This is a genomic window from Rhizobium grahamii, assembly GCF_009498215.1.
Lineage (GTDB): Bacteria > Pseudomonadota > Alphaproteobacteria > Rhizobiales > Rhizobiaceae > Rhizobium > Rhizobium grahamii_A.
The window spans coordinates 3450001-3504851 of the sequence record NZ_CP043498.1 but is presented as its reverse complement, the minus strand read 5'-3'; the positions used below and the strand labels follow the sequence as shown (position 1 = coordinate 3504851).

Below are 54851 nucleotides of genomic sequence, written 5' to 3'. Positions count from 1 at the left end.
TCCTGAAGTGAAAGAAACCCGCCGGATCGCTCCGGCGGGTTTCTTCATTCTTCAAGCCTGAGGCTGACGATTATTCGCCGCCGCGGTTCTTCAGAGCCGCGCCGAGGATGTCGCCGAGCGAAGCGCCAGAGTCGGACGAACCGAACTGAGCAACAGCTTCCTTCTCTTCTGCGATTTCCAGAGCCTTGATGGACAGCATGATCTTGCGGTCCTTCTTGGAGAAGTTGGTGACGCGGGCGTCAACAACCTGGCCAACCGAGAAACGCTCAGGGCGCTGATCGTCGCGGTCGCGTGCGAGGTCTGCACGGCGGATGAACGAGGTGATGTCTTCGTGCTCGACGAGCTTCACTTCGATGCCGCCATCGTTGACTGCGGTGATTTCGCAGGAAACGACTGCATTCTTGCGCAGGTCGCCAGAGGCAGCGGCGTCGCCGACTGCATCCTTGCCGAGCTGCTTGATGCCGAGCGAGATGCGTTCCTTTTCGACGTCAACGTCGAGAACAACAGCCTTGACGACGTCGCCCTTGTTGAACTCTTCGATGACCTGTTCGCCCGGACGGTTCCAGTCGAGATCCGACAGGTGAACCATGCCGTCAACATCGCCGTCGAGGCCGATGAACAGGCCGAATTCGGTCTTGTTCTTGACTTCGCCTTCGACTTCAGTGCCGGCCGGATGGTTGCGAGCGAATGCCGCCCACGGATTTTCCAGGGTCTGCTTGAGGCCGAGCGAAATACGACGCTTGGACGGATCGACTTCGAGAACGACGACTTCGACTTCCTGGCTCGTGGACAGGATCTTGCCGGGGTGTACGTTCTTCTTGGTCCAGGACATTTCCGAGATGTGGATCAGACCTTCGATGCCCGGCTCCAGCTCGACGAACGCACCGTAGTCGGTGATGTTCGTGACGGTACCGGAAATCTTCTTGCCTTCCGGGTACTTGGCCTGGATGCCATCCCACGGATCCGACTCGAGCTGCTTCATGCCGAGCGAGATGCGGTGGGTTTCCTGGTTGATGCGGATGATCTGAACCTTGACCTGCTGGCCGATGGACAGGATTTCCGACGGATGGTTCACACGGCGCCATGCCATGTCGGTGACGTGCAGCAGGCCGTCGATGCCGCCGAGATCAACGAACGCACCGTAATCGGTGATGTTCTTGACGACGCCGTCAACAACCTGGCCTTCTTCGAGGTTCTGAACGATTTCAGAACGCTGCTCGGCACGGGATTCTTCCAGAACCGTACGACGCGATACGACGATGTTGCCGCGGCGCTTGTCCATCTTGAGGATTTCGAAGGGCTGCGGGTTGTGCATCAGCGGGGTAACGTCGCGGATCGGACGGATGTCGACCTGCGAACGCGGCAGGAAGGCAATCGCGCCGTCGAGGTCAACAGTGAAGCCGCCCTTGACCTGGTTGAAGATAACGCCTTCAACGCGCTCGCCAGCTTCGAACTTGGCTTCGAGCTTGACCCAGCTCTCTTCGCGGCGAGCCTTTTCGCGCGACAGAACAGCTTCGCCGAGAGCGTTTTCGATGCGCTCAACGTAAACTTCGACTTCGTCGCCGACCTTGAGCGTGCCGTCCTTGGCCTTGGCGCCGAATTCCTTGAGAGCGATGCGACCTTCGACCTTGAGGCCAACGTCAACAACGGCGGAGTCCTTCTCGATTGCCGTTACGATGCCCTTGGTGACGTAGCCTTCGGCCAGGTCGTGCTTGGCAAAGGACTCTTCCAGAAGGGCCGCGAAATCTTCGCGAGAGGGAGTAGCTACTGACATGTAATCTCCTGCATATCCGAATCCGGATATGTATGCGCCGGTTGGTTCGTGTTGAACGGGCCTGAACCCAGTCCGCCTCCTCATCGGGAAGCAATCCGGCGCTTGGACGGAATTTCAGGCTTAGTCTTCAAAAGCGACCCAGGCAGGGCCCGGGCAAATCGCTCGAATTCACGTATTTCGGCTCAAAGCCGCATCGATGATCGATTTCGCAGCTTGAAACGCGGCCTCTATACTCATTTCCGACGTATCAAGCAAGTGCGCGTCACCAGCTGGTTTCAAAGGGCTGTCAGCCCTTCCCATGTCCCGTTCGTCGCGCCGCTTCACGTCTTCAAAAATGGCGTCGAAATCGGCAGCTTCGCCCTTGCCTGTTATTTCGTCGTACCGGCGCTTCGCCCTGACTTCGGGACTGGCCGTCACGTAAAGCTTCACGGGCGCCTGCGGGCAGACAACGGTGCCGATGTCGCGACCGTCGAGTACGGTTCCCGGCGTCTTTTCCGAAAACCGGCGCTGCGCCTCGACCAATGCACGACGCACGGAAGGCATAACGGCAATCTTCGAGGCAGCCTCGCCGATCTCATGCTTCGAAAGAATATCGCGATCGAGCCCGGCCAATTCAACCTCGCGGGCCATCTTTTCCGCGACCTTCTCGTCATCGAGCGTTTCGCCGGCATCGAGCAAGGCCTTCGCCGTCGCGCGGTAGGTGAGGCCGGTATCGAGATGGTGGAAGCCATAGGTTTCGGCGATACGGCGCGAAAGCGTTCCCTTGCCTGCCGCAGCCGGACCGTCGATGGCAATCGTGAAGTGTCTGGAATTCATCTACCTGTTCATTTCTCCGTCAGTCCGCCATAGCGGCGGACAAGATCGATCATATCGGCCTGACCTGCTTCATGATCCAGGCCGGCCGCCACGCCCTGCCGATCGGCGACCGGTCGGTTCTGACTTACCTTCCATTTTCCCTCGATCGCGGCAATGTCGATCTCGACGCCGATGATGCCCTTTATCTGCGCGCGAATGAAATCGTCGGGCGCGTCAACGACGGCCCACGGCCTGTCGCGCGGCTCTTCCTGCTGCGCCGTGAGCGCATTGATCTGCTGCAGAAGCCAGGCCGGATCGTCGATGACGCGGCCCTTTCCGCGCGCCTGCACGATCGCGTAGTTCCAGGTCGGCACCACCTTCCCGGTTTCCTGCTTGGTCTGATACCAGGATGGGGTGATATAGGCATCGGCGCCCTGGAACACGGCAAGCACCTCGGTGCCGGCCTCGATGTCGCGCCACTGCGAATTGGCCTTGGCGAGATGGAGGCGCAAGGTCCCCTTCTCGGATGCTGTGGGATCGAGATGAACGGGAACCGCGTTGGCCATCAATCCCGAAGCGCCGGCCGTTATCAAAAGGCTCAGCGGATGGGCGCGGATAAGGGCATGCTGGACGCCAAGATCGTCTTCGCGAAAATGCGGCGGCTGGTACATCGTCGTGGACCCATTTCGGCAGCCGGCGCCCCGCCGACGTGCCCTGCAAATGAACAATGGGCGGGTCACTATCACAAATGGCCGCGCCGCGCATCAGCGATGCATAAAGTTTGGCTTTGACATGCCGGGCTGCAACGATTATGGGGACCGGCTTATAAATTCCGAATAGAACGCCGGTTTTCACGGCATTTGCCGAATCTTGATTCGGCCATTCTCACGAGGCTTACAGTGGCGAAAGCTGAACTTGGAACGAAGCGTACCGATCCGGAAACCGGCAAGAAGTTCTACGACCTGAACCGCGATCCGATTGTTTCCCCTTACACCGGCAAGTCCTATCCCTTGTCCTTCTTCGAAGAAACCTCGGCTGCAGCCGCAGCGGAAGCCGCTCAGGACGAAGACGAGGTGACGGAAGTCGATACCGAGAACACGGAAGTCGAAATGGTTTCGCTCGAGGACGCCGATGAAGGCGCATCCGGCGACGACATCCCTGACATGGGCGATGACGACGTAGAGATCGAAGGCGACGACGACGACACCTTCCTCGAAGCCGACGAAGACGACGATGATGACGACATGAGCGACATCATCGGCGTGACGGGCGACGAAGACGAAGTCTGATCGAATTAAGTGTCGGCCCGGACGAGAAAAATTCGCCGGGCCGATCTTTTTGGCTTGCTATCTCCAAAAACCGGAAGTAATAAGCCGCCACTCCGCGAGGCAAGCGCTTCGCGAAGCATCCCAGGACCGGCCTAGCCGGACCGCCTTGATGGGGCTATAGCTCAGCTGGGAGAGCGCTTGCATGGCATGCAAGAGGTCAGCGGTTCGATCCCGCTTAGCTCCACCAAATTTTTCCATATTTCCAGATTCGATAATATTATAAAGCCCTTATGGATGGCTTTCCGAACGAGTTAAGACCAATTCTGACCAACCTTTCAGACCAAGTTTTATAAATCTCTATCACGCATTGGTACGATGAAGACTTTGCTGAACGAAAAGTATGAGTTCATTGCCTTGTCGCAGAAGATTTTCGGGCGGCAGGAGGACTTTTCTGATTGGGGGCCGGTTCTCGGCATGAGCGGACAGGTCGCAATGGATCACGCGCCTCATTCCACCCTCACCATTGAACAGCGCGAAGGCAGCTACCTTAGGAAGCTTGCTCCAAACATCGATACAATAACAGACACTACGAAGGTTCTGGTTTTCCAAATCACCTTAGATCGCAAACTAGTTGCGACGTACTCTGAGCGAGCCCGCGAGCTTATAATCGCTCAAATCAAGGCGGATGACCGCTACAAGAGAATTAACGTCGCACAGGCCGTCCGTCGTTCCAAAGGCACGATGTTTCATGGCGAGCTAATTCGGGATTTCGAGCTAAAGGCATACACAATCTTGGTGGCTGCACACCTGGCTGATCCGCTAGGTGTCTCGACCCACCGCGTTGTCTCGCACAATGGACCCGACACAGCGACATCGGGAGGGTTCAAAATGGGTCTGGGCCCCCGTGCATCCTTTGCGTCCGACGTTGCAATGCGGAAACTATCTCCGAGAACCGTGTTTGACTTCCTGTTGGCGAAGCCGAAAGAGATCGCCGAAGAACCAAAGTCGCAATTCATGAAGGGCTTGAGCTACATTTCTCAAAGCTTTAGATCCTCGCAAAATCCGCTGGTTGCTTTCATGTGGTCGTTGGCCTCGATTGAGGCGATGCTTTCGACAACCTCAGACAAGGCAAATAGCGGGGCTTTGGAATTGCGACTGCGCGCTTTGTTAGATGAAAACCACGACCAAATTGTTGGTAAATTTCGTGAACTTTACAAGTACCGAAATGCGCTCCTTCACGGTAACGTGTCGCTACCGTTCTCATTTGATAGCCGAAACTTGTTTGGTTTCAACGGTGTCAAACATTCAAACACAGCGCCGTACGATATCGCAGCATTTACATATGCGCTTTCGCTCAAAATCCTCCAGCGCTTTGTTGAGCTGGGAAGGTACGATGTTACCTACGATGTCTCTGTATCAAAAGGCTAAATGGCCCCGCCAGTCACTCTGCGAGCGCATAGTTTTAGTCCTATAACCTTGCTATGTCAGCGCGCATATTGTCGAACGCCTTTGCGAATTCTTTAGCAACGCAGGCTATGCCGGTAGCAGGCCGGGTTGTCCGGTGGATCGGGTTCCCGCCGATGACACGACAAAGACGACGACGCATCATTCGGACGCGCAGAACCGCGGCGGGGCTCGTGCTCGCCGCTGCAATCTCGTTCCTGGCAGGCATGACGGATGCCACGGGGCTTGCGCTGACGGGCGACTTCGTTTCCTTCATGACGGGCAATACCACGCGTGCCGCCCTGTCGCTTGGAGACGGCAACCTGCGGCATGCCGCCGTTCTGCTCTCGGCAATCCTGGTTTTCGTGCTTGGCAACGCGGCCGGTATCGTGATCGCGCACTTCTCGGAGCGGCGCACCTTCGTCGTGCTCTCGTGCGTCAGCATCGTGCTCGTGGCGGCCTCCATCATGACGGCCGAGAACCTGGCAATGCCGCGCTTCTATCTGGTCGTGATCTCGATGGGGATGGTAAACGCCGCGGTCGAGCAGATCGAGGGGCTTCCGATCGGGTTGACTTACGTGACCGGGGCGCTTTCGCGCTTTGGAAGAGGCATCGGACGTTGGATCGTCGGCGACAGGCGGCTGGATTGGACGATTCAGATCGTGCCGTGGGCGGGCATGTTTGCTGGCGCCGTCGCTGGAACCTGGCTGACACGGACCGCCGGCTCGGCGGCGTTCTGGCTAATTGCCGTTTTTGCCATGATGATCGCGTTCGCCGTCCTGCTCATCCCGAAGCGCGTCCAGCGCCGGTTCGGCAATAGCCAGCGCTCGACGCCTTCCCCCAATCGGCTATCACAATAAAGCCCAATCGAATCAGATAGAGGGCATCGCGCAATAGTGGAAAGGATTCGTTCTTGTTTCTCTTCTCAAAACTCGTCTGGGTATTCGGGCAACCTATGTCGCTCGCTTTCCTTTTCGTCGCGCTTGCCCTGATCACCGGCCTTTTCCGCTGGCGTGCGACCAGCCTCGCCTCTTCGACCCTTGCGGCCCTGATCTTGTTCGTGACGCTCTACACGACCGTCGGCAACTATCTGCTGCAGAACCTGGAGGATCGCTTCCCGAAGCCGCAGGACCCAGACAGTCTGCAATGCATGATCGTGCTCGGCGGTGCATTCGAGAACGAGGTGAACACGGCCCGCCACGGGATCGAACTCAACGCTGGCGGCGATCGTTTCATCGAGGCGCTTCGATTGGCGCAGAAGTATCCGCAGGCGCAGATCCTGATTTCGGGTGGCGACGGCTCCCTGTCGGGCATTTACGAAGGCGATGCGGTCATTTCGGCGCGCTTCTTCCCGCTTTTCGGCGTGCCGAAGGAAAGGTTGCTGGAAGAGAAGACATCGCGCACGACATTCGAGAACGCCGTCAACACCAAGGATCTTCTCGCAAGCCAGGGCTTGTCGAACTGCCTGCTGATCACGTCGGGCTATCACATGCCGCGTTCGGTCGGCATCTTCCGCAAGCAGGCGATCGACGTCGTCCCCTGGCCGACGGACTACCGCACCGACGGGCACGAGGGCCTCGGCATCGACTTCACGCAGCCGAGCCGCAACGCCCAGAACCTTGCAACAGCCATTCGCGAATGGTTCGGTCTCGTCGGCTATTATTTCGCCGACCGAACGTCCGAGCTTTATCCCGGCTGAACCGGTTACTTCTTGGAGATCGTAACGAACTTGGTGCCGCGCACGCGCGTCGTGACGATGCAAGGCTCCTTGTCCTTGTCGGCGTCGGGGCGATCGCAGAAGCGCGGATGCATTTTCATCGCCAGCACCATGTTTCCGAAGCGCTTCTGGAAATCGTAGCCGTAGATCTGCGCGGTGGCGATCATGAAGTAGCCGCCTTCGGCGACCTGAAGATAGAAATTGTAGGTGCAGCCGTCCTCATTGCATTGCGGGCCTTTTTCGCCGTCGCAGGTGAGTTCGCCTTCGTTGACGACGGCATCGATCAGGCCGTCGTTATTGATGTCCTGGCGCGTGACGAAGCTATCGGAGAACTCCGCCTTGGTGCACTGCTCCTGAAAATGCTTCTTCTCGTACACCTCCGGATCGGAGATCAGATCCTGCTGGGCGAAGGCCGCAACCGGGACGCAGAGCAACGCGGCAATGTTCAGGGCAATCAGGAGCGTTTTCACGGGGCTTCTCTTTTGGTCGGATAAGGACGCTGTTGGCCGCGCAGTTTGCATGATCCGCCTTGCGCCGCCCTTGCCGCCGTGTTCATTTTGCAAGATCTAAGCGTCGGCCCTGGAGCACCGCATGCCGCTGTTCGTCTATCTGGATTATGCCGGCGTCGCGCTTTTCGCGGCAACGGGCGCGCTCGCGGCATCCCGCAAGCAGCTCGATCTGATCGGCTTCCTGTTCTTTGCCGTCGTCACCGGGACGGGCGGCGGCACGGTGCGCGATATCGTGCTCGGCCGCGTACCGGTGTTCTGGGTGCTCAATCCGGCCTATATCGTGATCTGCTGCGCGGTCGGCATTCTGGTATTCTTTACCGCCCATCTGGTCGAATCGCGGTATCGGCTGCTGATATGGCTCGATGCCGTCGGACTTTCGGCCTATTGCGTGATGGGGGCAGCAAAGGGCCTCGCTGCCACGGGCTCACCAACGATCGGCATCGTCACCGGGACCCTGACGGCAACCTTCGGCGGCGTCTTGCGCGATCTTCTGGCCAACGAGCCATCGGTTCTGCTGCGCCCGGAAATCTACATCACCGCAGCGCTCGTCGGCGCCGGGCTCTTCACCGTGACGAATTCTTTCGGTCTACCGCTTCATCTCGCTTCGGCAATCGGTGTCGCCGCGGCATTTTCGGTGCGTGGCGGCGCTCTGTACTTCGGCTGGACGTTTCCAACCTACAAGACAAAGCCCGGGCGGCATCCTGATGATGTGATGTAAGATCAGCGTCGCTTCGCACGCAGGCGGATCACCACGTCGACATGGGCGATTTCCATGCCTTCCGGAGGCTCCGGCAGATTGCCGATCGTCAGGTTGCTGACCGGAATGTCGAGCACGTCGTTCTGGCCTTCGATGAAGAAATGGTGGTGGTCGGAGACGTTGGTGTCGAAATAGGTCTTGGCGCTTTCGACAGCGAGAACGCGGATCATCCCGGCTTCGGTGAACTGATGCAGCGTGTTGTAGACGGTCGCCAGCGATACCGGCACGCCCGCGTGCACGGCCTCTTCGTGGAGTTCTTCGACCGTCAGGTGTCGATCGCCCTTGGCGAAAAGGAGGTCGCCAAGCGCTACGCGCTGGCGCGTCGGACGAAGGCCGGCATGTCTCAGCCGTGCCTCAATGGTAAGCGGGGCTTCTGCCACCATCCAACGAACTCCGGGTTAATCTAGCGTCAAGCAATCAGGTTTCATTAGCCATATAACTTTTGCGCAAAAGCGTTTCAATAGTTTCAATGGGGACAAAGAGAGTGAAAGCGCCGCAAAATCGGGCTTTTGGCGCAATTAGTGCTGGCCGGGGGCTTGGCCTTCCTGTATGCGACCACCAAATAAGGCGCGCAGCCGGTCCTTGGACGTGGGTGAAGCTCAGTCATGCTTATGCTTCATTTTCCGCCGAACTTGGACTAAACGTTCACATCCATCGGCAAAGTTGCGGGGGGAATTAGAGTTTTCATGGCGACGAAACAATCCAGCTTCAACTATGAGGAAATTCTGGCCTGCGGCCGCGGCGAACTGTTCGGCCCGGGTAACGCACAGCTTCCCCTCCCGCCGATGTTGATGGTTCATCGCATTACCGACATTTCCGAAACGGGCGGTGCCTTCGACAAGGGCTATATCCGCGCCGAGTACGATGTGAAGCCCGACGACTGGTATTTCCCCTGCCACTTCCAGGGCAACCCGATCATGCCGGGCTGCCTCGGCCTCGATGGTATGTGGCAGCTGACCGGCTTTTTCCTCGGCTGGCTGGGCGAGCCGGGTCGCGGCATGGCTCTTTCGACCGGTGAAGTGAAGTTCAAGGGCATGATCCGCCCGACCACGAAGCTGCTCGAGTACGGCATCGATTTCAAGCGCGTCATGCGTGGCCGCCTGGTTCTCGGCACTGCCGACGGCTGGCTGAAGGCGGACGGCGAGACCATCTACCAGGCAACCGACCTGCGCGTCGGCCTGTCCAAGGACAAAGAAGCCTGATTGCACCGGGCACCCTGCCCGGTTTCCAAGTTAGAAAAAAACGAAAAGGTCGAAACACATGAGACGGGTAGTTGTTACGGGTCTGGGTGTTGTCTCCTCGATCGGCAATGATGCCGCCGAGGTCACTGCGTCGCTGCGCGATGCCAAGTCCGGCATTTCCTTCTCCAACGATTTTGCCGAACACGGCTTCAAGTGCCAGGTGTGGGGCCGCCCTTCGCTCGATCCGACGGATCTGGTCGATCGCCGCGCCATGCGCTTCCTTTCCCAGGGCGGCGCCTGGAACCACGTCGCGATGAAGCAGGCGCTCGCCGATTCCGGTCTTGAGGAAAAGGACTACAGCGAGAACGAGCGCACCGGCATCATCATGGGCTCGGGTGGTCCTTCGACCCGCACGCTGATCGAAGCCGCCGAGATCACCATCAAGAACAACAGCCCGAAGCGCATCGGCCCGTTCGCCGTGCCGAAGGCGATGTCTTCGACGGCGTCCGCCACGCTCGCCACCTGGTTCAAGATCCACGGCGTCAACTACTCGATCTCGTCGGCCTGCTCGACCTCGGCGCACTGCATCGGCAACGCCGCAGAAATGATCCAGTGGGGCAAGCAGGACATCATGTTCGCCGGCGGCCACGAGGATCTCGACTGGACGATGTCGAACCTGTTCGACGCTATGGGCGCCATGTCGTCAAAGTACAACGACACGCCCGAGACTGCATCGCGCGCCTATGACGCGAGCCGCGACGGCTTCGTCATCGCTGGCGGCGCCGGCGTTCTGGTTCTCGAAGAGCTTGAGCACGCCAAGGCTCGCGGCGCCAAAATCTACGCCGAAATCGTCGGCTACGGCGCGACTTCCGACGGCTACGACATGGTCGCTCCGTCAGGCGAAGGCGCTATCCGCTGCATGCGCCAGGCGCTCTCGACGGTGAAGGGCGATGTGGATTACGTCAACACGCATGGCACCTCGACGCCTGTCGGCGACAGCAAGGAAATCGGTGCGATCCGCGAAGTGTTCGGTAACAAGATCCCGCACATCCAGTCCACCAAGTCGCTGACCGGCCACTCGCTGGGCGCTGCCGGCGTGCAGGAATCGATCTACTCGCTGCTCATGATGCAGGCCGGCTTCATCGGCGAAAGCGCCCATATCACCGAGCTCGACCCTGAGTTCGACGGCGTGCCGATCGTTCGCAAGCGTATCGACGATGCAAAGATCGACATCGCGCTCTCCAACTCCTTCGGCTTCGGCGGCACCAACGCCACGCTCGTCTTCCAGCGCTACAACGGATAACAATATGACGGGAATCATGCAGGGTAAGCGCGGGCTTATCATGGGCGTTGCGAACAACCATTCCATCGCCTGGGGAATTTCGAAGGCGCTGGCAGCACAGGGTGCAGAGCTTGCCTTTACCTATCAGGGCGATGCACTCGGCAAGCGGGTCAAGCCGCTCGCAGCTGAAGTCGGATCCGAATTCGTTCTGCCATGCGACGTCGAGGACATTGCTTCGGTCGACGCGACAGTTGAAGCCATCAAGGAACGCTGGGGCACGCTCGATTTCGTCGTACATGCCATCGGCTTCTCCGACAAGAATGAGCTGAAGGGCCTCTACGCCGACACCACGCGCGACAATTTCAGCCGCACAATGGTCATCTCCTGCTTCTCGTTCACCGAGATCGCCAAGCGCCTGGCGCCGCTGATGACCGATGGCGGCTCGATGCTGACGCTGACCTATAACGGCTCGACGCGTGTCATTCCGAACTACAACGTCATGGGCGTTGCCAAGGCCGCACTCGAGGCCTCCGTGCGCTATCTGGCCGCCGATTACGGCCCGCGTGGCATTCGCGTCAACGCGATCTCAGCCGGCCCGATCCGCACGCTTGCCGGCGCCGGCATTTCCGATGCTCGCGCCATCCTGTCGTGGAACCAGCAAAACTCGCCGCTGCGCAAGACCGTGACCATCGATCACGTCGGCAACTCGGCCCTCTACCTGCTCTCCGACATGGCGGCAGGCGTGACCGGCGAAATCCACTTCGTCGATGCCGGGTTCAACATCACCTCGATGCCGGCGCTTGATGCGCTACGCAAGGCAGACGTGGAATAAGACAAAAAGCGGCCACTGGCCGCTTTTTTTATCTCTGAGAGTCGACAATGCGGGCGGCGGCGTGACCGCTGAGAAAACTCGGCATCTCCGAAGCGATCATCCCCGCTCCCGACACTGTCAGTAGTCCGAGAACGATTTTTCGAAATGTCGCCTCGCTAATCCGCAGATAAAATCGAGCCCCAAGAATTGTCGGGAGCAACATCGCCGCTGCCACGATGGCAAACATCGGTAGCATTTTTGCGGTCACCATTCCCATGCTCAGATAAGTTGCCATAGTGAAAGCAAGAGCCGCCAGATTGAAGTTCTGGATAACGGCACGTTGCTCGTCCTTTTCCATTTGCCGCAGAGTGCACCAAAGCGTTGGTATAGGGCCGGAGAACCCGCCGATCCCAGCCATGATGCCACCGATCACGCCAACGGCGCTATCGGCGATTTTTCCGCCGACGCGGATCGGCGGAATCTGACGCGCAAACAGCATCACCGGACACCAGATAATCAGCAGCACCCCAAGGATGGTCTTGAAAAGATGTGTTTCGAGTGATGGCAAAAGCGCCACGCCTATAGGTATGCCGGCCATACCACCCAGAAGAAACGGTAAGAAGACCTTCAGATTGAAGCCGCGCCGGACAGATATCATCCCAGTGACCTGGCCGGTGAGCGCGCCAAAGACGACGAGCACTGCAGCTAGTTGGGGCTCAATAGTCCATGCCCAGAAGGACATGGCTACGAGACCGAAAGCGAAGCCTGAGAGCCCTTGAACGAAACCTGCAACAACGGCTCCCAGCACGATCATTGCCATAGACTCCGACAAGGGCGCCGGATCCTATTTCTTCGCCCAGAGAACCTTGAAACGAGCGTTGCGGCAGGTCTCGCCGCTCTCCTTGAAGTTCGCAGCCAGCACCGGCTCGTAAGGCAAGCCGCGATTGGCGACCAGCAGCAGGCGACCGCCGCCGCGCAGCGCCGACGCGGCCGTCTTGATCATCGCCTGGCCGAGCGAGGGTTCCGCCGCATGGCCTTCGTGGAAGGGCGGATTCATGATGACGAGATCGTACTTGTCCTTGACCGGTTCGCCGGCCAGATCGTGCCAGAAGAAGCGCGCAGGCACGTCGGGGCAGTTCTCCTCCAGATTGGCCTTTGCCGCTTCCAGAGCGGCGTGGTTGGCCTCGTATAGGTCAAGGCGGCTGACACCGGGAGACCGCTCTGCCAGTTCGATCGAGAGATAGCCCCAACCGGCGCCGAAATCGGCGACGTCACCGGTGAAATCGGCAGGAAGACGTGAAGCAAGCAGCTCGGAACCATCGTCGATACGGTCGTGGGAGAACATGCCGGCTGCAGCCAGGAAGCGGCCATCGACGCGCACGGGCGGCTTGGCAAACTTGCCGACGATCTCGCTGATATCGGCCGGGCGGCCAAACCAGAGCGCTACGCCGTGATACTTCGGCATGTGCTCGATCTCAAGACCGAAGCCTTCCATGCGCTTGCGAAGCGACTGGATGCCATCCTCCTTGCCGCCGGCGATAACGATCAGGCCGCCCACCTTCACGCGCTGAAGCGCGGCGGCGATGTTGGCCTCGTTCTCGCCCTTGTGCTTGTTGCAGAGGACGAGTGCCGCATCATAGTCCTCGCCTTCGATCTCAGGCGTGGTTTCGATGCGCTGGGAGAGCAGCTGCCGGTACAGCGATCGGAAGCCCTGTACGGCGTTCAGCGAGGCGGCGAAGCCCTCCGGCAGGGCGAAGCCCGCCTCGGCGCCGAGGAAAAGCACGCGCTCGCCCTCGCCGGGCGCCTCGACGGTGCCGCTTACAAAGGGGTGGAACAGTGTCTTCAGCGTCTCGCTGCTCATGGTTCTATCTCGTTCTTGAATACAAAAAGGGCGCGGAAACTACCCCGCGCCCATGAAGTCTAGGGAAGGCGCAGCTTATTCGGCTGCAGCTTCTTCCTTCTTCTTGTCGGCAGGGATTTCCTGGCCGGTTGCCTGGTCGACAACCTTCATCGACAGGCGGACCTTGCCGCGCTCATCGAAGCCGAGAAGCTTGACCCAAACCTTCTGGCCTTCCTTGACGACGTCCTGGGTCTTGGCAACCCGCTCGGAAGCGAGCTGCGAGATGTGGACTAGGCCGTCGCGGGCGCCGAAGAAGTTGACGAAGGCGCCGAAGTCGGCGGTCTTCACAACGGTGCCTTCGTAGATGACGCCGATTTCAGGCTCGGCAACGATCGAGTGGATCCACTTGCGAGCCGCTTCGATTTCCTTGCCCGACGAAGATGCGATCTTCACGGTGCCGTCGTCTTCGATGTTGATCTTCGCGCCGGTCTTTTCGACAATTTCGCGGATGACCTTGCCGCCGGAGCCGATGACTTCACGGATCTTGTCGACCGGAATGTTCATGACTTCGATGCGCGGAGCGAATTCGCCGAGCTGCGAGCGGCCTTCGGAGATCGCCTTCGACATTTCGCCGAGGATGTGCGTACGACCGCCCTGTGCCTGGCCGAGAGCGACCTTCATGATCTCTTCGGTGATACCGGCGATCTTGATGTCCATCTGCAGCGAGGTGATGCCGTCGGCCGTGCCCGCAACCTTGAAGTCCATGTCGCCGAGGTGGTCTTCGTCGCCGAGGATGTCGGAAAGAACGGCGAAGCGGTCACCTTCGAGGATCAGGCCCATGGCGATGCCGGCAACCGGCTTTGCGAGCGGAACGCCGGCGTCCATCAGAGCGAGCGAGGTGCCGCAGACGGTTGCCATCGAGGACGAGCCGTTGGACTCGGTGATCTCGGAGACGACGCGCAGCGTGTAGGGGAACTGCTCAGCCGAAGGAAGCATCGGGCGGATAGCGCGCCATGCGAGCTTGCCGTGACCGATTTCGCGACGACCCGGGGAGCCCATGCGGCCGGTTTCGCCAACCGAGTAGGGAGGGAAGTTGTAATGGAGCAGGAAGCGCTCCTTGTACATGCCCGTCAGGCTGTCGACGTACTGTTCGTCTTCGCCGGTGCCGAGCGTGGCAACGACGATCGCCTGCGTTTCACCGCGGGTGAAGAGAGCAGAACCGTGGGTGCGCGGCAGGAGGCCGACTTCGGAGACGATCGCACGAACGGTCGACAGGTCGCGGCCGTCGATGCGGCTCTTGGTGTCGAGGATGTTCCAGCGAACGATCTTCGCCTGCAGGTGCTTGAACACGGCGCCGATGACTTCGACGGTGTACTTCGGCTCCACGCCTTCAGGGAAGAAGTGTGCCTTGACCTTTGCCTTGACGGCATCGACAGCAGCGTAGCGTTCAGCCTTCTGGGTGTTCTTGTAGGCGGTGCGCAGTTCGTCTTCGAACAGCTTCAGCATTTCGGCTTCGAGTTCGGAATGATCTTCCGGCTGGAAGTCGCGCGGCTCCTTGGCGGCCACTTCGGCGAGCTTGATGATCGCGTCGAGAACCGGCTGGAAACCACGGTGGCCGAACATGACGGCGCCGAGCATGATTTCTTCGTTCAGTTCCTTGGCTTCGGATTCAACCATCAGAACGGCGTCGTGGGTACCGGCGACAACGAGGTCGAGGGTCGACTCGTCCATCTCGTCGAGATGCGGGTTCAGGATGTATTCGCCGTTGATGTAGCCGACGCGCGCGCCGCCGACGGGGCCCATGAAGGGAACGCCAGAGAGCGTCAGAGCGGCCGAAGCGGCAACCATCGACAGAACGTCCGGGTTGTTTTCAAGGTCATGCTGGACGACCGTGACAACGACCTGCGTGTCGTTCTTGTAGCCTTCAGGGAAAAGCGGGCGGATCGGGCGGTCGATCAGGCGCGAAACCAGCGTTTCGTTTTCCGACGGACGGCCTTCGCGCTTGAAGTAGCCGCCGGGGATCTTGCCGGCTGCGTAGGTCTTTTCCTGGTAGTTGACGGTCAGCGGGAAGAAGTCCTGGCCTGGCTTCGGCGCCTTGGCCGAAACGACGGTGGCGAGAACCACGGTTTCGCCGTAGGTCGCGAGAACGGCGCCGTCAGCCTGACGGGCGATCTTGCCGGTTTCGAGCTTCAGCGGGCGGCCTGCCCACTCGATTTCCACACTATGAGTATCGAACATATGTCTTGTCCTTCAATGCGGGAGCATGCACCTCGCCTCCAAGGCACGACGCACGGTCAACCGCAATCGGTGTGACGCATCATGGGCAAGACAACGGGAGGCTTTGCATGACCGATCCCTCAAAGAGATCGGGCCAAAGCCTGTGAGGCCCTGGCACGAAAGCATCCGGCAATCCTGCCCCATGACAGGTCAACGGTTGGTTTGGCAGAACCGGCCCATCCGGGTCCGCCGGGCAATCCGCCACGCGTGGCGGGTGGGGAAGTCTCCCCGGAAAAAATCCGGCGGGCGTCCCAAGGGGAGCGCCCGCCGAAAAATCATTAGCGGCGAATACCCAGGCTGGTGATCAGCTTGGTGTAACGGCCTTCGTTCTTCTTCTTGAGGTAGTCAAGAAGCGAGCGGCGGCTCGAAACCATCGTCAGCAGGCCACGGCGGGAATGGTTATCCTTCTTGTGGCCCTTGAAGTGTTCCGTGAGGTTGTTGATGCGCTCGGTCAGGATGGCAACCTGGACTTCCGGAGAGCCGGTATCGCCTTCGAACGTTGCGTATTCCTTGATGAGAGCCGTCTTACGCTCAGCAGTAATCGACATCGGATGTTCCTTTCTATGAGAGGAGATTAGGTCGCCAAAAGCCGGGATGTCGTCCAGCTTTGGCCGCGAATGCATCCGGACATAGCCCGATTGCTGGCGCTGCGTATAAACCAAATGCACTGCAATGGAAAGAGGCATGGCGGCACATGGCCGATTCGTCACTTTCCAGCCATGGCATCGCGGATCATGGCATTGTACCCGTCCGGGTCCTGCAGCATGGCGAAATGGCTTGCGTCCTTGAGGATCACCAACTTGGCCCCTGGAATCTGCTTGGCCATCATCTCGGTATGGTCGAGCTTGACGGCCTCGTCGTGATCGCCGATCGCCACGGTGACGGGCACCTTGATCTTGCCAAGGTCGTCGGCTGTCCAGGCAGGCTGGCTTGCCCACATGCCAGAGATCTGGGTCACGAAGGCATCATATTCGCTCGGCGTCGGCGACAGCTTCTTGTAGGTCTCGCCAGCCGCGTTGATGTAGTCGCTGAAGGTCTTGTTGTTCATGACGTCAGCCTTGACGCCGTCGGTCGTCACGTTTGCCGCCTGCGTGATCACGCGAGCGAGCTTTTCGGGGTTCTTCATGGCCATGTCGATACCGATGATGCCGCCATCGGACCAGCCGACCAGCGTCACCTTGTCGAGCTTCAGATAGTTCAGCAAAGCAACGTAGTCCGAGGTCATCAGATCATAGCCAAACGGTTGCTGGCTGCGTGTCGAGCGGCCATGTCCCCGGCTGTCGGCGACGATCACCCGATGATCCCTGGCGAACTCCGCTACCTGGTAGCCCCAGACGTCGGCGCTGCCGAGCCCGCCATGGATGAACAGGATCGGCTCGCCTTCACCGTACTCGGCGTAGTACATCTTGATGTCGTTGACGGGGGCCATACCGCTCGTCTTGGGGGCCGGCATTGGCGGGAAGGCTGGCAACGTCGCCCAGCGCTCCGCCGAATAAGCGCTCGCGGCCATCAAGACCGCCGATAAGAACATGAGGATGCCGGCTGCAAGTCTGCGCATGACGATCTCCCTGATCCAAAGGGCTCCGCGGCCCGGATCAGGGAAACATATCTCAATGGCAAAGGCTGACAACTGCCATCTCTGGTTTACCTGGCCCTTGATCGAGCCGGAACCAGAGGTTTATCGAAGATCAGCCAAAGACGCGCTTCGGGCGGAACTCGCCCTGCCCGATCTCGCCGATCGCCACCAGCTTGCCGCGCGACGTGGCATAGGCCTCGCTTTCGGCAACCGGCGCATCGCGACCACGTACGAGGATCGGATTGCCCATCTTGAGCCTATGCGCCTGATCGTCGTTGACGACGAGATGCGGCAGCGAGGAGAGCGCCTCGCTGGTGTCGATCAGCAGCGCATCCAGAGCTGCCAGCCGTTCGTCGGCATCTTCGACCGCCTCGAGGGCAATGAGATCGGCGAGCGGTATCATGGTGTCTTCGGCAAACGGCGCGACAAAGCTGCGACGCAGGCCGGAAATATGGCCATAACAGCCGAGTTCGCGGCCGAAATCGCGCGCGAGTGCCCGTACATAGGTGCCCTTGCCGCACTCGACTTCGAAGTGCGCGGTATTGACGTCCTGACAGGACAAGAGCGTCAGACGGAAAATCTCGACTTCGCGGGACGGAATCTCGACGGCTTCGCCCTCGCGCGCCAGATCGTAGGCGCGCTCGCCGGCAATCTTGATGGCGGAGAACTGCGGCGGAACCTGGCTGATGACGCCAGTGTACTTCGGCAGGAGATCGCGGATCTGCTGTTCGCTTGGGCGGATGTCGGAGCTATGCGTTACATCGCCTTCGAGATCGTCGGTTGCGCGCTCTTCACCCCACGTCACGGTAAATTCGTAGATCTTGCGGCCATCCATCACGTAGGGAACGGTCTTGGTCGCATCGCCAAGCGCGATCGGCAGCATGCCCGAAGCCAAGGGATCAAGCGTTCCCGCGTGACCGCACTTCTGCGCCTTGAACAGCCACTTGATCTTGGAAACGGCTTCGGTGGAGCCGAAATCGACCGGCTTATCAAGGATCAGCCAACCCGAAATCGGGCGGCCCTTCGGTTTACGTGGTTTGGACATCTAGTCTCTTCTACTATTTTTCTTCGGTATCGCCGTGGTCGAGATCACGCTGGACCTCTGGCGAGCGCAGCAACTCATCGATCTTCTTGTAGTTGTCGAAGCTCGTATCGTCGCGGAAACGGACCTCCGGCATGTATTTCATCTGTCGGAGCTGCGGGCCAAGACGGCCGCGGATGTATTTGGCGTGGCGGTTCAACGCCGCGATCACCGCATCATGGTCAGCGACGCCGAGCGGCGTGACGAAGGCCGTCGCGACCTTCAGATCGGTCGACATGCGGACTTCGGAGATCGAAATGACGGTCTTCTCGATCACGTCATCGCGCACTTCGCCGCGCTGCAGAACCTGCGTGATGGCGGCGCGAACCTGCTCGCCGACGCGCAGCATGCGCTGTGAAGGTGCGGAGGTTGTTGGTCTTGTTGCCATTGTTCTTTGCCTCAAAAGGTTCGGGCGCCGGACTGGATGATCCGGCGCCCGTCCACAGTTCTAGTCTCGCACGATCAGAGCGTGCGGGTGATATGCTCGACGCGGAAGCATTCGATCGTGTCGCCGGCGCGGATGTCTTCGTAGTTCTCGAAGGCCATACCGCATTCCTGACCGACCGGAACTTCCGATACTTCGTCCTTGAAGCGCTTGAGCGTCTTGAGCTTGCCTTCGTGGATGACGACGTTGTCGCGAACCAGGCGGACGCCTGCACCACGCTCGACCTTGCCTTCGACGACACGGCAACCTGCGACCTTGCCGACCTTCGTGATGTTGAACACCTCGAGGATCTCGGCATTGCCGAGGAAGGTTTCGCGCCGTTCCGGCGAAAGGAGACCCGACATCGCCTGCTTCACGTCATCCACGAGATCGTAGATGATGTTGTAGTAGCGGATCTCGATGCCTTCGCGCTCGGCTGCGGCACGGGCCTGGGCGTTTGCACGGACGTTGAAGCCGATGATCGCGGCGTTGGATGCCTCGGCGAGCGAGATATCCGATTCCGTGATGGCGCCAGCGCCCGAATGCACGATGCGGGCACGAACTTCGTCGTTGCCGAGCTTCTCGAGCGCGCCGGCAATGGCTTCGATCGAACCCTGCACGTCACCCTTGATGACCAGCGGGAATTCCTTGAAGCCGGTATCCTGCAGCTTGATCATCATCTGCTCGAGCGAACCGCGCTGACCAGACTGGCGGGCAGCCGCCTTGTCGCGTGCGAGACGCTGGCGGTATTCCGAGATCTCGCGAGCACGGCTTTCGTTCTCGACCACGGCGAACTTGTCACCTGCGGCCGGCGTGCCGGACAGGCCGAGCACTTCGACCGGGGTCGCCGGACCGGCTTCCTTGACGTGATCGCCCTTGTCGGTGACGAGGGCGCGAACGCGGCCCCACTGATCGCCGGCAACGATGATCTGGCCGGGCTTCAACGTACCCTTCTGGACGAGCACGGTCGCAACCGCACCACGGCCACGGTCGAGCTGGGCTTCGATGACGGTGCCTTCGGCGGTACGCGTCGGGTCGGCCTTGAGGTCGAGGATTTCGGCCTGCAGCAGTACCGCTTCGAGCAGCTTGTCGAGGTTCGTCTTGTTCTTGGCCGAAACTTCGACGTCGAGCACTTCACCGCCGAGCGATTCAACGAAGACTTCGTGCTGCAACAGCTGCTGACGGACCTTGTCCGGCTTGGCTTCATGCTTGTCGATCTTGTTGATCGCCACGATGATCGGAACACCAGCCGCCTTGGCGTGATTGATGGATTCGATCGTCTGCGGCATGACGCTGTCGTCGGCCGCGACCACCAGGATCGCGATGTCGGTCGCCTGCGCACCACGGGCACGCATGGCCGTGAAGGCGGCATGGCCGGGGGTGTCGATGAAGGTGATCTTCTGACCGTTCTGTTCGACCTGATAGGCACCGATGTGCTGGGTGATGCCACCAGCTTCGCCCGAGACGACGTTTGCCTGACGGATGGCGTCGAGCAGCGAGGTCTTGCCGTGGTCGACGTGACCCATGATGGTGACGACAGGCGGACGCGACACCATCTCGCCGGCATCGTCGGCCCGGTTGAAGATGCCTTCTTCAACGTCGGATTCCGAAACGCGCTTGACGGTATGGCCGAATTCACCGGCGATGAGTTCGGCGAGGTCGGCGTCGATGACGTCGCCCGGCTTCATCATCTGGCCTTCCTTCATCAGGTACTTGATGACGTCGACGGCGCGTTCAGACATACGCTGCGACAGTTCCTGAATGGTGATGGTCTCAGGCAGGACAACTTCGCGAACAACCTTTTCGCGGGTTTCCTGCATCTGGCTGCGGCGGAACTTTTCCTGACGGCGGCGCATGGCAGCCATCGAACGGCCACGGGCGTTACCGTCGTCGTCGGTGCTCGCAGCGGTGATCGTCAGCTTGCCCTGGCGGCGGCCGTCGTCGCCCTTCGGACGCGCGGTAACCGGCTTTGCCGGTTCCGGGCGCACGACACGGCCACGGGCCGGAGCGCCGGAGCGCGCCGCGCCGCGATCATCGTCATCATTCTCACGGCGACCGCGACCGGCAGGTCCGGGTGCAGCGGCACCCGGCGCGGGACGCGCCTGGGCCGGCGACGGCGCGCCATCGGGACGGCGTGCGGCAGGAGCCGACGGCTGAACGCGTGGGGCTTCAGCGCGAGGCGCGGCGGCAGGTGTTGCAACTTCAGCCGGAGCAGCGGCTGCGGCAGCAGCTTCCGCCACACGAGCAGCAGCTTCCTCTACAGCGCGGCGCTTGGCTTCTTCAGCCTCGGCAGCCTGACGCGCAGCTTCTTCAGCGGCACGACGCTTTTCGTCTTCGGCGCGGCGAACCGCATCTTCGGCATCGCGAACCTGTGCCATGGCAAGCGCGCGGCGGCGTGCATCCATTTCCTCTGGCGACAGATGGTTCAGAACCACCGGACGCGGACGATCCTGCTGACGCGGCGGCTGAGAAGATGGCTGCTGCGGACGCGACTGCTGGCCGCCGGCCGGCTGAATGCGCGGCTGCGGCGCCTGCGGTGCGCGCGGCTGATGCACGCTCGGAGCGGCTTCGGTGCGTACCGGGGCAGCGGTAGAGGCTACGGGCGTGATCGGGCGCTCGTCTTCCGGACGCATCGGACGCCGCTTGCGGGTCTCGACAACGACCGCCTTGGTGCGGCCGCGGCCCATATCCTGGCGCACGGTGCCCTGGCTTATTCCCGACGGCTTCAGGCTCAGAGTCTTCTTGCCCGGTCCGTTCAGTGTCTTGTCGTCATTGCTATCGGTCATTCGTTCCCGTTCCTTCGGACAGGGAGCGATGACGTCATCAAACCCTGTCGTTCAAATAGTGTCGATCAATGATGTAGCAGCCGGACAATGCCGGTGACCGTATCATTGTTTTTGCCGGCCAGCGCCGCCCGGTGCCCGGGACTGACCGCCACTACGGTACTGTTCGAGCATCTTTGCGCGCTTCACTACACCCTCACCCGCCTGCCCTGCAAGCACTGCAGCATGGATAAAAGTGTTCTGGCCCATCACCCCTTCCATTTCGTCCTCCGAGAAGAGACGGAAGGAAGGTATTTCTTCCTCGGTTTCCATTCCGAGATGCCAGGCCTTGCGAGCCTGGTCTATTTTTCTCACGCCATCTTCGGCGGCATTCGTGGCGTGGAACACCGCGATTGCGGCTCCACTTCTAACGGCGGCATCCACTTTCGCGGAGCCGGTAACGAACTGGCCTGCCTTGCGAGCCATGTTCATCATCTGCATCAGCTGCTGCGAAAGCAGCTTCTCAACGACCTCGCCGAGATCGGCGGATACCTTCACATCAGCCTTCAAGGCACGGGCGAAGGACTTCTTCGCCACGGCCTTCTCGACCAGCGAGCGGTCGATCTTGACCCAGCAGCCGCGCCCCGGAAGCTGTCGCTTCAGGTCAGCCACCACTGTCCCATCGGGAGCAGCGACGAAGCGGATCAGCTCATCCGGCGATCCGCTTTCGCGCGTCACGATGCACATGCGACCGTTGCCGTCATATCCTGCAAGATCATCATCCTCAGGCGAAACGGCCGGCTCATGCGCGGACATCACACTTCCTGCTCGACCTCGGAAGCTTCTTCAGCTTCCGCGTCCTTCGCGAGGTCCTCTTCGGTGATCCAGCCAGCAGCAAGGCGGGCCTGAACGATCATCTGCTCAGCTTCGACGCGCGATACGTCGAACTTGGAGAACAGACCCTCGAACTTCTTCGTCTCGCCGTTCTTGCGCTCGCTCCAGCCAACGAGATCGTCTGCTGCGCAGCCTGCGAAGTCCTCGACCGACTTGATGCCGTCTTCGCCGAGCGCGACCATCATCTGGGCGGTCATGCCATCGATGCTACGCAGCTCGTCGGCAACGCCGAGCGCCTTGCGCTTCTCGTCCATCTCGGCTTCGAGCTTTTCGAGGAACTCGCGGGCGCGGGTCTGGATTTCCTGCGCGGTGTCTTCGTCGAAGCCGTCGATCGAGGCGATTTCGTCGAGATCGACATAAGCCAGTTCCTCAACAGCAGCAAAGCCTTCCGACGCCAGAACCTGGCCGACCATCTCGTCGACGTCGAGCGAATCCATGAACAGGTTCGTACGCTCGTTGAATTCCTTCTGACGGCGCTCGGATTCTTCGGCTTCCGTCATGATGTCGATGTCCCAGCCGGTCAGCTGCGAGGCGAGACGGACGTTCTGGCCGCGGCGGCCGATGGCGAGCGACAGCTGCTCGTCCGGAACCACGACTTCGATGCGTTCCGCATCTTCATCGAGAACAACCTTGGCGACTTCAGCCGGCTGCAGGGCATTGACGACGAAGGTCGCCGGATCCTGCGACCAGGGAATGATGTCGATCTTTTCGCCCTGGAGTTCGCCGACAACGGCCTGAACGCGCGAACCACGCATACCGACGCAGGCGCCAACCGGATCGATCGACGAGTCGTTCGAGATCACGGCGATCTTGGCGCGCGAACCCGGATCGCGAGCAACCGACTTCACCTGAATGATGCCGTCGTAGATTTCCGGCACTTCCATGGTGAAGAGCTTGACCATGAACTGCGGATGCGTGCGCGACAGGAAGATCTGCGGGCCACGCTGCTCACGACGAACGTCATATACGTATGCGCGGACGCGATCGCCATAGCGGACGTTTTCGCGCGGGATCATTTCGTCGCGGCGGATGATGCCTTCGCCACGACCGAGATCGACGATGACGTTGCCGTATTCGACGCGCTTGACGGTGCCGTTGACGATTTCGCCGACACGATCCTTGAACTCGTCGAACTGGCGATCACGCTCCGCTTCGCGAACCTTCTGGACGATAACCTGCTTGGCGGACTGGGCGGCGATACGGCCGAAATCCATCGGCGGCAGCGGATCGGCGATGAAATCGCCAAGGGCTGCATCCGGATTGCGGTCGCGGGCCAGTTCGAGCGGGATCTGCGTCGAGTAATCCTCGGCCTTCTCGACAACTTCGAGCAGACGCTGAAGACGGATCTCGCCGGTCTTCGGGTTGATGTCGGCGCGGATGTTGGACTCGGTGCCGTAGCGGGAGCGCGCTGCCTTCTGGATCGCATCCGCCATCGCGGCAAGCACGATCTCGCGGTCGATGACCTTTTCGCGCGCCACTGCATCTGCGATCTGCAGAAGTTCGAGCCGGTTCGCACTGACTGCCATTGTCTTTTTTCTCCGTCTAGGCTTGCCGGGTTCCCGTCCCTAGCGCCACAAGTTGATCGGTTATTCTTCGTTTTCAGCGTCGTTCTGGTTCGCGGCCTCTGCCTTCGCCAGCTTGTCGGCGCGCAGTGCATCACGGATCAGATCGTCGGTCAGAATGAGTTTCGCATCGGCAAGCGCCGTGAATGGGATGACGATCGTCTTCTCCTCGCCGGCCGGAACCTCATCACGCTCAAGCGTGAAGCCATCGACGTCGCTAGAGAGGATCTTCCCGCGGAAGCGCTTGCGGCCGCCGACCAGGATCGACGTTTCACACTTCAGGAGATGTCCCTGCCAGCGCACGAAATCCGACTTGCGCACCATTGGGCGGTCGATGCCGGGCGACGACACTTCCAGATGATACTCCCTATCGATCGGATCTTCCACATCGAGAACTGGAGAAACGGCGACGGAGACCTCTTCGCAGCCTTCCACGTCCATCGTTCCATCGTTGCGCTCGGCCATGATCTGCATGGTCGCGCCGTTCTGGTTGAGCATGCGGACACGCACCAGACGGTAGCCGAGGTCGATCAGCACGGGCTCGATGATATCCGCAAGGCGCTGATCGAGACCGGTCTCGATGATAAGCCGCGGCTCAAGTTCATTGTTGGCGTTCGTCGGATCCGACAAGCGATGCGCTCCTAGCAATTTCATGCATGTTAGGTGATCGCGGTAATAAAAAAGAGCGGGTCCTTGCGGCCCACTCCTCATCAAACGATCAAGATTTGAGAGCGATATAGTCCCGTTCTTCCGAAAATGCAAGCTCCGTCCGCAAGCACGGGACGCGCCCCAGCGCTAGCCAGAGGCATCTTTCGGCATATATTGGCTTCATGGGACCGCTTAGGGAGGGATCGTGTCTTACACTTCGTCGACACTGGCGCCGTTGCGGCACGAGACCTACCGGACGATCTGGTTCGCAAGCATCGCCTCGAACTTCGGAGGGCTTATCCAGGCCGTTGGCGCGGCGTGGATGATGACGACCATCACCTCCTCGGAGAATATGGTCGCACTCGTGCAGACTTCGACAGCGCTGCCGATCATGCTCTTCTCGCTGGTTTCAGGGGCATTTGCCGACAGCTTCGATCGGCGTCGGGTGATGCTGATCGCGCAATACTTCATGCTCGGCGTCTCAGCGCTGCTCAGCGTTTCGGCCTATTTCGGCTGGCTTTCGCCGTGGCTCCTGCTTTTCTTCACGTTTCTGATCGGCTGCGGCACCGCATTGAACAACCCGTCATGGCAGGCATCCGTCGGAGATATGGTGCCCCGTGCCGACCTGCCTGCAGCCGTCACGCTTAACAGCGTCGGCTTCAACATCACCCGCAGCGTCGGCCCGGCGATCGGCGGCGTCATCGTGGCGGCCGCCGGCGCGGCAGCGGCCTTTGCGGTCAATACAGTTAGCTACTTTGCGCTGATCTACGCGCTGGTGCGCTGGAAGCCGAACCTGCCGGTTTCCACTCTGCCACGCGAGACACTTGGCAGTGCGGTCTTCGCGGGCCTCCGCTACGTGTCGATGTCGCCCAATCTTCAGAAGGTGCTGCTGCGTGGCCTCATATTCGGGATCAGCGCCAGTTCCATCCTGGCGCTGCTGCCGATCGTGGCGATCGACCTCGTTGTCGGCGGTCCACTGACCTACGGCCTGATGCTCGGCTCCTTCGGTATCGGGGCGATCGGCGGCGCGATACTGAATGACCGGCTGCGCGAACGCTTCTCGAGCGAGACGATCGTGCGCATGTCCTTCACCGGCTTCGCCGTCAGCGCCACGATCGCGGCCTTCAGCCCGATCGCCGCGTTGACCTGCGCCGGACTGGTGATCTCAGGCGCCTGCTGGGTCCTGGCGCTGTCGTTGTTCAATACAATCGTGCAGCTGTCGACGCCGCGCTGGGTCGTCGGTCGCGCTCTGTCACTCTATCAGACGGTGACCTTCGGCGGCATTGCCGGCGGCAGCTGGATCTGGGGCGTTGCCGCCGACACCTATGGCGTTTCCGATGCGCTGCTGATCTCCGCCCTTGTCATGCTGTTCGGCATAGTGATTGGCCTGCGCTTTTCGATGCCGGCCTTTGCCTCGCTCAACCTCGATCCGCTGAACCGCTTCACCGAGCCGGCGCTCGGCCTCGATATCACGCCGCGCAGTGGCCCCATCGTCGTCCAGATCGACTATGAGATCGCCGATGCCGACGTGCCGGAATTTCTGGCGCTGATGGGCGAGCGGCGGCGCATCCGTATTCGTGATGGCGCCCGCAACTGGGCCCTGATGCGCGACCTAGAGAAGCCGGGACGGTGGACGGAGACCTACCACACCCCGACCTGGGTCGAATATATCAGGCACAATCAACGGCGCACGCAGGCAGACGCAGAGAACATCGAGCGGCTGCGCGACCTGCACCGGGGTGAAGACCTGCCGCAGGTACACCGACTGATCGAGCGCCAGGCAATCCCGCCCAATGACGACGTCTTCTACAAGGCGCCGATCGACCTCCACCATTGAGGCAGACCATACTGGGGTCTATTGCGAGCTAGAAAGGTCTGAAGCGTAGCCTCTAGACCTACTTCAACTTTCCGATCATCGACGCCTCGGGATAGCAGGTCGGCTTGATGCCATTCTTTTCCTGCCACTGGCCGATCGACCTGCGCGTCTTGTAGCCGGGCAACCCGTCGGAACCGCCGACGTCGTAGCCCTTTTTCTCGAGTGCCTTCTGCATCGTCGCGACGTCGGATCTGAGCATCTTGCCGACATCGCCCCACGGCCCTTGGAAAGAGCCGGAACCATAGGCGATCCGATCCGCGAGGTTGCCGATGTAAAGCGCGTAGAGATCGGAGTTGTTGTATTCCTTGATCACGTAGAAATTCGGCGTGACAATGAATTCCGGCCCGTCACGACCAGCCGGGACGAGCATCATCCCGGATGCCTTGCCTTCATCTGAAGGGAAAGCCTTGCCCGATATTCTGACAATGCCGAGCGATGCCCAGTGCGACACCGGCTTGGCCAGATCCGGCCCTTCCTGCGCGCAGGATACCTGCGCCGGGATCGTTACCTCGTAGCCCCAGCCTCGGCCGCGCTGCCAGCCCTTCTGCGCCAGGAAGTTGGCGATTGAGGCAAGGGTGTCGGGGACCGACGTCCAGATATTCGGATGGCCGTCGCCATCGAAATCGACAGCATACTTCAGATAGCTGGTCGGCATGAATTGCGGCTGGCCGAGCGCCCCGGCGGACGACCCCTTGAATTCGGCCGGCGTTGCGTCGCCACGATCGATGATGTGCAGGGCGGCAAGAAGTTCGGTACGGAACATCTCCTTGCGCGTCGACATGAAAGCCTTGGTCGCCAGCACCTCGATTGCCGAGTTCGGGATTTTCGCCGCACCGAACCCCGTTTCGCGTCCCCAGACAGCCAGCACGATCGACCCGGGAACCCCGTAGGTTTTCTCGATCTTCTTCAACGCCGAGGCATATTGCGAAGCAAAGCCGCGGCCGGTGGCAGCCAACCGCTTCAGCCGATCATCATTGAAATAGGGTGCCGGAGAGGAAAATTCGGCCTGCGTCTGCTTCTGCTCCTTGGGCGGCGGAAAGCCGGGAGGAGCGAGATCCGTCAGGGTCCAATTGAGTTCGACGCCGGCGAACGACGCACGGAATGCCCGTTCCGAAATGCCGTTCTTCCGTGCTTCCGGCCAGAGATCGTTCTGCACCCATTTCTCGAACTGCGCTTCGACATCGGCCTTCGACGCGGAAAGTACCGGCGTGCATGACAGCGCCAGAAGCGCCGCCGTCGCGGTCAAAAGGCGGCCGAAAATGCGCTTATTCATGCTTCCCCCTAGATTGCCGTGCGTGCCCTGAGCGCCGCCTGAAGCGTTCCCTCGTCAAGATAATCAAGCTCGCCGCCGACGGGGACGCCGTGGGCAAGCCGCGTGATCTTGACGTCCAGCCCGGTCAGCTGGTCCGTTATATAGTGTGCTGTCGTTTGTCCCTCGACCGTGGCATTGACGGCGATGATGAGCTCGCGAATGCCGCCCGCCGTGACCCGCTCGATCAGGCCGCGAATGTTGAGATCATCAGGCCCGACGCCGTCCAACGGCGACAGGGTGCCGCCGAGAACATGGTAGGCCGCGTTCAGCACTGCGGCGCGTTCCAACGCCCAGAGGTCGGAAACATCCTCGACAACGATGATGACGGACTGGTCGCGTCGGTCATCCGTGCAGACGGTGCAGGGATCGACCGTATCGACATTGCCGCAACGCGAGCAGATCTTCACCTTGTCGTAGGCCTCGCCCATCGCATTCGACAAAGGTCCAAGCAGCTGGTCCTTCTTCTTGATCAGATGCAAGGCAGCGCGGCGCGCGGAGCGTGGGCCTAGGCCCGGCACCTTCGCCAGAAGCTGGATCAGTTTTTCGATTTCGGGGCCGGTGACTCGCTTTGCCATGAGCGGTTATTAGCCCATATGCTGCAAAAACGGAAACAGGTTGGAAGAGCCGATCAAATGAAAATCCTCGCCGTCTGCATCGGCAATGCCGAGCGTCTGCCCGGCAAGAGCTACAAGACGGGCATCTACAAGCATCCGATCGGCGGCAGCGTGCTTGTCGATGCCGAGGGATTGGTTGGTGACGCCATCTGCAACCGGAAGCACCATGGCGGCGTCGACCAGGCGGTCTATCTCGAGGGATCGCTGACGCTCGACTGGTGGTCGGCAGAACTGGGACGACTGGTCGAAGCCGGCACATTTGGCGAGAACATGGTGATCGCAGGCCTCGACAACCGGATCGTTTGCGTCGGAGACCGATTCATAGCCGACGATCTTGTTTTGGAGGTTACCAGCGCGCGTATCCCTTGCGCGACGTTCGCCGCGCGCATGGGCGACCCGGGCTTCGTGAAGCGCTACACCAAAGCCGCCCGACCGGGCATCTATTGCCGTGTGCTCAACGGCGGGACGATTGCCGCCGGAATGCCGGTCGAGCATCTCCGCTATGGCGGTGAAAAGGTGACCATGCCAGAAATGATCGCCACTTTCGGCAAGGTTCTCGCACCGCAGGATCGCAACCGCTATCTCGCGGCCCCGATCCACTACAAGCTTCGCGATATACTGAACGCACAGGCCGGCTAGGCGAGTGTCGCTTCGAACGCGGCGACCATCTGCCTACCCTCAGGCCAATCGCCTAGCCCGCTATTGCCGTTCAGATGCCCACGCGCGCCTACCTCGGCAAACGCGCTGCCCCAGGCAGTCGCCAATGCACGAGCGTAGGTGAGAGAACCGTAGGCATCATTGGTGCTCGCTATGACGAGCGACGGAAAGGACAAAGCGCGCTGCGGCGCGGAAGCGAAGCCTGATGCTTCGGCGGGGAAGACGGCTTCCGCTGGATCCGGCGGTGCGACGAACACCGCACCTGCCGCCTGACGGGCTGTTCTGGCCGCCCAATGGGCCACTAGAAGGCACCCAAGACTGTGCGCGACAAGCAGCGGCGGGGCACCCGATTGCTCGACCTCGCCCTCCAGTGCCGCGATCCAATCGTCCAATTCCGGCTGCTCCCAACTCGACGGCGCGATGCGCCGTATCCTTCGATCCGCCGTCTGCCATCGCGATTGCCAGTGCTCATCGTCCGAGCCGCCGATTCCTGGCACCATAACTATGTCTCTCATCCAATTTTCCTTCTCGCTGCCAATCATCAGACTGACACGCGACGGCGCATGCTTGACATACGAATGTATCGGGAAAGACTTGTCGAAACCGATGAATCACAGGCGACCAAGCCATGAATGAGCCAATCGACCGACAACTGGACCCGACCGACTTTTCAATCATCGAGATCATGCAGCAGGACGGCCGGATCTCCGTTTCCGAACTTGGCCGCAAGATCGGCCTGTCACAGCCCGCGACATCGGAGCGGCTGAAACGGTTGGAGGAGCGCGGGATCATCGAAGGTTATGGGGCCCGTATCAATGCGGCAGCCGTGGGATTGGGGATGATGGCGATCGTCCGACTGCGCACGACGCATGAGCATATCCGTCCCTGCCTCAAGCTTTTTTCCGAGATGCCGCAGGTGATCGAGGTGCTACGGCTGACAGGTGAGGACTGCTTCATTCTGAAAGTACTCGTTCCGACTCCGTCCGATCTCGAGGCGATCGTTGATACTGTTGCGCGCCATGGGGCGGTGACGACATCGCTGGTGCTGAGGAGCGAGCCGGCGAAGCCGATCGGCCGCGATCTCATCCGGCAAACGAGGAACGAGCGCTAGGCTCGAATGCGCTCGCCCTTGCTGTGATGGGCTCCTCGCCTAAATGCCTCCGAACGGAAATGCCAATCGAAGGAGGCTCGCATGTCCGTTCTCAAAATCACCGTTGCCATATTTGGTGTTGCTATCGCTGGGGCGGGCATGTCCGCAACGCCGGCGGCGGCTGCCACGCGCGTGCAGGCCGGCTCCCTCACCTGCGATATTTCGGAGGGTTTCGGCCTGATCCTAGGGTCGAAACGAGACATCAATTGCATGTTCACGCCATCGCAGCCGGGTCCCGTGGAGCACTACAAGGGAACGATTACCAAGATCGGCGTCGACATCGGCGTGCTGAAGGGTGGTTCGCTGATCTGGTATGTCTATGCCCCGACAAACCATGCGGACGGCGTTCTGCAAGGCAGTTATTCAGGTGTCGCCGCCAATGCGACGATCGGGCTTGGGCTCGGAACGAACGTGCTCGCCGGCGGCCTCGATGGTTCGGTTGCCCTGCAGCCGCTATCGGTCGAGGGGACGTCGGGCCTCAATGTCGCGGCAGGTATCGCCAACATGAAGCTGACTTACGAGCCGCCACCGCCGAAAGCGAAACCCGCGAAGCATCACACTCAAAAGCACACGAAGTAATCAGCGCATCGCTATTGCAACAGCGGCGCCGGCCATCGTGCCGGCGCTCGCGCGATTTGCCATGCGGACCGCCCGGCGGCTCTTCAGAAAGCCTCTGGCCTTGGCCGCAAGCAGCGTCCAGCTGATATCGATGACGATCAGCACCAGGAACATCGTCGCGACAAGCTCAGCCCAGCCGGCAATAGTTACGGCGCGAACATCAATGATGGACGGCAGCAGCGCCATGTAGAACATCATGATCTTGGGGTTGCCGAGCGTCACGGTCATTCCGGCGAAGAAGAGCTTCAGGGGTGATTGGGTATCCGGCAGCGCCTCGCCTTCTCCATCGGGTGAGGCGAACCACATCTTCCATGCAAGATAGAGCAGATAGCAAACGCCAAGCCATTTGATGGCAACGAAGGCATAGTGGAAGGTTTCGGCGATCGCGGCCAAGCCGGCGACAGCACAGGTCAGCCAGATTGCTTCACCGACCCACATGGCTGCCAGAAAGGGAAGAACGTCGCGCGCGCCCTTGGAAATGACACGCGCAACAAGTGCCGCGACACTCGGCCCAGGAGAGCCTGCCGCCACGAAGAGCGCGCAGGCGAAAACGAACAGGCTCGCCAAAGTCATATTCAACCTCCTATGGCGCGGCGAACCGCTCCGCCGGCCAGCATCGTCCAGGCGTCTAGCGGCAGATCAGAACGGCATCTTGAAGCCGGGAGGGATCGGCAGGCCTGCCGTCAGCGCCTTCGTCTTCTCGGCAGCTGCGGCCTCTGCCTTGTCCTTGGCATCCTTGTGGGCGGCAACGATCAGGTCCTCGAGGATCTCGACATCATCTTCCTTGAAGAGGGAGGGGTCGATCTTCAGGCTCTGCATCTCGCCCTTGCCGTTGAGGATCACGTTCACAAGGCCACCGCCCGACTTGCCTTCGGCATGGAGCTCGGCGATTTCCGCCTGCATCTTCTCCATCTTGGCCTGCATTTCCTTGACTTTGCCCATCATGCCCATGATGTCGCGCATCGTCTTGCTCCTTCTCGATAACTCAGAAAATTACATCGTCGCCCGGCAGGATATCGCCTTCGTCGGATTCGGCAGCGGCAGGTGCCTTGGCCTCCTCTTCCTCCTCCGCTTCCGGTGCCCGCACGCGCACGTCAATGATCTTGGCGCCCGGAAACTGGGCCAGAATTGCCGCGACGTCAGGATCCTGGCGCGCGTCGCTGACTTGCTGTGCCTTGGTGTTGGCTTCCGCCTCGACCATCGTCGGCTGACCCGGCTCACGGCTGAGGCTGACGATCCAATGGATGCCAGTCCATTCCTTGAGCTTGACCGCCAACTCGTTCAGCAGCGTACCCGGAGCGCCTTCGGTCAGATTGACGTCGAGGCGGCCGGGCTCGATCCGAACAGGTCGGACGAAATTGCGCACCAGCGCCTTGACCTTCACGTCGCGCTTGTCACCGGCGAGGTTAGCAATATCGGCGATCGAATTGACGGATACCAGAGGCTTCGGTGCCTCGGCAGGCTTCGTTTCGCTTCGACCAACCGGTATGTTCTGCGGATCGGGGTTCGGCACGGCGCGCAGCATGGCGGTCGGGCCTGCGGGCTGCGGCCGCGGAATAGACTCTGTCGATCGTGCGGCCAGGTTGCCCTGATAGTTGACCGTTGCACCACCGCCGCCATTGCCTGACGGCGCTGACGGTCGACCGCCACCGTTCGTGTCGGAGAATTCCGCGATACGACGGGCGGCATCCTCGGGTGCCGGCAGATGCGCCGCGTGCGCCAAGCGGATCAAGACCATTTCGGCCGCACCGGCCGGGCGCGAGGAGCCTTCCGCTTCCGGAATACCCTTCAGCAGCATCTGCCATATGCGCGACAAGGCGGTGACCGCAACGCCCTGGGCGAATTCCGCAGCCTTGGTGCGTTCGATCTCGCTGAGCGAAGGGTCGTTCGCGGCGTCAGGCACATATTTCAGGCGCGTGACGAGATGCGTGAAATCGGCAAGGTCGGTAAGTACGGCAACAGGATTAGCGCCTGCTTCATACTGGCTTTCAAATTCGCGGAGTGCCGCTGCGACATCGCCTTTGATGATGTGATGAAAGAGATCGACAATGCGGGCGCGGTCGGCGAGGCCGAGCATGCCGCGTACGGCTTCGGTCAACACGGCGCCGCCGCCATGGGCGATTGCCTGATCCAGTAGCGAGAGACCGTCGCGCGCCGAGCCTTCCGCCGCGCGCGCGATCATCGCCAGTGCGTCGGGCTCTGCCTCGATGCCTTCCTTCGATGCAATCGTGGTGAACAGGCCAACGAGATCGGAGGCACTGATGCGACGCAGATCGAAACGCTGACAGCGGGACAGGACCGTGATCGGCACCTTGCGGATCTCGGTCGTCGCGAAGATGAACTTCACATGCTCCGGCGGCTCTTCGAGCGTCTTCAGCAGACCGTTGAAGGCCTGCGTCGAGAGCATGTGCACTTCGTCGATGATGTAGACCTTGTAGCGCGCCGACACCGGACGGTAGCGCACCTGCTCGATGATTTCTCGGATATCGTCGATACCGGTATGCGATGCGGCGTCCATCTCGATAACATCGACATGGCGGCCTTCCATAATCGCCTGGCAATGCTCGCCGGGGATCCGCAGATCGATCGTCGGCTTGTCGATCTCAGCAGTCTTGTAGTTCAGCGCACGCGCCAGAATGCGGGCCGTCGTCGTCTTGCCGACCCCGCGAACGCCGGTCAGCATGTAGGCTTGCGCGATGCGGCCGGTCTCGAAGGCGTTGGTCAAGGTCTGGACCATCGGCTCCTGGCCGACCATCAGATCCGTGAAGTCCTTGGGGCGGTATTTGCGTGCCAGCACCCGGTATCCGGTGCCCGTCGAGGCGGCATCTTGTGATTGTCGCTCGGTGTCGCTCATCGCCCTGCTTAGCGCCCGGACTGCCCGGGCAAGAATGGAGAGAAGGGTGGGAGGCTGGCACGATGACCCGTGCCGGGCTCGTTAGGGCTGCTTCCTTCCGGACCTGACCCGGTTGGCGAGTGGCTCGTCCACCACCAACCTCCCGAAGGCACATATCGGCAATATCGCGATCAAAAGCAAGCCAAGGCCGAAAAAAACTGCTAGCCTGAGGAAAACTCTGGAGGAATGCCTGTTGGACGATTTCAAGCTCGACCGCCGGTTGGAAAGCGACAGCGACGCCGTCATGCGCACGGGGCTGTGTGAGCTTCGGCTGTCGAAGGATGCCCGCTGGCCGTGGCTGATCCTCGTGCCGCGACGCGCCGACATTACGGAAATCTTCGAATTGACGCCGCTCGATCAGGTGATGCTGACATTCGAGACCGATATGGTTGCGTCAGCGCTGAAGAAGATCACGGGCGCGACAAAAATCAATATCGGGGCTCTTGGCAATATCGTCCGCCAGCTTCATGTTCACGTCATTGCCCGCTTCGACGGCGATGCCAATTGGCCGAACCCGGTTTGGGGATTTGGCAAGGCGGAACCCTATGTGGCGGATAAGAGAGATGCATTTATAGAGACGTTGCGGGAAGCCCTTTCATCATGAGCCGTTCGCTTTTCGATTCGGATGTTCCGCATCCGGAACCCAGCAGCCTGACTGCCTTCGCCGCCAACGACCTCACGCGCGATTCAGAGCATCGCGACGAGACATCCGTCGACAAGGCGCTGGCGAAGGAAGGGACGCACATCTTCGCCTTCGCCGGAGACAAGCTGGTCCTGAAGCACGATGGACAGGTGCTCGATCCGCTGTTTGCACGATATGAGCTGAAGGACCTGCGTCCGAATTGGGATGAGACGGTGCTGCTCGGCTACCGAAAGTCGGGCGAACCACGGCTTGCGGTTCCGGTCGGCGTTCCGGAGGAAGAACTTACCAGCCAGTACAAGCCGGCGGACGGGCGTTCGCTGTTTCGCGAGATGCTGATCGACGACGTGTTGCTTGGCGAGTTCGCGCAAGGCGCCAGCCTCATTCGCTGGAACCGGGACAACAAGTTTTGTGGCCGCTGCGGTTCAGGCATGGAAACGCACATCGGCGGGTACAAGCGGGTGTGTTCGGCCTGCGAGCACGAGATCTTTCCGCGCACCGATCCCGTCGTCATCATGCTTGTTATCGACGAAGCACGCGATCTTTGCCTTCTCGGCCGTAGCCCACATTTCGCGCCAGGCATGTATTCCTGTCTCGCCGGCTTCGTCGAGCCCGGCGAAACGATCGAAAACGCGGTACGGCGCGAGACTCTGGAAGAGTCTGCAATCCACACCGGGCGCATTCGCTATCATGCCTCGCAGCCCTGGCCGATGCCGCATTCGCTGATGATCGGCTGCTACGCCGAGGCAAAATCGCAGGCCATCAAGTTCGACGGGCAGGAACTGGAAGACTGCCGCTGGTTTACACGCGAAGAAACCCTCGAGATGCTCGAACGCCCGGGCACATCAGGCAAGGCACCGCCGCCCAAGGGCGCGATCGCCCATCGACTGATGCGCGACTGGATCGAGTGGAAGAAGCCCTAAGCGCCACCAGAGGCACGTGACATGGCACGTTCCGAACGCCTTCTGACTTTGCTGCAGACGCTGCGGCGTTATCGCCGCCCCGTCAGCGGTGCCGTTTTGGCAACGGAGACGGGCGTCAGCATCCGTACGCTCTATCGCGACATCGCCAGCCTGCAAGCGCAGGGCGCCCTTATCGAGGGAGAGCCCGGGCTTGGTTACGTGCTGAAGCCGGGCTTCATGCTGCCGCCGATGATGTTTTCCCAGGACGAGATCGAGGCACTCGTTCTCGGATCAAGATGGGTTGCCCGGATCGCCGATCCACGCTTGGCCGCTGCCGGTGCCGATGCTCTCGCCAAGATCGCCGACGTTCTGCCGCGTGAGATGCGCGACGATCTCGAGGCTTCGACGCTTCTGGTGCACATGCGGCCGCCAATCGCAGACAAGGCCGATCTTGATGCCATCCGCAAAGCAATCCGCAGCGAACGGATTCTCAAACTAACCTATTCGGACGAAAGCGGAGCCGTCTCTGTCCGCAGCGTCTGGCCCTTCGCGCTGAGCTATTTCGAACATGTGCGCGTCATCGTGGCGTGGTGCGAATTACGCCAGGATTACAGGCACTTCCGTACTGACCGCATCATCGAAATGAGCCCGCAGGAAGGGCGTTATCCGCGCCGCCGCGCCGTGCTCCTGAAAGAATGGCGGGACCAGCAGGACATCGCTCCATGAGGACGCTTGCTACTGCCATAAACTGACAGTGGTCAGCGCTATTATCGGTACCAATCCAAACAGGAGCACCGATGATGACGAACCTGCACTTCACCCAATCGACACACGAGAATCGCGCTGACGAGCATGAAGCAGCCGGCTATCCGCATTCGCCGCTCTTGCGGATGATGCTGAATGCATCGCGCCGGATGGCGGAAAACAGATATCCGCGCCTCGATCCGGAAGCCATGTCAGAGACGATGAAACGGGATCTTGGTTTCGTCGACTGGGGCCGCCGCCCCTGCCAGGAAGGCTAGCGGCAACCGATAACCACACATCTCCCAGGACAACGGCACAGCACGCCGCTGCAAACGCAGCGGCGCTTTGCCCGAACCCGTCACGTCAATGCGAGGGACATCCGATGAACAGCCCAAATCTTATCATCCTCTACGTCAAGAACCCCGCCGAGAGCGCCGCCTTCTACAGATCTCTTCTCGGTCGCGATCCGGTCGCCGAAGCGCCCAACTTCGTGGCGTTCGCGCTCGACGGCGGTTTCACGCTCGGTCTCTGGCGGCTGAGCAAGGTTGCGCCGCAGCCATCCGCCACCGGTAGCCGGGCGGAGATCGCCTTCATGGTTCCCGGCGAGAATGGCGTTTCGACGCTCTATCAGGACTGGCAGAAGCGACAGCTGCCAATCGCCCAGGAGCTGACGGATCTGGATTTCGGCCCGACCTTCGTCGTCCTCGACCCCGACGGCCATCGATTGCGCGTCTGTGAGCCGGATAAATAAGCTTGCAACAAGAAGGGCGCCCTAGGCGCCCTTTCTCATTTCTGCAGCTGCAACTGGCCGCGCATCGGGTGGCCCTTGTAGACGCCGAGAATACGGACCTTCTCCGAGAAGAAGCGCAGTTCTTCAAGCGCACGGCGAACGTTGGGATCGTTCGGATGCCCTTCGATATCGGCATAGAACTGCGTCGCAACGAATTTGCCGCCGAGCTGATAGCTTTCGAGCTTCGTCATGTTGATGTTGTTCGTCGCGAAACCGCCCAGCGCCTTATAGAGCGCTGCAGGGATGTTGCGAACGTTGAACACGAACGTCGTCACGAGCTTTTCTTCCGCCGAGCTACGATGCGCCCATTCCTCATCCCTTGAAAGAATGACGAAGCGGGTGACATTGTCCTCGGTGTCTTCGACGTTTTCAGCAACGATATCCAGGCCATAGAGATCCGCGGCCAAACGCGGCGCAAGTGCCGCCATGGAGCGATCGCCGGTTTCCTGGACGAGCTTGGCCGCACCGGCAGTGTCGCCGGCGATGACAGGCTTCCAGCCGTGCGAACGGACGATCTTGCGGCACTGACCAAGCGCATGGATATGGCTGTGAACCGTGCGGATCTCGTCCTTCGTGACGCCCGGAAGCACCATCAGCTGGAAGCGGATCGGCATGAAATACTCGCCGATGATATGCAGCCGCGATTCCGGCAGCAGGTGATGAATATCGGCGACGCGACCGGCGATGGTGTTCTCGATCGGAATCATGCCGATATCGGCATCACCGTTTTCGATGGCTACGAACGCATCTTCAAACGTCTGACACGGCAGCGGCTCCATGGTCGGAAACATGTCGCGGCACGCCATATCGGAGTTCGCGCCGAACTCGCCCTGGAAGGCGATCCTGTTGGTCTTGATATTCATGGAAGATCCGTCACTTCGTTCTAGCGGCGAGAATGCGCCGCGCCTTTTCTAGGTCGGCGGGAGTATCGACACCGAGCGGAACCGTGTCAACGATCTCGACATCGATGCGCATGCCGGCTTCGAGCGCGCGAAGCTGCTCGAGCGATTCGCGCTTTTCCAGCACCGAAGGCTTGAGCGTCACGAAGCGCTCCAGGGCCGAACGCCGGTAGGCATACAGGCCGATGTGGTGATAGAGCGGTCCGTCGCCGTAGGGCGCTGTGGCGCGTGTGAAATAAAGCGCCTTGAGACGGCTCTCGGATAGAGGCGACCCAACGATCTTGACGATATGAGGGGCGGTCTTGTCCGCTTCTTCCTCGATCTCGATCGTCAGCGTGCCGATATCGACTGCCGGATCTTCCAGCGGCCGTAAAGCGGCACGAACGGTTTCAGGCTCGATCGTCGGCAGATCGCCCTGTACATTGACGATGAATTTCGCACGTCCCTCGGGGTCGACCTTCATCAGCGCTTCGTAGATGCGGTCCGAACCGGACTGGTGATCCTTGCTCGTCATGATGACTTCGAAGCCCGCGGCGGCGACCACGTCGAACACCTCCTGGTCGTCAACGGCGACGACGACTCGTCCGATCGCGGCTTCCTTAGCCCGCAATGCCACCTGCACGACCATCGGCAGTCCGCAAATATCGGCCAGCGGTTTGCCGGGAAGGCGGGTCGATGCCATGCGCGCGGGTATCAGAACGAGCACGTCATCTAAATTTGGACTTGTCATTGTTCGGGCCTTCTAATCCGGGCGGAAAAGTGTCAAAAAGTCTCACGCAGCAGCCGATTAACACTGTTGCAACGGATAGCCAAAAGACATAGGTTCCGCGCGATTTCAAGATGGTCCGGTGTTATGTCTGCCGGCTGCAAGGGGAGCATTGCAGATGAATTCTTACGTGAATACGGCGGTGGGGGCGCTGCTCGGGACGGTGTTCGTCCTGATGTCCGTCTCTATCGCATCGGAGGGGATCTTTCACTCGGAGAATCCGGAGAAGGAAGGCTTTGCAATCGTAGCCGAAGAGGCATCCGCCTCGGGTGGCGGCGAAGCAGCGCCGGCGGCAGCCGTTCCGATCGCGCAATTGCTTGCCAAGGCCGATGCGAAAGCCGGCGAAGTTGTCTTCAAGAAGTGTCAGGCCTGTCATGACGCGACCAAGGGGGGCCGAACAAAGTCGGGCCGAACCTCTATGGTCTCGTCGATCGTCCAATCGCGACGCATGAAGGCTTTGCCTATTCGTCGGCTATGAAGGATTTCTCCAAGGGTGGCAGCGAAAAGTGGACGTTCGACCACCTGAGCCACTTCCTGACCGCGCCGAAGAAATATGTCGCAGGCACGGCCATGGGCTTTGCCGGTCTTCCGAAAGATACGGATCGCGCCAACGTCATCCTCTATCTTCACACGCTGGCTGACTCTCCGGTTGCGCTTCCGGATCCGAACGCGCCAGACAGCGCCACGCAGTAAGCGTCGTCTAGGTCTGAAAGAACATCAAAGCCCGGCTCGTGCCGGGCTTTTTGCTATGCACCCAGAAGATAAGCCCAGAACGATACCGAGATCGCGCCGAGCGCCGTGGTCAGCGTTATGGTCGATGCAGCCAGGCTGTGACCGACACCGAAACGGTTAGCAATCAGCCAGGCATTTACGCCCGTCGGAACTGCAGAGATCAACACCAGAGCGGCCGTCCAGTCGCTTTCCAATCCGAGCAGGTTGCTTGCCGTCCAGACGCAAGCCGGCAGCAACAATAGCTTGAAGGCCGAGGTGACGCTGGCAATGCCGGCATTGCCGGAGATTCCGTATTTCTCAAGCGCCATGCCGAGCGAGATAAGCGCGACCGGACCCGCGACGCCGGCGATCTGATCGACGATCAGCTTTACCGGGCCGGGAATTTGAAGCCCTAGGAGATGCATCGCCGCGCCGGCAGCCAGACCGATGACCAGCGGATTTCTCACGAGGTTCTGCGCGATCTGCCCGACCACCTTGGCGATACTGCGCTCCTGCTTGCCGCCGATCTTGTGCTCGGCGCGTTCCATCATGATCGTTCCGATAATCATCATGACCGGCAGATGCACAGCAATCAGGATCGAGAGCGGCACCAACCCCTTGTCGCCGACCGTTCGCTGCACGAGCGGCAAGCCGATGAAGATGGTGTTGGCAAAGGCGGAGGAGACGCCGGCAAGAACCCCGATGCGGTCGTCGCGTCCGAAAAACCGCGTCGCCGCGATATGCGCGGCGATCCATGTCACCGCCACGCCGGAGAAATAGGCGATCCAGAGACGGAAGGGCGATGCTCCGTGAAAATCGGCGGCGGCGATTGTCCGAAACAGCAGCAGCGGCACCGCAATCTTGAACACGAACTCGCTGAGGGCATCGCCGATTTCCGCCTTCATCAGCTTCGCCTTGACCGTCAGCCAGCCGATCAGGATCATGATGAAGATGGGAAGGACGTCAAAGATTATGGCTGACATTCAGAACGGCTGCCTTGCGAGAGATCGCTATGCGTAACAGCAAACCGCCTTCGATGACAAACCGACATCCGACAAAAACAAAAAAAGCGGGGCTCGCCCGCTTTTCCGCATCCGGTTCTACCGGATAGTCCGGTCTGCAAGGCTGCCAGTTCATCCGTGGTCAGCATTGCTTCCGGTATCGTCGAAGGGCATCATTCCCTTCTGGATTGGATACGACCCGCAAGCCGTTCATTCCAATCTCGTTGACAGGAGATATAGAGACCGCTGATGACGGCCAGATGACGCGGAGACGGCATTTTTGCGACGATGCTGGGAGTTGCAAAAAGCACTCGGATATCGGAAGCTTGGTTGTGCGCGCCGCACGCCATGTCGATCGAAATGGATTTGAGCCGCATGACCACAGTTTCCGCTACTGTAACAGGCAGCCAGCGAACCACGTCCATCTGCCGTGGCTGCTGGGACCAGATGCACATGCCGATCCCGATCCGCGGTCTTCTCGCGCTTCCCTTTCGGGCGTTTGGTATCACCCGCAGCAAGATGAACCCCAATATATGCACGATTTGCGAGCGTTCCTTTCGCTATGTGAAGAAGCAGCGTCACGTCACCGTGCAGGCGACGATCCTGTTCGCCGACATCAGAGGGTATACGGCGCTGTCCGAGCGGATCGAACCGGTCAGACTGAGCGAGATCGTCAGCCTGTTTCAGGACCGGTGTGCGCAGGCAATCTGGACCCATGACGGCATCGTCAACAAGCAGATGGGCGACGGGTTGATGGCCATCTTCAATTTTCCGATCACTCGGAAGGATCACGCCAGCGCGGCTGTCATGGCGGCACTCGATATACAGCGATATTGCAGGACTGCGCTGAGCGGCCTCGCTGCTGATGCCGGCGTCCAAGGCGGCAAGATCGGCGTTGGTGTCGGAATCCACAGCGGGGATGTCGAGATCGGGGAATTTTCGAGCTTTCGCAGCGATTTCACAGCGATCGGTGGTGCCGTCAATCTGGCGGCTCGGCTGGAGTCGCAGGCCGACGCCGGCGAGATACTGGTGTCGACGGAGGCAGCCGCTGGCGCTGAGGCGCTTCTGTCGGACGCCGAAACCCGCCTCCTCACCCTCAAGGGGATAGAGCAAGCGGTGCACGCACGCGTGCTTGCAGAACGCTAATTGGCAGCGAGTTCCCGCAATGATCGGTGCTGCCAGCACACCGAATACGTTATTTTAGAGGTGCCGGTGGCATGTCAGAGCCATTTCCGCTTCCCATGTCGCGAAATTCCGCTAAGACCAGACACCGGCTATCACCAAAACCGGGACCTTCCCTTTCATGACCAAATTCGATGTTCTGACTGTCGGCAACGCCATCGTCGATATCATCGCGCGTTGCGACGACCAGTTCCTCATTGACAACAAGATCACCAAGGCGGCGATGAACCTCATCGATGCCGAGCGCGCCGAGCTTCTCTATGCGCGCATGGGACCGGCGGTTGAAGCCTCCGGCGGCAGCGCCGGCAACACGGCAGCAGGCGTCGCGAGCTTCGGCGGCAAGGCCGCCTATTTCGGCAAGGTAGCGGAAGACCAGTTGGGCGAGATCTTTGCGCACGATATCCGCGCACAGGGCGTCCACTACCAGACGCAGCCGAAGGGCAAGTTCCCGCCGACGGCACGCTCGATGATCTTCGTTACCGATGATGGCGAGCGCTCGATGAATACCTATCTCGGCGCCTGCGTAGAGCTCGGGCCAGAGGATGTCGAGGCCGATGTGGTCGCGCAGTCGAAGGTCACGTATTTCGAAGGTTATCTCTGGGATCCACCGCGCGCCAAGGAAGCGATCCGCGAATGCGCCCGCATCGCCCACGAGAACGGCCGTGAAATGTCGATGACGCTCTCCGACAGTTTCTGCGTCGACCGCTATCGCGGCGAATTCCTCGACCTGATGCGTTCCGGCACCGTCGACATCGTCTTCGCCAATCGCCAGGAAGCGCTGGCGCTTTACGAGACCGACGACTTCGAAGTGGCGCTGAACAGCATTGCCAAGGACTGCAAGATCGCAGCCGTGACGATGAGCGAGAACGGTGCCGTGATCCTCAAGGGTACCGAACGTTTCTACGTGGATGCGATTACGATCAAGGAACTGGTCGATACAACGGGTGCGGGCGATCTTTTCGCCGCCGGCTTCCTCTACGGCTACACACAGGGCCGAACGCTTGAAGACTGCGGCAAGCTCGGCTGCCTCGCGGCCGGCATCGTGATCCAGCAGATCGGTCCGCGGCCGATGAAGTCGCTTGCCGACGCCGGCAAGCAGGCGAAGCTTACTTAAAGGCTTCGCCCGGGTAAGCACCCCAGATTTCCGACTGCGCCACCCAACCCTCGGCGCCGTCGCTCTTGGCGAAACACCAGTCGCCATTGCATTCGCCGATGTTCATCATGGCGCCGGGTTCCAGCTTGGCAACGACGGTTGCCGACGGCAGGGCATCCCGGCGCATGTTGACATAGACGGACTTGCCCTTGCCCTTCATCCACGGGGCGGCAATGGCCGCACGCGTGCCCGACAGCAACGATTGGTTGACCCAGCCCTCGGTGCCGTCGGCATCGCGGATCTGCCGCCAGTTGTCGTATTCCTGAATGATCTCGACGGGCAGGCCTGCCTTCAGATACATCCATGAGGCCGCATAATCCGTACCGGGACCGATGCGCAGGTTGACGCGCTTGGACTTGAGCGTCACGAAACGCGGCAACGGCAGGCCGCTCGGTCCCTTGGCCGCCTGTGCGGCGGCCATCTCAGCCGTTCCCGCACAAAGCACGAAACCGATCGCAAGGGCGAGGCAAGATTTCAGGACTTTGCTATGCATGGGACTTCCGTTTGCTCAGTGGAGGGCAGGACTGCTGCCTGACGCCGGGAACTCGACATTCCTGCGCACGCTGAACGAGTTTTGTTTGTCTTCGCGCGCGGGTCTGGTAGAAATTGCCCGGAACGGGGAAATTATCCCGCGTCTTGGTTAAGGACCTCTTTACAAGTTAGCGCCGGCGCACATGACGACGAAGAAAAAACCGAAGGTCTACATTACGCGGAAGCTCCCCGATGCGGTCGAGACACGCATGCGCGAGCTCTTCGATGCAGAACTCAATATCGATGATACCCCACGCTCCAAGGCTGAGCTGGTTGCCGCCGTAAAGAGCGCCGATGTTCTGGTTCCGACCGTCACCGACAGGATCGACGCTGACGTCATCGAGGAGGCAGGTCCGCAGCTGAGGCTGATCGCGAGCTTCTCGAACGGTACCGACCACATCGATGTCGAGGCGGCTGCCCGGAAGGGAATCACGGTTACGAATACGCCGAACGTGCTCACCGAAGACACGGCCGACATGACGATGGCGCTCATTCTCGCGGTGCCGCGCCGGCTAGGTGAAGGTGCGCGAATATTGACGGACGAGCCCGGCGAATGGGCCGGCTGGTCGCCGACCTGGATGCTTGGGCGACGCATTCACGGCAAGCGCATCGGTATCGTCGGCATGGGCCGGATCGGCACCGCAGTTGCGCGCCGCGCCAAGGCTTTTGGTCTTTCGATCCACTATCACAATCGCAAGCGCGTGAACCCGGCGACAGAGGACGAGCTGGAGGCGACCTATTGGGAAAGCCTCGATCAAATGCTTGCTCGCGTCGATATCGTTTCGGTGAATTGCCCCTCGACTCCGGCAACGTTCCACCTGCTTTCAGCACGTCGGCTGGCCCTGTTGCAGCCGACGGCCTATCTGGTCAATACTGCGCGCGGCGACGTGATCGACGAAGCGGCACTGATCAAGAGTTTGCGCGAGGGCAAGCTGGCGGGTGCGGGTCTGGATGTCTTCGAGAACGAACCGGCGGTCAACCCGAAGCTGATCAAGCTTGCCAACGAGGGCAAGGTCGTGCTGCTGCCGCACATGAGCTCGGCAACGATCGAAGGGCGCATCGACATGGGCGACAAGGTGATCATCAACATCCGCGCCTTCATCGACGGCCATCGCCCGCCAAATCGGGTGCTGCCTGGCCGCTAAGCCGAGACCGGCTTGCGCATCTCGATCGACGTTACCCTGGTGAAGCCGGGATGCGCGTTTTCGGCGGTTTTCTCGAATCCCCAGCGTGCGAAGACGTCATGATTTTCGACGAGCTCTATGCGGGTCTCCAGCCGCAGGAACGGCAGGGCGCGGTCTCGTGCCACTTGTTCGGCGAGGGCCAACAGCTGTCGGCCTATGCCTCTGCCTTGTGCAGTTGGTGCCACGGCGAGCTTGCCGACATACAGGCAGCCCTCTTCCGGGCGCAGGAAGATGCAGCCGCACAGGATATCGCCATCCGTCGCGGCGTAGGCGATTTCGGCGCGCGCCTTTTCCGCCAGCGTCGCCGGCTTGAGCTTCAAGGCAGATGACGGCGGATCGATGCGATCGTTCATATAGGCGAAGGACGATAGTATCAGCGCCAGCAGTTCGTCCCAGCGTCGAAAATCCTCATCGATACGCACGATGTTCATGATGCCTGGCTTTGCCTTGCGCGGCGACGCTTGTAGCGGATCGTGTCGAAGCGCGCGGCGAGCGCATCGTAGAGCAATAGCCGACCGACCAATGGTTCGCCGGTGCCGGTGACAAGCTTGATTGCTTCCATCGCCATCAGCGTGCCGATCACCCCGGTCAAGGCACCGATGACGCCGGTCTCAGCACAGGCAGGGATCAATCCCGCTGGCGGCTTCTCTGGGAAGAGATCGCGATAGGTCGGGTTTGGCGTTCCGTCTTCAGCGGTAGAATAAGGCTTCAGAACCGTGACGGAACCATCGAAGCGGCCGACAGCGCCCGTCACCAACGGGATTTGCGCGGCCTCGGCAGCGTCAGCCGCCGTATAGCGGGTATCGAAATTATCCGACCCGTCTATCAGCAGATCGAAGCCCGACAGATGACGGCGCGCAGTGTCAGGCGAAAAGCGTTCCTCGAAGCGGATCACGTTGACGTGCGGGTTCAGGCGGGCGATCGCGAAGGCGGCGCTTTCGGTCTTCATTTCGCCGATCGTTCCGGAATCGTGGATCACCTGCCGCTGCAGATTCGAGAGTGAAACCCGGTCATCATCCGCAATGCCGAGCGTGCCAATGCCTGCCGCGGCCAGATATTGCAGGACTGGTGCGCCCAGCCCGCCGGCACCGATAACGAGCACTCGGGCAGCTTTCAGTTTCTGCTGACCGGCGCCGCCGATCTCGGGAAGCAGGATATGGCGCTGATATCGCGCGATTTCTTCCGGGCTGAGGGGTTCCATGGGCGCGATGCTAGCACGGCCTTTGGTTGAGGGGGAAGCGGCATCGGTCATTCGAAAACCTTTCCATCGGCAACGGTCAAGAATTGCGCGCGCTCGCCTAGAGCCGAGAACATCGCGCGATCGGTACCGGTCATGAAAGCTTGGCCGCCGAGTGCGTCGATCAGGTCGAAGAGCGCGGCGCGTCTGCCTTCGTCGAGATGCGCAGCGATCTCATCGAGCAAGAGGACCGGCGCATAGCCGGTAAGATTGGCGACCAGACGGGCGTGGGCCAGGATCAATCCGACCAGAAGGGCTTTCTGTTCGCCGGTAGAACAGCGGGCTGCGTCCATTTGCTTTTGTCGGTGGCGCACAAGCAGGTCGGCTCGATGGGGACCCTCAAGCGTGCGACCGGCTGCGGCGTCGCGGTAGCGGCTATCCGCAAGCATGGCGGCATATTCGTCCTCAAGGTCGACGGCGGGGCGGGAGAACTGGCCATCCATGAACCCCGCAAGCTCCAGCGCGGCGGCTGGAAAGGGCGAGGTCTCGTGCGTCTCGTCAATCAGACGAGCAAGCAGGTCAAGCATCTCCTGACGCGCCATCGCCATCGCGATACCGAGGCTCGCCATCTGCTGTTCGATACCGGAAAGCCAGGCGGGATCGAAACGGCGTTCGTCGAGCAGCTTGTTGCGGCTGCGCATGGCGCGCTCGAAATCACTGGCACGGCGGCCGTGGGCCGGATCGAGCGAGAGTACGAGCCGATCGAGAAAACGCCGGCGTTCGGACGATCCGCCGGTAAACAGGCCATCCATCGAGGGGGTCAACCACAGTAGACGCAGATGATCGGTCAGTTCATCGGCCGATTTTGCCGGCGTGCCGTTGATACGCAGTCGGCGGGAAGCGCTGTCATCGGTGGTGTCGACACCGGTGCCGATCTCCACCTCGCCATCCATGCCGTCGAGTTCCGCAAAGATCGAAAAGCCTGCGGTCGCACCAACGCGCGTGACGTCGCTATAGGTAGCGCGGCGCAGCCCTCGTCCCGGCGAAAGGAAGGAGACAGCTTCCATCAGATTGGTCTTGCCCGCGCCGTTGTCCCCCGTCAGCACCACGTGCCTGTCGTCGAGCGACAACGAGGCAGACGCATAATTGCGAAAGTCGGTCAGCTTGAGACGGGAAAGAGAGACTTTTTGCGGCATTCGACATCCGGATTCGTGGAGCCCGAGAGCTAAGCGCTGCGAGCCCCAATGGCAAGGGTGCTGAACACGGTAAGACCTCCGATGACAGGCCGGAACAAACAGCCGGACGCGACATCGCAGCGATGAAAGTCGATGTTGGCGCTCTTTGCCCTGACACCGTAGAATAGATCGAGATCAGGGTGGCGCGCGATGGGACGTTTGCGGAGAATGCGGACAACAATTGGCGGCGTGGCGGTGCTGCTGGTCGCATATCTGCTTGCCGCCTATTTTCTGATCCCGGAAATATGGATCCGCCGCGACGCCGGTCGTATCGCCGAATTTGGGCCGATGGTCACGACCACCGAGCAGGACATCCCCGGAGACCCCATCAATGTCGGCCTTGTCGGCTCCAAGGAGGAGGTGCTGCACGCCTTCGCATCTGCTGGATGGGATCCCGCCGACAAGATCACGCTGCGGACCTCGGCCGAGATCGGTCTGAGCGTCGTGCTTGACCGACCTGATCTCGACGCGCCGGTCAGCCCCTTGCTGTTCGCGGGCCGCAAACAAGATCTGGCGTTTGAGAAGGCCGTCGGCAAGAGCGCCGACGAGCGCCACCACGTCCGCCTTTGGGAAACCGGCAGCGCCGGTGCGGATGGTCGCCCATTATGGCTTGGCTCGGCGAGCTTCGACCGTGGCGTCGGCTTCAGCCACGACACCGGCCAGATCACCCATCATATTGCGCCGGATGTCGATGCCGAGCGGGATCTTGTTATCGGCGACCTCAAGACCGCCGGGCAATTGTCCTCCACCTATGAGATCCCGGGCATCGGGGCTACCAAGACCGGCCGCAACGGTGGTGGCGACCCATATTTCACCGATGGTAAAGCGCTGATCGGCGTGCTGCGTCGCCCGGCCACGCCCTAGCCGCTTCCATGTCGCGTCAAATCGGCTGAAGATGGCCCCCGAATCACACGAGGTCCGCTCATGAAGATTGCCGCTGCGCAGACGCTGGTTTCTTCCGATATCACGGCAAACGGCAACTCAATCCGATGCATGATCACGACTGCTGCCGCGTGCGGCACGCATGTCATCAATTTCTGCGAGGGCGCGCTTTCTGGATACGCCAAGTTCCAGATCTTGCATCCCGACGATTGGAGAGGTTTCGACTGGAAAAAGCAGGAGGCAGAGCTTCAAGCAATCGCGGATCTCTGCGGAGAGCTCCGTATTTTTGCGGTTGTCGGCGGGGCACATCGGCTGACGGAAAGCTGTCCGCCCCACAACAGTCTCTACATTTTCTCCGCGAAAGGCGCGCTTCTCACCCGCTACGACAAGAGGTTCCTGTCGAACAGCGAGCTCGGCGGCTGGTACTCACCAGGTACGGCACCCATCACCTTCGAAGTCGACGGTTATCGTTTCGGCTGTGCCATCTGCATCGAATCTCAATTTCAGGAGGTATTTCAGGAATATGAAGCACTCGACGTCGATGCCGTGCTGTTCTCCTCCTACGGCATTGCCGAATACTTCCAGATTGCGCTTCGCGCTCATGCGGGACTGAACTGCATCTGGATCGGCGCAGCGACACCGGTGCAGAAAGCCGCCAAAGGCCCGGCCGGCGTCATCGGCCCGGATGGGCGATGGGTGACGCAATGCCCAGCTGCCCCTGAACCGCACCTCGTGACTGCGGTGCTCGATCGCGAAGACCCTCTCTACGACATTCCACTGCAGAAGGCTCGACCTTGGCGGCGGAAGGCACGTGAGGGCGAGATCTATCGCGAGAAGACGGTCGACAATCCCAGGACCAAAGACAGAAGCGCTTATTGAAGCGCAATGCTGCCTTGCACCGCAGCGCCTTCATCTCACACTGCAAACTGCCTATATGAACGAGGTCGCGGGGTGCGACATGCCGGAGTTCATGATGGATACGGAAATACAGGGCCGCGCCGCGCACGTGGCCGCCATTCGCGAGCGTGCCGAAGCCGACATGAAGGCGATGGGCATCGATGAAGCGTTCGTCGATCGCTTGGTCGACACCTTCTATGGGCGCGTACTCCAGCATCCAACGCTTGGGCCGGTATTCGATGCCCGCCTTTCCGGTCGCTGGCCCGAACATATGCAGAAGATGAAGAGCTTCTGGTCATCGGTCGCTTTTCGGAGCGGCGCCTATGGCGGCAAGCCAGTACAGGCGCATACGGGTGTCGCGAACATGTCGCCCGATCTCTTCCCGCAGTGGCTGGCGCTGTTTTCCGAGACGCTTGACGATATCGCTCCGAACCCGGAGGCCAAAGCCTGGTTCATGGCGACCGCTGAGCGGATCGCCAGGAGCCTGACGCTATCGCTGTTCTACAATCCAGCACTCGACGATCCGCAGCGAAAGCCTGCCTGAGCTCTTTCACGCAACCCGCTTGTAGAAAAATGTCGTGGCGCAGAGGCCGCCTTCCGGCCATAGCGCATAATCGGGAATCACACCGACCCGCTCCCAGCCGAGCCGCGGATAGATCACCTCCGCATCGCTTCCAGTTGCCGTGTCGAGCACCAGGAGTGTCATGCCGCGCGAGGCGGCTTCGCGTTCGGCAGCTTCCATCAGCAAGCGCGCCAGCCCCTTTCCGCGCGCGGCACGATGCACGAGCAGCTTCTTCAGATCGCCGCGGTGGGGTTGGTTCGGCATCTGTGCCGCGCCGACCTGCACCGTGCCGACGATCCGGCCTCCGATTTCGGCCACCAGCAGCAGCGTTGCGCCCGAAGCAACGGTGTCGGCAACGCCCCGCCAATAAGGCTCGGCATCGGCGGGAGCGTAGGGCTGCATGAAGCCGACGGAGGCGCCGCCGTTGACGCAGTCAGCCAGCACCTCGCAAAGATCGGGTATCGCTAAACGGGCTTCAGCTGCGCTAAGAAGGCGGATCATTGCGGTCATTACTTTTCTCCTGAAATGAACTAGCGGCCGCGTCGATCAAGCACGACGCAATAGCGAGCCGGAATGTTGCCGGGGTTATGAAAAACGTGGCCTTCGCCGACCGGCATAAAGAGACAGTCGCCAGGCAGCAGGCGATGCACCTGATCGCCCGTGGTCATTTCCATCTCGCCGTCGAACAGCCAGACATGCTGGGTCATGCCGCTGCTTGCTGCATGCGGCGGGAAACTGACACGAGCGCCGGGCGGGAACTCGACGTCGACGATGTCGACATCGGACGCGGTGCCAGGCGGTGAAACCGAGCGTCTGACGTATCCCGTCTCCGGATCGCGCCAGACCTGCTGATCCTGCCGGCGCGACAACGGCGAGACCTCGCCCTCTTCAGCGAAGAACGCCGACAGCGACAGACCGAGCGCGGCGCACACCCGCGCAAGTAGCGATGCCGTCGGACTCGCCTCGCCGCGCTCGATTCGCGAGATCATCGCACGGCTGACGCCCGACGCATGGGCGAGGTCATCCAGCGTCAAATTCTTCTGCATTCGGAGTTTGCGAATGCGACTGGCGATCGCCTTTTCCAGTTCCTGTTCCATCATCGGATCTCATTTTCCACTATCGTAGAAATGCATAGTCTAATGATGGAATCAAGACCTATCTTACCATCCCGAAAACGGCCACTTATCGTAAACGAACTCCTGCTTTTCCGCTTTGCGGCAAGGGGCAGCACTGCTATATGGCGCGCATGAGCACCAATCCGACCACTCCGCTTTCCCATATCCGCAACTTCTCGATCGTGGCCCACATCGACCACGGCAAATCGACGCTTGCAGACCGCCTGATCCAATCGACCGGCGGCTTGGCCGAGCGTGAGATGTCCGAGCAGGTGCTTGATAGCATGGATATCGAGCGCGAGCGCGGTATCACCATCAAGGCCCAGACGGTGCGCCTGCACTACAAGGCCAAGGATGGCGACACCTACATCCTGAACCTGATCGATACTCCCGGCCACGTCGACTTCGCCTATGAAGTCTCGCGTTCGCTGTCGGCCTGCGAAGGCTCGCTGCTTGTCGTCGACGCATCGCAGGGCGTGGAAGCGCAGACGCTTGCCAACGTCTATCAGGCGATCGACAACAATCACGAGCTGGTCACCGTTCTCAACAAGATCGACCTGCCTGCGGCCGAGCCCGACCGTATCAAGGAACAGATCGAGGAAGTCATCGGCATCGATGCTTCGGAAGCGGTGCTGATCTCGGCCAAGACCGGTCTCGGCATCCCCGACGTCCTGGAGGCCATCGTCCAGAAGTTGCCGGCGCCGAAGAGTGAGGGTGGCGAGAAAGCACCGCTGAAGGCGCTTCTCGTCGACAGCTGGTACGACACCTATCTCGGCGTGATGGTTCTCGTCCGCGTCATCGACGGCGTGCTGACCAAGGGGCAGACGGTCCGGATGATGGGTACGGATGCCAAATATCAGGTTGAACGCGTCGGCGTACTGACGCCGAAGATGGTCAATGTCGACAGTCTCGGGCCGGGCGAGATCGGCTTCATCACCGCTTCGATCAAGGAAGTCGCAGACACGCGCGTCGGCGACACCATAACCGAAGACAAGCGGCCTACGGCGCAGGCCTTGCCGGGCTTCAAGCCGGCGCAGCCTGTGGTCTTCTGCGGCCTGTTCCCTGTCGATGCCGCGGATTTCGAAGATCTGCGCGCGGCGATGGGCAAGCTTCGCCTCAACGATGCGTCTTTCTCCTTCGAGATGGAATCATCCGCCGCACTCGGCTTCGGCTTCCGCTGCGGCTTCCTTGGCCTGCTGCACCTCGAAATCATCCAGGAACGCCTGGAACGTGAATTCAATCTCGATCTGATCGCCACGGCACCCTCTGTGGTCTATCAGCTGACGATGACCGATGGCAGCGAACGCGAGCTGCACAATCCCGCCGACATGCCCGATGTCGTCAAGATCGACGAAATCCGCGAACCCTGGATCAAGGCAACGATCATGACGCCCGACGACTATCTCGGCGGCATCCTCAAGCTCTGCCAGGACCGTCGCGGTATCCAGACCGAGCTCACCTATGTCGGCACGCGCGCCATGGTGACCTACGAGCTGCCGCTCAACGAAGTTGTCTTCGATTTCTACGACCGGCTGAAGTCGATTTCGAAGGGCTATGCTTCGTTCGACTATCACCTTGAAGGCTACCGCGAAGGCAATCTGGTGAAGCTGTCGATCCTCGTCAACGGCGAGCCGGTCGATGCGCTTTCGATGCTGGTCCACCGCGCGTCCGCCGAAAAGCGCGGCCGCGACATGTGCGAACGGCTGAAGGATCTGATTCCGAAGCACATGTTCAAGATCCCGATCCAGGCCGCTATCGGCGGCAATGTCATTGCCCGCGAGACGATCTCGGCGCTCCGCAAGGACGTGACGGCCAAGTGCTACGGCGGCGACGCCACCCGCAAGCGCAAACTTCTGGAAAAGCAGAAGGAAGGCAAGAAGCGCATGCGCCAGTTCGGCAAGGTGGAGATTCCGCAGGAGGCCTTCATCGCCGCGCTCAAGATGGGCGACGAGTAAAGAGCCATCCAGCCCGGCCGGTGCAACGCATCGCCGGGCTGCTACAGGCCTCGGCTGCAGGCCATGTATTCCCTCACCAATCCTTCATAGGCGTCCATCTCGGGTAGCGCCTCATAGCTGTGAACCGCGCCAGTTTCGGCGAAGGGCAGCTTTTCGCGTGTCCAGGTCTCGATAAACGGCTTGAACCAGCGCGGGTCGTCCAGCATCGTCGGACGGATGTTGACGAACCACTCCATCCCTTCCGATCGCGTGAACATCCAGGTCATGCAGTGGCCGCAAAAATAGTGGTGCGCCTCGGCCCCGTGCAGGCCGCCAATGACAGGCTCGCCCTCGGTGATTTCGAAGCCTTCCGCCGGAATGGCGGCGCTCAGCGAATAGGCGCTGGATGACATCTTCTGGCAGCCCGTACAGTGGCATGCCATGGTCAAGAGCGGCTTGGCACTGATTTTCAGCCGAACGCGGCCGCACCGGCAGCCACCAGTCCAAGCAGGTTGACCATTCATCAGACGACTCCTTTGTTGGATCGCTCTACTCTAGCGTCGAGTGCTCGGCTGTCAAATTGGTCTGCTTTCCCTGTTCTGGTTGGAGGACTGTGACCATGATTTCCGGCCCCGCAAGGCTATCTCGGGTCTCACGCTGACGTCTCACCCAGAGAGTTTGTCGTTTCGGGTTTCCGCGTGGGTTAGGGAGTTGCGGCCTCACTACCCTCTCTTTCCCGCGGCCGAACGCGAACAGCCCCATGGGGTGCTTTTGGTGTTGCGTATCTATTTATGGAAGATTTGGTTGCGGGGGCAGGATTTGAACCTGCGGCCTTCAGGTTATGAGCCTGACGAGCTACCGGGCTGCTCCACCCCGCGTCCAGCGTAAATCCCTTTGGGATTTATCGCGGCTACGTCGTCGCTTTAGCGATGACGGACTGTGCCGGAGCAAATTGCCGAAGGCGATTTGTCTCCTGTAAGGGACGCACGAGCAGATACGATGCGCATCCCATTATTTCCGGGCCCATTATAGCAGAAAGGCCGCTTACGCGGCCCTTTTGTTTCGGCTGGGCCGAAGATTTCGATCAGAGAAGATTTGTTGTTGCGCTTGGCAGACCTGGCAGCGACCGACTCTCCCGCGTCTTAAGACGAAGTACCATAGGCGCTGGGGCGTTTCACGGCCGTGTTCGGAATGGGAACGGGTGCAGCCGCCCCGCCATAACCACCAGGTCAGCGAAGCGCAACAAATTGAGAAGCTGGTGAAGGCAGAGCCTTCTTCTTAGTCTTTGAACACGTCTTTCTCTTTGCCGCCTGGACGATGCTTGTTGCACCCATACAGGCTGGTAAGCCGTCGCGCCTCGTGGCGCGGGCCGTCCGCAGCGCCTTTGGCGCGTCAGGACAAGAGATGATGGCTCATCGAACTTTGTTCGATGAGCATTGATCAATGAGAACGATCAAGCCAATCGAGCTATTAGTACCGGTAAGCTTCACACATTGCTGCGCTTCCACACCCGGCCTATCAACGTGGTCGTCTTCCACGGCTCTGATAGGGAATACTCGTTTTCAGGTTGGTTTCCCGCTTAGATGCCTTCAGCGGTTATCCATTCCATATGTAGCTACCCTGCTATGCCCTTGGCAGGACAACAGGTCCACCAGAGATATGTCCATCCCGGTCCTCTCGTACTAGGGACAGATCCTGTCAATATTCCTACACCCACGGCAGATAGGGACCGAACTGTCTCACGACGTTCTGAACCCAGCTCACGTACCGCTTTAATTGGCGAACAGCCAAACCCTTGGGACCTGCTCCAGCCCCAGGATGCGATGAGCCGACATCGAGGTGCCAAACAACCCCGTCGATATGGACTCTTGGGGGTCATCAGCCTGTTATCCCCGGCGTACCTTTTATCCGTTGAGCGATGGCCCTTCCACACGGGACCACCGGATCACTATGACCGACTTTCGTCTCTGCTCGACTTGTCAGTCTCGCAGTCAGGCGGGCTTATGCCATTGCACTCGACGACCGATTTCCGACCGGTCTGAGCCCACCATCGCGCGCCTCCGTTACTCTTTCGGAGGCGACCGCCCCAGTCAAACTACCCACCATACACTGTCCCGGATCCGGATAACGGACCGCGGTTAGACATCCATGACGATAAGGGTGGTATTTCAAGGATGGCTCCACGGAAACTGGCGTCCCCGCTTCAAAGCCTACCACCTATCCTACACATGCCGACACGAATGCCAGTGTAAAGCTATAGTAAAGGTGCACGGGGTCTTTCCGTCTGACCGCAGGAACCCCGCATCTTCACGGGGAATTCAATTTCACTGAGTCTATGTTGGAGACAGCGGGGAAGTCGTTACGCCATTCGTGCAGGTCGGAACTTACCCGACAAGGAATTTCGCTACCTTAGGACCGTTATAGTTACGGCCGCCGTTTACTGGGGCTTCGATTCAAAGCTTGCACCTCTCCTCTTAACCTTCCAGCACCGGGCAGGCGTCAGACCCTATACGTCGTCTTGCGACTTCGCAGAGCCCTGTGTTTTTGATAAACAGTCGCTACCCCCTGGTCTGTGCCACCCCATCATACTTGCGTAAAATGGGGTCACGCTTCTTCCGAAGTTACGCGTGCAATTTGCCGAGTTCCTTCAACATAGTTCTCTCAAGCGCCTTGGTATACTCTACCTGACCACCTGTGTCGGTTTCGGGTACGGTCTATACGGTGGAGCTATTTCCTGGAACCGCGTCCCTGCAAGATCAATCCAATAAGACCTTACAAGTTGAGCAATCCGTCACTACCACCAGGCCCACGAATATTAACGTGGT

General features: G+C 60.3%; 56 protein-coding genes, 2 tRNA genes, 2 rRNA genes, 1 other RNA gene and 1 pseudogene (1 of these 62 running past the window's edge). 26 read left to right on the top strand and 36 right to left on the bottom strand.

Annotated elements, in window-relative coordinates:
- Window positions 1-70: 70 nt before the first annotated feature.
- The 3 genes from rpsA to FZ934_RS16850 all read right to left on the bottom strand — a co-directional run bounded on the left by rpsA (window position 71) and on the right by FZ934_RS16850 (window position 3240).
- Window positions 71-1774, bottom strand: coding sequence for a 30S ribosomal protein S1 (gene rpsA, locus FZ934_RS16860; protein ID WP_153272004.1), 1704 nt, complete (start codon window positions 1772-1774; stop codon window positions 71-73).
- A gap of 168 nt (window positions 1775-1942) precedes the next feature.
- On the bottom strand, window positions 1943-2590 hold the full coding sequence (cmk, locus tag FZ934_RS16855) for a (d)CMP kinase (RefSeq protein WP_153272003.1): 648 nt from the start codon (window positions 2588-2590) through the stop codon (window positions 1943-1945).
- Window positions 2591-2598: 8 nt separating this feature from the next.
- A complete protein-coding gene (locus FZ934_RS16850) occupies window positions 2599-3240 on the bottom strand; it encodes an FMN-binding negative transcriptional regulator (RefSeq protein ID WP_153272002.1) in 642 nt (213 codons plus the stop codon).
- Between the two features lie 228 nt (window positions 3241-3468).
- Between FZ934_RS16850 and FZ934_RS16845 the strand changes: the two genes are divergently transcribed.
- The 5 genes from FZ934_RS16845 to FZ934_RS16825 all read left to right on the top strand — a co-directional run bounded on the left by FZ934_RS16845 (window position 3469) and on the right by FZ934_RS16825 (window position 6979).
- Window positions 3469-3858 carry a TIGR02300 family protein gene (locus FZ934_RS16845; RefSeq protein ID WP_153272001.1) on the top strand — a complete coding sequence of 130 codons (390 nt, stop codon included), beginning with the start codon at window positions 3469-3471 and terminating at the stop codon, window positions 3856-3858.
- Window positions 3859-4008: 150 nt separating this feature from the next.
- A tRNA-Ala gene (locus FZ934_RS16840) sits at window positions 4009-4084 on the top strand.
- Between the two features lie 128 nt (window positions 4085-4212).
- Window positions 4213-5265 (top strand): hypothetical protein, encoded by a 1053-nt coding sequence (locus tag FZ934_RS16835; RefSeq protein ID WP_153272000.1) that lies wholly within the window; start codon window positions 4213-4215, stop codon window positions 5263-5265.
- Window positions 5266-5417: 152 nt separating this feature from the next.
- Window positions 5418-6140 (top strand): YoaK family protein, encoded by a 723-nt coding sequence (locus FZ934_RS16830; protein WP_153271999.1) that lies wholly within the window; start codon window positions 5418-5420, stop codon window positions 6138-6140.
- Between the two features lie 53 nt (window positions 6141-6193).
- On the top strand, window positions 6194-6979 hold the full coding sequence (locus tag FZ934_RS16825) for a YdcF family protein (protein ID WP_153271998.1): 786 nt from the start codon (window positions 6194-6196) through the stop codon (window positions 6977-6979).
- 5 nt (window positions 6980-6984) lie between these two features.
- Here FZ934_RS16825 and FZ934_RS16820 read toward each other — a convergent pair whose 3' ends face one another.
- The gene (locus FZ934_RS16820) at window positions 6985-7467 is read right to left on the bottom strand and encodes a hypothetical protein (protein ID WP_153271997.1); all 483 of its coding nucleotides are present in this window, start codon (window positions 7465-7467) and stop codon (window positions 6985-6987) included.
- A 121-nt stretch (window positions 7468-7588) separates the two neighbouring features.
- On the opposite strand from FZ934_RS16820, the gene FZ934_RS16815 reads away from it, so the two are divergent.
- The gene (locus FZ934_RS16815; protein ID WP_153271996.1) at window positions 7589-8224 is read left to right on the top strand and encodes a trimeric intracellular cation channel family protein; all 636 of its coding nucleotides are present in this window, start codon (window positions 7589-7591) and stop codon (window positions 8222-8224) included.
- Between the two features lie 2 nt (window positions 8225-8226).
- Here the strand turns inward: FZ934_RS16815 and irrA are convergent, their stop codons facing one another.
- Window positions 8227-8646 (bottom strand): iron response transcriptional regulator IrrA, encoded by a 420-nt coding sequence (gene irrA / locus FZ934_RS16810; RefSeq protein WP_153271995.1) that lies wholly within the window; start codon window positions 8644-8646, stop codon window positions 8227-8229.
- Window positions 8647-8949: 303 nt separating this feature from the next.
- On the opposite strand from irrA, the gene fabA reads away from it, so the two are divergent.
- Genes fabA through fabI form a run of 3 tightly spaced genes read left to right on the top strand, consistent with a single transcriptional unit; the run spans window position 8950 to window position 11558 of the window.
- Complete coding sequence (gene fabA, locus FZ934_RS16805) at window positions 8950-9465, top strand: 3-hydroxyacyl-[acyl-carrier-protein] dehydratase FabA (protein WP_016552232.1); 516 nt, start codon at window positions 8950-8952, stop codon at window positions 9463-9465.
- A 58-nt stretch (window positions 9466-9523) separates the two neighbouring features.
- Window positions 9524-10747, top strand: a complete 1224-nt coding sequence (gene fabB, locus FZ934_RS16800; RefSeq protein WP_153271994.1) for a beta-ketoacyl-ACP synthase I — start codon at window positions 9524-9526, stop codon at window positions 10745-10747.
- 4 nt (window positions 10748-10751) lie between these two features.
- A complete protein-coding gene (gene fabI, locus FZ934_RS16795; RefSeq protein WP_153271993.1) occupies window positions 10752-11558 on the top strand; it encodes an enoyl-ACP reductase FabI in 807 nt (268 codons plus the stop codon).
- 28 nt (window positions 11559-11586) lie between these two features.
- Here the strand turns inward: fabI and FZ934_RS16790 are convergent, their stop codons facing one another.
- The 11 genes from FZ934_RS16790 to rimP form a co-directional block, all read right to left on the bottom strand.
- Window positions 11587-12357 carry a sulfite exporter TauE/SafE family protein gene (locus FZ934_RS16790; RefSeq protein ID WP_153271992.1) on the bottom strand — a complete coding sequence of 257 codons (771 nt, stop codon included), beginning with the start codon at window positions 12355-12357 and terminating at the stop codon, window positions 11587-11589.
- 24 nt (window positions 12358-12381) lie between these two features.
- Complete coding sequence (locus FZ934_RS16785; protein WP_153271991.1) at window positions 12382-13398, bottom strand: class I SAM-dependent methyltransferase; 1017 nt, start codon at window positions 13396-13398, stop codon at window positions 12382-12384.
- A 75-nt stretch (window positions 13399-13473) separates the two neighbouring features.
- A complete protein-coding gene (gene pnp, locus FZ934_RS16780; RefSeq protein WP_153271990.1) occupies window positions 13474-15615 on the bottom strand; it encodes a polyribonucleotide nucleotidyltransferase in 2142 nt (713 codons plus the stop codon).
- 317 nt (window positions 15616-15932) lie between these two features.
- Window positions 15933-16202 carry a 30S ribosomal protein S15 gene (rpsO, locus tag FZ934_RS16775; RefSeq protein ID WP_026283114.1) on the bottom strand — a complete coding sequence of 90 codons (270 nt, stop codon included), beginning with the start codon at window positions 16200-16202 and terminating at the stop codon, window positions 15933-15935.
- 158 nt (window positions 16203-16360) lie between these two features.
- Window positions 16361-17212, bottom strand: a complete 852-nt coding sequence (locus FZ934_RS16770; protein ID WP_153271989.1) for an alpha/beta fold hydrolase — start codon at window positions 17210-17212, stop codon at window positions 16361-16363.
- A 130-nt stretch (window positions 17213-17342) separates the two neighbouring features.
- Window positions 17343-18275 (bottom strand): tRNA pseudouridine(55) synthase TruB, encoded by a 933-nt coding sequence (gene truB, locus FZ934_RS16765; RefSeq protein ID WP_153271988.1) that lies wholly within the window; start codon window positions 18273-18275, stop codon window positions 17343-17345.
- A 13-nt stretch (window positions 18276-18288) separates the two neighbouring features.
- The gene (rbfA, locus tag FZ934_RS16760; protein ID WP_056815785.1) at window positions 18289-18699 is read right to left on the bottom strand and encodes a 30S ribosome-binding factor RbfA; all 411 of its coding nucleotides are present in this window, start codon (window positions 18697-18699) and stop codon (window positions 18289-18291) included.
- Window positions 18700-18773: 74 nt separating this feature from the next.
- Complete coding sequence (infB, locus tag FZ934_RS16755) at window positions 18774-21521, bottom strand: translation initiation factor IF-2 (RefSeq protein WP_153271987.1); 2748 nt, start codon at window positions 21519-21521, stop codon at window positions 18774-18776.
- A 102-nt stretch (window positions 21522-21623) separates the two neighbouring features.
- On the bottom strand, window positions 21624-22313 hold the full coding sequence (locus FZ934_RS16750) for an RNA-binding protein (RefSeq protein WP_113362062.1): 690 nt from the start codon (window positions 22311-22313) through the stop codon (window positions 21624-21626).
- Window positions 22313-23917 carry a transcription termination factor NusA gene (gene nusA, locus FZ934_RS16745; RefSeq protein ID WP_153271986.1) on the bottom strand — a complete coding sequence of 535 codons (1605 nt, stop codon included), beginning with the start codon at window positions 23915-23917 and terminating at the stop codon, window positions 22313-22315. The genes FZ934_RS16750 and nusA overlap by 1 nt, the downstream gene beginning before the upstream one ends.
- 60 nt (window positions 23918-23977) lie before the next feature.
- On the bottom strand, window positions 23978-24583 hold the full coding sequence (gene rimP / locus FZ934_RS16740) for a ribosome maturation factor RimP (protein WP_153271985.1): 606 nt from the start codon (window positions 24581-24583) through the stop codon (window positions 23978-23980).
- Window positions 24584-24806: 223 nt separating this feature from the next.
- Here rimP and FZ934_RS16735 point away from each other — a divergent pair, with 223 nt between their 5' ends.
- Entirely contained in the window at window positions 24807-26438 is a 1632-nt protein-coding gene (locus FZ934_RS16735) for an MFS transporter (RefSeq protein WP_153271984.1), read from the top strand.
- A 58-nt stretch (window positions 26439-26496) separates the two neighbouring features.
- On the opposite strand, the gene FZ934_RS16730 is transcribed toward FZ934_RS16735, so the two are convergent.
- Window positions 26497-27750 (bottom strand): lytic murein transglycosylase, encoded by a 1254-nt coding sequence (locus FZ934_RS16730; RefSeq protein WP_153271983.1) that lies wholly within the window; start codon window positions 27748-27750, stop codon window positions 26497-26499.
- Between the two features lie 8 nt (window positions 27751-27758).
- Window positions 27759-28364, bottom strand: a complete 606-nt coding sequence (gene recR / locus FZ934_RS16725) for a recombination mediator RecR (RefSeq protein ID WP_153271982.1) — start codon at window positions 28362-28364, stop codon at window positions 27759-27761.
- 57 nt (window positions 28365-28421) lie between these two features.
- Between recR and FZ934_RS16720 the strand changes: the two genes are divergently transcribed.
- Window positions 28422-29042, top strand: coding sequence for an MOSC domain-containing protein (locus FZ934_RS16720; protein ID WP_153271981.1), 621 nt, complete (start codon window positions 28422-28424; stop codon window positions 29040-29042).
- On the opposite strand, the gene FZ934_RS16715 is transcribed toward FZ934_RS16720, so the two are convergent.
- Window positions 29039-29575, bottom strand: a complete 537-nt coding sequence (locus FZ934_RS16715) for an RBBP9/YdeN family alpha/beta hydrolase (protein WP_153271980.1) — start codon at window positions 29573-29575, stop codon at window positions 29039-29041. The two genes, FZ934_RS16720 and FZ934_RS16715, sit on opposite strands and share 4 nt — an antisense overlap.
- 113 nt (window positions 29576-29688) lie before the next feature.
- On the opposite strand from FZ934_RS16715, the gene FZ934_RS16710 reads away from it, so the two are divergent.
- Window positions 29689-30171 carry an Lrp/AsnC family transcriptional regulator gene (locus FZ934_RS16710; RefSeq protein ID WP_153271979.1) on the top strand — a complete coding sequence of 161 codons (483 nt, stop codon included), beginning with the start codon at window positions 29689-29691 and terminating at the stop codon, window positions 30169-30171.
- 81 nt (window positions 30172-30252) lie between these two features.
- Window positions 30253-30789 carry a DUF992 domain-containing protein gene (locus FZ934_RS16705; RefSeq protein ID WP_153271978.1) on the top strand — a complete coding sequence of 179 codons (537 nt, stop codon included), beginning with the start codon at window positions 30253-30255 and terminating at the stop codon, window positions 30787-30789.
- Here FZ934_RS16705 and FZ934_RS16700 read toward each other — a convergent pair whose 3' ends face one another.
- The 4 genes from FZ934_RS16700 to ffs all read right to left on the bottom strand — a co-directional run bounded on the left by FZ934_RS16700 (window position 30790) and on the right by ffs (window position 33825).
- The gene (locus tag FZ934_RS16700) at window positions 30790-31401 is read right to left on the bottom strand and encodes a LysE family translocator (RefSeq protein WP_153271977.1); all 612 of its coding nucleotides are present in this window, start codon (window positions 31399-31401) and stop codon (window positions 30790-30792) included.
- Between the two features lie 66 nt (window positions 31402-31467).
- Complete coding sequence (locus FZ934_RS16695) at window positions 31468-31791, bottom strand: YbaB/EbfC family nucleoid-associated protein (RefSeq protein ID WP_153271976.1); 324 nt, start codon at window positions 31789-31791, stop codon at window positions 31468-31470.
- 22 nt (window positions 31792-31813) lie between these two features.
- Window positions 31814-33682: a DNA polymerase III subunit gamma/tau gene (locus FZ934_RS16690; protein ID WP_153271975.1), complete on the bottom strand. Its 1869-nt coding sequence runs from the start codon at window positions 33680-33682 to the stop codon at window positions 31814-31816.
- 46 nt (window positions 33683-33728) lie between these two features.
- Window positions 33729-33825: signal recognition particle sRNA small type (ffs, locus tag FZ934_RS16685), an RNA gene on the bottom strand.
- An 89-nt stretch (window positions 33826-33914) separates the two neighbouring features.
- Here ffs and FZ934_RS16680 point away from each other — a divergent pair.
- The 5 genes from FZ934_RS16680 to FZ934_RS16660 all read left to right on the top strand — a co-directional run bounded on the left by FZ934_RS16680 (window position 33915) and on the right by FZ934_RS16660 (window position 36758).
- Window positions 33915-34325 (top strand): HIT domain-containing protein, encoded by a 411-nt coding sequence (locus FZ934_RS16680; RefSeq protein WP_113362051.1) that lies wholly within the window; start codon window positions 33915-33917, stop codon window positions 34323-34325.
- Window positions 34322-35284: an NAD(+) diphosphatase gene (gene nudC, locus FZ934_RS16675; RefSeq protein WP_153271974.1), complete on the top strand. Its 963-nt coding sequence runs from the start codon at window positions 34322-34324 to the stop codon at window positions 35282-35284. Before FZ934_RS16680 ends, nudC begins: the two co-directional genes overlap by 4 nt.
- 21 nt (window positions 35285-35305) lie before the next feature.
- A complete protein-coding gene (locus FZ934_RS16670) occupies window positions 35306-35989 on the top strand; it encodes a helix-turn-helix transcriptional regulator (RefSeq protein WP_153271973.1) in 684 nt (227 codons plus the stop codon).
- Between the two features lie 71 nt (window positions 35990-36060).
- Window positions 36061-36285, top strand: coding sequence for a hypothetical protein (locus FZ934_RS16665; RefSeq protein WP_113362048.1), 225 nt, complete (start codon window positions 36061-36063; stop codon window positions 36283-36285).
- Between the two features lie 104 nt (window positions 36286-36389).
- The gene (locus FZ934_RS16660) at window positions 36390-36758 is read left to right on the top strand and encodes a VOC family protein (RefSeq protein ID WP_056815735.1); all 369 of its coding nucleotides are present in this window, start codon (window positions 36390-36392) and stop codon (window positions 36756-36758) included.
- Window positions 36759-36793: 35 nt separating this feature from the next.
- Here the strand turns inward: FZ934_RS16660 and FZ934_RS16655 are convergent, their stop codons facing one another.
- On the bottom strand, window positions 36794-37660 hold the full coding sequence (locus FZ934_RS16655) for a prephenate dehydratase (RefSeq protein WP_113362047.1): 867 nt from the start codon (window positions 37658-37660) through the stop codon (window positions 36794-36796).
- A 10-nt stretch (window positions 37661-37670) separates the two neighbouring features.
- Window positions 37671-38426, bottom strand: coding sequence for a 3-deoxy-manno-octulosonate cytidylyltransferase (locus FZ934_RS16650; RefSeq protein WP_153271972.1), 756 nt, complete (start codon window positions 38424-38426; stop codon window positions 37671-37673).
- Window positions 38427-38580: 154 nt separating this feature from the next.
- On the opposite strand from FZ934_RS16650, the pseudogene FZ934_RS16645 reads away from it, so the two are divergent.
- Window positions 38581-39155 (top strand): annotated as a pseudogene (locus FZ934_RS16645) (c-type cytochrome).
- A gap of 53 nt (window positions 39156-39208) precedes the next feature.
- Here the strand turns inward: FZ934_RS16645 and FZ934_RS16640 are convergent.
- Window positions 39209-40156 (bottom strand): AEC family transporter, encoded by a 948-nt coding sequence (locus FZ934_RS16640; RefSeq protein ID WP_153271971.1) that lies wholly within the window; start codon window positions 40154-40156, stop codon window positions 39209-39211.
- 393 nt (window positions 40157-40549) lie between these two features.
- Here FZ934_RS16640 and FZ934_RS16635 point away from each other — a divergent pair, with 393 nt between their 5' ends.
- Window positions 40550-41320, top strand: a complete 771-nt coding sequence (locus tag FZ934_RS16635) for an adenylate/guanylate cyclase domain-containing protein (RefSeq protein WP_153271970.1) — start codon at window positions 40550-40552, stop codon at window positions 41318-41320.
- Window positions 41321-41477: 157 nt separating this feature from the next.
- Window positions 41478-42470, top strand: coding sequence for an adenosine kinase (locus FZ934_RS16630; RefSeq protein ID WP_113362043.1), 993 nt, complete (start codon window positions 41478-41480; stop codon window positions 42468-42470).
- On the opposite strand, the gene FZ934_RS16625 is transcribed toward FZ934_RS16630, so the two are convergent.
- Window positions 42463-43002: an SH3 domain-containing protein gene (locus FZ934_RS16625; protein WP_153271969.1), complete on the bottom strand. Its 540-nt coding sequence runs from the start codon at window positions 43000-43002 to the stop codon at window positions 42463-42465. The two genes, FZ934_RS16630 and FZ934_RS16625, sit on opposite strands and share 8 nt — an antisense overlap.
- A 181-nt stretch (window positions 43003-43183) precedes the next feature.
- Here FZ934_RS16625 and FZ934_RS16620 point away from each other — a divergent pair, with 181 nt between their 5' ends.
- Entirely contained in the window at window positions 43184-44185 is a 1002-nt protein-coding gene (locus tag FZ934_RS16620) for a 2-hydroxyacid dehydrogenase (RefSeq protein WP_153271968.1), read from the top strand.
- Here the strand turns inward: FZ934_RS16620 and FZ934_RS16615 are convergent.
- From FZ934_RS16615 to recF, 3 genes are read right to left on the bottom strand one after another with little or no spacing between them, the layout of a single operon-like run.
- The gene (locus FZ934_RS16615) at window positions 44182-44655 is read right to left on the bottom strand and encodes a GNAT family N-acetyltransferase (protein WP_153271967.1); all 474 of its coding nucleotides are present in this window, start codon (window positions 44653-44655) and stop codon (window positions 44182-44184) included. The genes FZ934_RS16620 and FZ934_RS16615 overlap by 4 nt on opposite strands.
- Window positions 44652-45476, bottom strand: coding sequence for a molybdopterin-synthase adenylyltransferase MoeB (locus FZ934_RS16610; protein WP_153271966.1), 825 nt, complete (start codon window positions 45474-45476; stop codon window positions 44652-44654). Before FZ934_RS16610 ends, FZ934_RS16615 begins: the two co-directional genes overlap by 4 nt.
- Window positions 45473-46597 (bottom strand): DNA replication/repair protein RecF, encoded by a 1125-nt coding sequence (recF, locus tag FZ934_RS16605; RefSeq protein WP_153271965.1) that lies wholly within the window; start codon window positions 46595-46597, stop codon window positions 45473-45475. The genes FZ934_RS16610 and recF overlap by 4 nt, the downstream gene beginning before the upstream one ends.
- 207 nt (window positions 46598-46804) lie before the next feature.
- Here recF and FZ934_RS16600 point away from each other — a divergent pair, with 207 nt between their 5' ends.
- The 3 genes from FZ934_RS16600 to FZ934_RS16590 all read left to right on the top strand — a co-directional run bounded on the left by FZ934_RS16600 (window position 46805) and on the right by FZ934_RS16590 (window position 48959).
- Window positions 46805-47500, top strand: coding sequence for an LssY C-terminal domain-containing protein (locus FZ934_RS16600; RefSeq protein WP_246737811.1), 696 nt, complete (start codon window positions 46805-46807; stop codon window positions 47498-47500).
- A gap of 60 nt (window positions 47501-47560) precedes the next feature.
- Window positions 47561-48397 carry a carbon-nitrogen hydrolase family protein gene (locus tag FZ934_RS16595; protein ID WP_153271963.1) on the top strand — a complete coding sequence of 279 codons (837 nt, stop codon included), beginning with the start codon at window positions 47561-47563 and terminating at the stop codon, window positions 48395-48397.
- Between the two features lie 94 nt (window positions 48398-48491).
- The gene (locus tag FZ934_RS16590; RefSeq protein WP_153271962.1) at window positions 48492-48959 is read left to right on the top strand and encodes a group III truncated hemoglobin; all 468 of its coding nucleotides are present in this window, start codon (window positions 48492-48494) and stop codon (window positions 48957-48959) included.
- Between the two features lie 6 nt (window positions 48960-48965).
- On the opposite strand, the gene FZ934_RS16585 is transcribed toward FZ934_RS16590, so the two are convergent.
- Together FZ934_RS16585 and FZ934_RS16580 are read right to left on the bottom strand one after the other, a co-directional pair.
- On the bottom strand, window positions 48966-49487 hold the full coding sequence (locus FZ934_RS16585; protein WP_153271961.1) for a GNAT family N-acetyltransferase: 522 nt from the start codon (window positions 49485-49487) through the stop codon (window positions 48966-48968).
- 20 nt (window positions 49488-49507) lie between these two features.
- The gene (locus tag FZ934_RS16580; protein WP_153272477.1) at window positions 49508-50074 is read right to left on the bottom strand and encodes a helix-turn-helix domain-containing protein; all 567 of its coding nucleotides are present in this window, start codon (window positions 50072-50074) and stop codon (window positions 49508-49510) included.
- A 140-nt stretch (window positions 50075-50214) separates the two neighbouring features.
- Here FZ934_RS16580 and lepA point away from each other — a divergent pair, with 140 nt between their 5' ends.
- The gene (gene lepA / locus FZ934_RS16575) at window positions 50215-52047 is read left to right on the top strand and encodes a translation elongation factor 4 (RefSeq protein WP_153271960.1); all 1833 of its coding nucleotides are present in this window, start codon (window positions 50215-50217) and stop codon (window positions 52045-52047) included.
- A gap of 41 nt (window positions 52048-52088) precedes the next feature.
- Here lepA and FZ934_RS16570 read toward each other — a convergent pair whose 3' ends face one another.
- From FZ934_RS16570 to FZ934_RS16555, 4 genes are all read right to left on the bottom strand, one after another.
- Window positions 52089-52550 (bottom strand): GFA family protein, encoded by a 462-nt coding sequence (locus FZ934_RS16570; protein ID WP_153271959.1) that lies wholly within the window; start codon window positions 52548-52550, stop codon window positions 52089-52091.
- A 277-nt stretch (window positions 52551-52827) separates the two neighbouring features.
- Window positions 52828-52904 (bottom strand) — tRNA-Met (locus tag FZ934_RS16565).
- Between the two features lie 236 nt (window positions 52905-53140).
- Window positions 53141-53255, bottom strand: a 5S ribosomal RNA gene (gene rrf, locus FZ934_RS16560).
- Window positions 53256-53475: 220 nt separating this feature from the next.
- Window positions 53476-54851: ribosomal RNA gene (locus tag FZ934_RS16555) — 23S ribosomal RNA — on the bottom strand; it runs 1425 nt beyond the window's last position.

Bases quoted from the DNA above. Each gene is read 5' to 3' on its own strand.
- rpsA (WP_153272004.1), bottom strand. From the start codon at position 1,774: ATGTCAGTAGCTACTCCCTCTCGCGAAGATTTCGCGGCCCTTCTGGAA.
- cmk (WP_153272003.1), bottom strand. From the start codon at position 2,590: ATGAATTCCAGACACTTCACGATTGCCATCGACGGTCCGGCTGCGGCA.
- FZ934_RS16850 (WP_153272002.1), bottom strand. From the start codon at position 3,240: ATGTACCAGCCGCCGCATTTTCGCGAAGACGATCTTGGCGTCCAGCAT.
- FZ934_RS16835 (WP_153272000.1), top strand. From the start codon at position 4,213: ATGAAGACTTTGCTGAACGAAAAGTATGAGTTCATTGCCTTGTCGCAG.
- FZ934_RS16830 (WP_153271999.1), top strand. From the start codon at position 5,418: ATGACACGACAAAGACGACGACGCATCATTCGGACGCGCAGAACCGCG.
- FZ934_RS16815 (WP_153271996.1), top strand. From the start codon at position 7,589: ATGCCGCTGTTCGTCTATCTGGATTATGCCGGCGTCGCGCTTTTCGCG.
- irrA (WP_153271995.1), bottom strand. From the start codon at position 8,646: ATGGTGGCAGAAGCCCCGCTTACCATTGAGGCACGGCTGAGACATGCC.
- fabA (WP_016552232.1), top strand. From the start codon at position 8,950: ATGGCGACGAAACAATCCAGCTTCAACTATGAGGAAATTCTGGCCTGC.
- fabB (WP_153271994.1), top strand. From the start codon at position 9,524: ATGAGACGGGTAGTTGTTACGGGTCTGGGTGTTGTCTCCTCGATCGGC.
- fabI (WP_153271993.1), top strand. From the start codon at position 10,752: ATGACGGGAATCATGCAGGGTAAGCGCGGGCTTATCATGGGCGTTGCG.
- FZ934_RS16790 (WP_153271992.1), bottom strand. From the start codon at position 12,357: ATGGCAATGATCGTGCTGGGAGCCGTTGTTGCAGGTTTCGTTCAAGGG.
- FZ934_RS16785 (WP_153271991.1), bottom strand. From the start codon at position 13,398: ATGAGCAGCGAGACGCTGAAGACACTGTTCCACCCCTTTGTAAGCGGC.
- pnp (WP_153271990.1), bottom strand. From the start codon at position 15,615: ATGTTCGATACTCATAGTGTGGAAATCGAGTGGGCAGGCCGCCCGCTG.
- rpsO (WP_026283114.1), bottom strand. From the start codon at position 16,202: ATGTCGATTACTGCTGAGCGTAAGACGGCTCTCATCAAGGAATACGCA.
- FZ934_RS16770 (WP_153271989.1), bottom strand. From the start codon at position 17,212: ATGCGCAGACTTGCAGCCGGCATCCTCATGTTCTTATCGGCGGTCTTG.
- truB (WP_153271988.1), bottom strand. From the start codon at position 18,275: ATGTCCAAACCACGTAAACCGAAGGGCCGCCCGATTTCGGGTTGGCTG.
- rbfA (WP_056815785.1), bottom strand. From the start codon at position 18,699: ATGGCAACAAGACCAACAACCTCCGCACCTTCACAGCGCATGCTGCGC.
- infB (WP_153271987.1), bottom strand. From the start codon at position 21,521: ATGACCGATAGCAATGACGACAAGACACTGAACGGACCGGGCAAGAAG.
- FZ934_RS16750 (WP_113362062.1), bottom strand. From the start codon at position 22,313: ATGTCCGCGCATGAGCCGGCCGTTTCGCCTGAGGATGATGATCTTGCA.
- nusA (WP_153271986.1), bottom strand. From the start codon at position 23,917: ATGGCAGTCAGTGCGAACCGGCTCGAACTTCTGCAGATCGCAGATGCA.
- FZ934_RS16730 (WP_153271983.1), bottom strand. From the start codon at position 27,750: ATGAATAAGCGCATTTTCGGCCGCCTTTTGACCGCGACGGCGGCGCTT.
- recR (WP_153271982.1), bottom strand. From the start codon at position 28,364: ATGGCAAAGCGAGTCACCGGCCCCGAAATCGAAAAACTGATCCAGCTT.
- FZ934_RS16720 (WP_153271981.1), top strand. From the start codon at position 28,422: ATGAAAATCCTCGCCGTCTGCATCGGCAATGCCGAGCGTCTGCCCGGC.
- FZ934_RS16715 (WP_153271980.1), bottom strand. From the start codon at position 29,575: ATGAGAGACATAGTTATGGTGCCAGGAATCGGCGGCTCGGACGATGAG.
- FZ934_RS16710 (WP_153271979.1), top strand. From the start codon at position 29,689: ATGAATGAGCCAATCGACCGACAACTGGACCCGACCGACTTTTCAATC.
- FZ934_RS16705 (WP_153271978.1), top strand. From the start codon at position 30,253: ATGTCCGTTCTCAAAATCACCGTTGCCATATTTGGTGTTGCTATCGCT.
- FZ934_RS16700 (WP_153271977.1), bottom strand. From the start codon at position 31,401: ATGACTTTGGCGAGCCTGTTCGTTTTCGCCTGCGCGCTCTTCGTGGCG.
- FZ934_RS16695 (WP_153271976.1), bottom strand. From the start codon at position 31,791: ATGCGCGACATCATGGGCATGATGGGCAAAGTCAAGGAAATGCAGGCC.
- FZ934_RS16690 (WP_153271975.1), bottom strand. From the start codon at position 33,682: ATGAGCGACACCGAGCGACAATCACAAGATGCCGCCTCGACGGGCACC.
- nudC (WP_153271974.1), top strand. From the start codon at position 34,322: ATGAGCCGTTCGCTTTTCGATTCGGATGTTCCGCATCCGGAACCCAGC.
- FZ934_RS16670 (WP_153271973.1), top strand. From the start codon at position 35,306: ATGGCACGTTCCGAACGCCTTCTGACTTTGCTGCAGACGCTGCGGCGT.
- FZ934_RS16665 (WP_113362048.1), top strand. From the start codon at position 36,061: ATGATGACGAACCTGCACTTCACCCAATCGACACACGAGAATCGCGCT.
- FZ934_RS16660 (WP_056815735.1), top strand. From the start codon at position 36,390: ATGAACAGCCCAAATCTTATCATCCTCTACGTCAAGAACCCCGCCGAG.
- FZ934_RS16655 (WP_113362047.1), bottom strand. From the start codon at position 37,660: ATGAATATCAAGACCAACAGGATCGCCTTCCAGGGCGAGTTCGGCGCG.
- FZ934_RS16650 (WP_153271972.1), bottom strand. From the start codon at position 38,426: ATGACAAGTCCAAATTTAGATGACGTGCTCGTTCTGATACCCGCGCGC.
- FZ934_RS16640 (WP_153271971.1), bottom strand. From the start codon at position 40,156: ATGTCAGCCATAATCTTTGACGTCCTTCCCATCTTCATCATGATCCTG.
- FZ934_RS16635 (WP_153271970.1), top strand. From the start codon at position 40,550: ATGACCACAGTTTCCGCTACTGTAACAGGCAGCCAGCGAACCACGTCC.
- FZ934_RS16630 (WP_113362043.1), top strand. From the start codon at position 41,478: ATGACCAAATTCGATGTTCTGACTGTCGGCAACGCCATCGTCGATATC.
- FZ934_RS16625 (WP_153271969.1), bottom strand. From the start codon at position 43,002: ATGCATAGCAAAGTCCTGAAATCTTGCCTCGCCCTTGCGATCGGTTTC.
- FZ934_RS16620 (WP_153271968.1), top strand. From the start codon at position 43,184: ATGACGACGAAGAAAAAACCGAAGGTCTACATTACGCGGAAGCTCCCC.
- FZ934_RS16615 (WP_153271967.1), bottom strand. From the start codon at position 44,655: ATGAACATCGTGCGTATCGATGAGGATTTTCGACGCTGGGACGAACTG.
- FZ934_RS16610 (WP_153271966.1), bottom strand. From the start codon at position 45,476: ATGACCGATGCCGCTTCCCCCTCAACCAAAGGCCGTGCTAGCATCGCG.
- recF (WP_153271965.1), bottom strand. From the start codon at position 46,597: ATGCCGCAAAAAGTCTCTCTTTCCCGTCTCAAGCTGACCGACTTTCGC.
- FZ934_RS16600 (WP_246737811.1), top strand. From the start codon at position 46,805: ATGCGGACAACAATTGGCGGCGTGGCGGTGCTGCTGGTCGCATATCTG.
- FZ934_RS16595 (WP_153271963.1), top strand. From the start codon at position 47,561: ATGAAGATTGCCGCTGCGCAGACGCTGGTTTCTTCCGATATCACGGCA.
- FZ934_RS16590 (WP_153271962.1), top strand. From the start codon at position 48,492: ATGGATACGGAAATACAGGGCCGCGCCGCGCACGTGGCCGCCATTCGC.
- FZ934_RS16585 (WP_153271961.1), bottom strand. From the start codon at position 49,487: ATGACCGCAATGATCCGCCTTCTTAGCGCAGCTGAAGCCCGTTTAGCG.
- FZ934_RS16580 (WP_153272477.1), bottom strand. From the start codon at position 50,074: ATGGAACAGGAACTGGAAAAGGCGATCGCCAGTCGCATTCGCAAACTC.
- lepA (WP_153271960.1), top strand. From the start codon at position 50,215: ATGGCGCGCATGAGCACCAATCCGACCACTCCGCTTTCCCATATCCGC.
- FZ934_RS16570 (WP_153271959.1), bottom strand. From the start codon at position 52,550: ATGAATGGTCAACCTGCTTGGACTGGTGGCTGCCGGTGCGGCCGCGTT.